38 protein-coding genes are annotated in these 41,708 nt (G+C 68.5%); 6 read left to right on the forward strand and 32 right to left on the reverse strand.

Features of this window, described 5'->3' with window-relative positions:
• A partial coding sequence (locus VLK61_RS06200) for a type VI secretion system Vgr family protein (RefSeq protein WP_325419334.1) occupies positions 1-1,680 on the reverse strand: 1,680 nt, incomplete at its 3' end.
• A gap of 171 nt (positions 1,681-1,851) precedes the next feature.
• On the opposite strand from VLK61_RS06200, the gene tssA reads away from it, so the two are divergent.
• Complete coding sequence (gene tssA, locus VLK61_RS06205; protein ID WP_325419335.1) at positions 1,852-2,745, forward strand: type VI secretion system protein TssA; 894 nt, start codon at positions 1,852-1,854, stop codon at positions 2,743-2,745.
• Between the two features lie 21 nt (positions 2,746-2,766).
• Here the strand turns inward: tssA and VLK61_RS06210 are convergent, their stop codons facing one another.
• The 6 genes from VLK61_RS06210 to VLK61_RS06235 all read right to left on the reverse strand — a co-directional run bounded on the left by VLK61_RS06210 (position 2,767) and on the right by VLK61_RS06235 (position 11,384).
• Positions 2,767-3,636, reverse strand: coding sequence for an OmpA family protein (locus tag VLK61_RS06210; RefSeq protein WP_325419337.1), 870 nt, complete (start codon positions 3,634-3,636; stop codon positions 2,767-2,769).
• Positions 3,633-4,622 (reverse strand): type VI secretion system-associated protein TagF, encoded by a 990-nt coding sequence (gene tagF / locus VLK61_RS06215; protein WP_325419339.1) that lies wholly within the window; start codon positions 4,620-4,622, stop codon positions 3,633-3,635. Before tagF ends, VLK61_RS06210 begins: the two co-directional genes overlap by 4 nt.
• Before the next feature lie 103 nt (positions 4,623-4,725).
• Positions 4,726-8,649: a type VI secretion system membrane subunit TssM gene (gene tssM / locus VLK61_RS06220; RefSeq protein WP_325419341.1), complete on the reverse strand. Its 3,924-nt coding sequence runs from the start codon at positions 8,647-8,649 to the stop codon at positions 4,726-4,728.
• A gap of 28 nt (positions 8,650-8,677) precedes the next feature.
• Positions 8,678-10,159 (reverse strand): hypothetical protein, encoded by a 1,482-nt coding sequence (locus VLK61_RS06225; RefSeq protein ID WP_325419343.1) that lies wholly within the window; start codon positions 10,157-10,159, stop codon positions 8,678-8,680.
• Positions 10,160-10,205: 46 nt separating this feature from the next.
• The gene (locus VLK61_RS06230) at positions 10,206-10,475 is read right to left on the reverse strand and encodes a PAAR domain-containing protein (RefSeq protein WP_325419345.1); all 270 of its coding nucleotides are present in this window, start codon (positions 10,473-10,475) and stop codon (positions 10,206-10,208) included.
• Positions 10,476-10,529: 54 nt separating this feature from the next.
• A complete protein-coding gene (locus VLK61_RS06235) occupies positions 10,530-11,384 on the reverse strand; it encodes a M15 family metallopeptidase (RefSeq protein ID WP_325419346.1) in 855 nt (284 codons plus the stop codon).
• 335 nt (positions 11,385-11,719) lie between these two features.
• Between VLK61_RS06235 and VLK61_RS06240 the strand changes: the two genes are divergently transcribed.
• Positions 11,720-12,508 carry a hypothetical protein gene (locus VLK61_RS06240; RefSeq protein ID WP_325419348.1) on the forward strand — a complete coding sequence of 263 codons (789 nt, stop codon included), beginning with the start codon at positions 11,720-11,722 and terminating at the stop codon, positions 12,506-12,508.
• Here the strand turns inward: VLK61_RS06240 and VLK61_RS06245 are convergent.
• The 16 genes from VLK61_RS06245 to VLK61_RS06320 form a co-directional block, all read right to left on the reverse strand.
• Positions 12,495-12,914, reverse strand: a complete 420-nt coding sequence (locus VLK61_RS06245; RefSeq protein WP_325419350.1) for a PaaI family thioesterase — start codon at positions 12,912-12,914, stop codon at positions 12,495-12,497. The genes VLK61_RS06240 and VLK61_RS06245 overlap by 14 nt on opposite strands.
• A 56-nt stretch (positions 12,915-12,970) precedes the next feature.
• On the reverse strand, positions 12,971-13,810 hold the full coding sequence (locus VLK61_RS06250; RefSeq protein ID WP_325419352.1) for a hypothetical protein: 840 nt from the start codon (positions 13,808-13,810) through the stop codon (positions 12,971-12,973).
• 131 nt (positions 13,811-13,941) lie between these two features.
• Positions 13,942-14,127, reverse strand: coding sequence for a hypothetical protein (locus VLK61_RS06255; RefSeq protein ID WP_325419354.1), 186 nt, complete (start codon positions 14,125-14,127; stop codon positions 13,942-13,944).
• 85 nt (positions 14,128-14,212) lie between these two features.
• The gene (locus VLK61_RS06260; RefSeq protein ID WP_325419356.1) at positions 14,213-14,875 is read right to left on the reverse strand and encodes a GAD-like domain-containing protein; all 663 of its coding nucleotides are present in this window, start codon (positions 14,873-14,875) and stop codon (positions 14,213-14,215) included.
• Positions 14,872-16,368 carry a polymorphic toxin type 15 domain-containing protein gene (locus VLK61_RS06265; protein WP_325419358.1) on the reverse strand — a complete coding sequence of 499 codons (1,497 nt, stop codon included), beginning with the start codon at positions 16,366-16,368 and terminating at the stop codon, positions 14,872-14,874. The genes VLK61_RS06260 and VLK61_RS06265 overlap by 4 nt, the downstream gene beginning before the upstream one ends.
• Positions 16,369-16,412: 44 nt before the next feature.
• A complete protein-coding gene (locus VLK61_RS06270; RefSeq protein ID WP_325419360.1) occupies positions 16,413-19,469 on the reverse strand; it encodes a type VI secretion system Vgr family protein in 3,057 nt (1,018 codons plus the stop codon).
• 13 nt (positions 19,470-19,482) lie between these two features.
• Positions 19,483-22,245 (reverse strand): type VI secretion system ATPase TssH, encoded by a 2,763-nt coding sequence (gene tssH, locus VLK61_RS06275; protein WP_325419362.1) that lies wholly within the window; start codon positions 22,243-22,245, stop codon positions 19,483-19,485.
• Positions 22,246-22,276: 31 nt separating this feature from the next.
• Positions 22,277-23,413, reverse strand: a complete 1,137-nt coding sequence (tssG, locus tag VLK61_RS06280) for a type VI secretion system baseplate subunit TssG (RefSeq protein WP_325419364.1) — start codon at positions 23,411-23,413, stop codon at positions 22,277-22,279.
• 22 nt (positions 23,414-23,435) lie between these two features.
• Entirely contained in the window at positions 23,436-25,286 is a 1,851-nt protein-coding gene (gene tssF / locus VLK61_RS06285) for a type VI secretion system baseplate subunit TssF (RefSeq protein ID WP_325419366.1), read from the reverse strand.
• Positions 25,287-25,292: 6 nt separating this feature from the next.
• Entirely contained in the window at positions 25,293-25,784 is a 492-nt protein-coding gene (gene tssE, locus VLK61_RS06290; RefSeq protein ID WP_325419368.1) for a type VI secretion system baseplate subunit TssE, read from the reverse strand.
• Positions 25,785-25,821: 37 nt separating this feature from the next.
• Positions 25,822-26,256, reverse strand: coding sequence for a hypothetical protein (locus tag VLK61_RS06295; RefSeq protein WP_325419370.1), 435 nt, complete (start codon positions 26,254-26,256; stop codon positions 25,822-25,824).
• Between the two features lie 88 nt (positions 26,257-26,344).
• Positions 26,345-26,926, reverse strand: coding sequence for a hypothetical protein (locus VLK61_RS06300; protein ID WP_325419371.1), 582 nt, complete (start codon positions 26,924-26,926; stop codon positions 26,345-26,347).
• Between the two features lie 163 nt (positions 26,927-27,089).
• Positions 27,090-27,608, reverse strand: a complete 519-nt coding sequence (locus VLK61_RS06305) for an Hcp family type VI secretion system effector (protein ID WP_325419373.1) — start codon at positions 27,606-27,608, stop codon at positions 27,090-27,092.
• Positions 27,609-27,631: 23 nt separating this feature from the next.
• On the reverse strand, positions 27,632-29,119 hold the full coding sequence (tssC, locus tag VLK61_RS06310) for a type VI secretion system contractile sheath large subunit (protein WP_325419374.1): 1,488 nt from the start codon (positions 29,117-29,119) through the stop codon (positions 27,632-27,634).
• A gap of 25 nt (positions 29,120-29,144) precedes the next feature.
• Positions 29,145-29,660 carry a type VI secretion system contractile sheath small subunit gene (tssB, locus tag VLK61_RS06315; RefSeq protein ID WP_325419375.1) on the reverse strand — a complete coding sequence of 172 codons (516 nt, stop codon included), beginning with the start codon at positions 29,658-29,660 and terminating at the stop codon, positions 29,145-29,147.
• Positions 29,661-29,693: 33 nt separating this feature from the next.
• Positions 29,694-30,488, reverse strand: a complete 795-nt coding sequence (locus tag VLK61_RS06320) for a tetratricopeptide repeat protein (RefSeq protein ID WP_325419377.1) — start codon at positions 30,486-30,488, stop codon at positions 29,694-29,696.
• Between the two features lie 177 nt (positions 30,489-30,665).
• Here VLK61_RS06320 and tssJ point away from each other — a divergent pair, with 177 nt between their 5' ends.
• From tssJ to icmH, 3 genes are all read left to right on the forward strand, one after another.
• Positions 30,666-31,313, forward strand: coding sequence for a type VI secretion system lipoprotein TssJ (gene tssJ, locus VLK61_RS06325; RefSeq protein ID WP_325419379.1), 648 nt, complete (start codon positions 30,666-30,668; stop codon positions 31,311-31,313).
• Positions 31,314-31,377: 64 nt separating this feature from the next.
• Complete coding sequence (gene tssK / locus VLK61_RS06330; protein WP_325419381.1) at positions 31,378-32,721, forward strand: type VI secretion system baseplate subunit TssK; 1,344 nt, start codon at positions 31,378-31,380, stop codon at positions 32,719-32,721.
• 11 nt (positions 32,722-32,732) lie between these two features.
• Positions 32,733-33,518 carry a type IVB secretion system protein IcmH/DotU gene (gene icmH, locus VLK61_RS06335; protein WP_325419383.1) on the forward strand — a complete coding sequence of 262 codons (786 nt, stop codon included), beginning with the start codon at positions 32,733-32,735 and terminating at the stop codon, positions 33,516-33,518.
• A 38-nt stretch (positions 33,519-33,556) separates the two neighbouring features.
• Here icmH and VLK61_RS06340 read toward each other — a convergent pair whose 3' ends face one another.
• The 6 genes from VLK61_RS06340 to VLK61_RS06365 all read right to left on the reverse strand — a co-directional run bounded on the left by VLK61_RS06340 (position 33,557) and on the right by VLK61_RS06365 (position 38,725).
• Positions 33,557-33,979, reverse strand: a complete 423-nt coding sequence (locus tag VLK61_RS06340; RefSeq protein ID WP_325419385.1) for a type II toxin-antitoxin system VapC family toxin — start codon at positions 33,977-33,979, stop codon at positions 33,557-33,559.
• Between the two features lie 22 nt (positions 33,980-34,001).
• On the reverse strand, positions 34,002-34,277 hold the full coding sequence (locus VLK61_RS06345) for a hypothetical protein (RefSeq protein WP_325419387.1): 276 nt from the start codon (positions 34,275-34,277) through the stop codon (positions 34,002-34,004).
• A gap of 68 nt (positions 34,278-34,345) precedes the next feature.
• Positions 34,346-35,986, reverse strand: coding sequence for a peptide chain release factor 3 (locus VLK61_RS06350; protein ID WP_325419389.1), 1,641 nt, complete (start codon positions 35,984-35,986; stop codon positions 34,346-34,348).
• An 84-nt stretch (positions 35,987-36,070) separates the two neighbouring features.
• Entirely contained in the window at positions 36,071-37,108 is a 1,038-nt protein-coding gene (locus VLK61_RS06355) for an ABC transporter substrate-binding protein (RefSeq protein WP_325419391.1), read from the reverse strand.
• Positions 37,109-37,151: 43 nt separating this feature from the next.
• On the reverse strand, positions 37,152-37,925 hold the full coding sequence (locus tag VLK61_RS06360; RefSeq protein ID WP_325419393.1) for an ABC transporter permease: 774 nt from the start codon (positions 37,923-37,925) through the stop codon (positions 37,152-37,154).
• Positions 37,925-38,725: an ABC transporter ATP-binding protein gene (locus VLK61_RS06365; RefSeq protein WP_325419395.1), complete on the reverse strand. Its 801-nt coding sequence runs from the start codon at positions 38,723-38,725 to the stop codon at positions 37,925-37,927. Before VLK61_RS06365 ends, VLK61_RS06360 begins: the two co-directional genes overlap by 1 nt.
• 70 nt (positions 38,726-38,795) lie before the next feature.
• Here VLK61_RS06365 and VLK61_RS06370 point away from each other — a divergent pair, with 70 nt between their 5' ends.
• Positions 38,796-39,698, forward strand: a complete 903-nt coding sequence (locus tag VLK61_RS06370; protein WP_325419397.1) for an Fpg/Nei family DNA glycosylase — start codon at positions 38,796-38,798, stop codon at positions 39,696-39,698.
• 7 nt (positions 39,699-39,705) lie between these two features.
• On the opposite strand, the gene VLK61_RS06375 is transcribed toward VLK61_RS06370, so the two are convergent.
• The 3 genes from VLK61_RS06375 to VLK61_RS06385 form a co-directional block, all read right to left on the reverse strand.
• A complete protein-coding gene (locus VLK61_RS06375; protein ID WP_325419399.1) occupies positions 39,706-40,335 on the reverse strand; it encodes an FABP family protein in 630 nt (209 codons plus the stop codon).
• A gap of 12 nt (positions 40,336-40,347) precedes the next feature.
• Positions 40,348-41,394, reverse strand: a complete 1,047-nt coding sequence (locus VLK61_RS06380; RefSeq protein WP_325419401.1) for a catalase — start codon at positions 41,392-41,394, stop codon at positions 40,348-40,350.
• 126 nt (positions 41,395-41,520) lie between these two features.
• Positions 41,521-41,708: hypothetical protein (locus VLK61_RS06385; protein ID WP_325419403.1), on the reverse strand; the 188-nt coding region annotated here is incomplete at its 5' end.

Here is a 41,708-nt window from a genome sequence, read left to right on the forward strand (position 1 = left end):
TGCGTGGCTGTGCAGACCGGAGATCACGCCGGGATGGTTGACGCCGGAGTCGACACCGGCGGACCAGGGCGGCAGATCCTGGCCGTTGTAGAGCGCACCGATGATCAGCGGGCGGTCGATGTCGCCTTCGATGAACTCGACAGCGACCTCGGTACCGATGCGCGGGGTGAACACCGCGCCCCAGTTGGCGCCGGCGGCGGGGCCGGCCACGCGCACCCAGGTGCCCGAGGCTTCGTTGCGCGGCGCATTGCCTTGCGCATCGGGCGAGCGTTCATCGTGGCCCAGGCCGCCGGACAGCGGGGCCACGCCGCGCTGCCAGGGGAACTGGATCTTCACGCGGTGTTCGCGGTCGGTGCTCAGCGGCTCGCCGGCAACGCCCACGACCAGCGCGGTCTGCAGGCCCGTGGCGGTGGGCTTGCGCACGAAGCGTGGCACCACCACGGCAGCAGCGGGGGCGCAGTGGAAGTGGTTGCGGTAGGTGCCATGCTCCAGCGCGGTGGCCTCCAGCAGCCGCGCGGCCTGGGCGCCCAGGTTGTTGGTGATGTGGTGCTCGACGGCCAGCAGCGTGAACCGGTTGTCGCTGCGCTTGTGGCTGACCACTGCATCGGCCAGTCCGCCGCTGGCACCGGCGCCATACAGCGCATGGTCGATCAGGCTGAAGCGCAGGCCGGCCTCGAAGTGCCGTGCACTGCCCTGGCCTTCGAAGCGCTTGAAGTCCAGCTCCAGCGTGGCCAGGGCCAACTCGGCGGCACGTTCGGCGTGCAGCGGGTTCTCGTAGCGGTACGCACCGGACCCGTCGTAGACCTCCAGCGCCGGCAGCTCGCCGATGTCCAGTGCGGTGGCCAGCTCGGCCGTGGTGCCGGCCAGGTGCTTGTAGTTCCAGGCGCCCAGCGTCACGGCAGTGGGCTGCAGCCTGCGCCGGGCCGCGAAGGCGGTGATCGCATCACGCTGGCCGTCGAGCTTGGCGGTGGGGTGCTGGCTGGTGAAGCGCACGTTGCCGAGGTCGTCGCGCGTGAAGCTGCGGTCGGTGATCACCAGCGTGTGCAGTGCGCTGGTGGCCGAAGCCAGGTCGGCGCCCGAGTTGTCGTGCTCGAAGTGATAACTCAGGCCTTCCTCGGCCAGCAGGCGGCTGACGAACTGCAGGTCGCTCTCGCGGTACTGCACGCACAGGCTGCGCTGGCGCAAGGTCTCGGTGACTTCGAAGCGGAAGTTGGCCTGCGGGTAATCGGCGAAGATGTCTTCGAGGATGGCGCGCACATCCTGGTCTTGATGGATGAAGCAGTCGCGCCGCTGCGCCAGGAAGTCCAGCCAGGGCCGCATCGCCAGGCGGTAGCGCGCCAGGCCGCCGTCGGCGCCCAGCTGCGCGGCTTCGAACACGTAGCCGTGCCAAGGTTTGTATACACCGTCGGGCTGCAGCAGGCGCAGCGACATCTGCTCGCCGATCAGGCGCTTCAATTCGAAATAGGCCGAGGTGCTGATGCAATCGACCACCAGCTCGAAGGGCTGGCTCACCGCTTCGCGCAGTAGCACACGCTCGGGCACCAGCGCCAGTTGCGGCAGCGCGGTGCTGATCTGCAGCATGCGGCCGCGCTGCTCGATCAGCGCGGCGAAGTCGAGGCGGCTGCTGAGTTCGCTGATGAAGGGGCCAAGGGCCGCGGGCCATGGCAATGCGAGCGTCATGCCCCGTCTCTCCCTGACGTGTGGTCTCGAGCCGGCGGATTATCGATGGCGGTCTTGCCGCTTCATCCCCCCAAGTTCGCAGTCCTGCTGTAACGGGTTGTTGGCTCCGCTGCGACGTTAGGGTGCCGGCGGGCAGAATGCGCGGGCGTAACTTCTGGCGCGGGCTGTGTGATGGATCTTGACGTCTTGCTGCAACCGATCTCCGAGGCCCGGCCTTGTGGCGAAGACCTGTCGTTCAGCGCCGAGTTCGACACCATTGCCGAACTGCGCCGCGAGGACGATGCCAGCCTGCCGCTGGGCGAGTGGAAGGAAAAGGGCAAAGAGCCCAAGGTGGCGAACTGGCCCGAGCTGTGCGCCTTGTGTGAGTCCTTGCTGCGCACGCGCAGCAAGGACTTGCGCCTGGTAGGCTGGTTGGCCGACGGCTGGTCGCGTCAGCGCGGCCTGGGCGCGCTCGCCGACGGGCTGGCGCTGTGCACCGGCCTGATCGATCGCCATTGGGCCGGCCTGCATCCGCTGCCCGATGCGGGAGACCTGGAGCAGCGCATCGGCGCGCTGAGCTGGCTGCTGGGCCGCGTGGCGCCGCTGGCGCGGCACGCTGTTGCTGACAGTGCGGCGGGTGGCGTGGCGCTGCGCCGGCCCGATGCGTTGGCCGCAGTGCAAGCCCTGGCCAAGCTGCAGCAGGGCGTGGATGCGCGGCTGGGAACCGATGGACCCGGGTTCGTGGCGGCGCGCGAGGCCTTGAAGGCGGTGCTGGCCGACTTGCCGGAAGACCGCCAAGAGCCGGCGCAGGGTGTGGCACCGACCGCCGCGGGCCCTGCGGTTGCTGGCGCTTTGCTCAATGGCCCATTGCAGACGCGCGCGCAAGCGCTGCAGCAACTGCGCCAGGTCGCAGACTTTTTCCGCCGCACCGAGCCGCACAGCCCCGTCGCCTACCTGGCCGAGAAGGCCGCGCGCTGGGGGGCGATGGACTTGCAGAGCTGGCTGCGCACGGTGGTGAAGGATCACGGCTCACTCGCTCACCTCGAGGAGTTGCTCGGTATCGAGCCGCCCAAGCCGATGAATTGAAGGCGCCGGCCTGACCGGCCTTCAGGCCAGCAGCCGAAACTCGATGCGCCGGTTGCGCGCGCGGCCTGCCGCGCTGAGGTTGTCGGCCACCGGTTTGTCAGGCCCCAGCCCCGAGGTCACCAGCGCTGCTGCGGCAATGCCGCGCTGCGTCAGGTAGGCCTTGACCGATTCGGCGCGCGCGGCCGACAGCAGCAGGTTGTGCTGCCGCGTGCCGTCTGAATCGGTGTGGCCGACGATCTCGAAACGGCGGCCGTTCAGTTGCTGCAGCACCGGCAGCAGGTCGTCGAGCACGCGTTGGCCAATGGGGGTGAGCGTGGCGTTGCCGGGTTCGAACTCGACGATGCGGTTGGCCAGCGCTGTATCCAGCACTTGCTGGCCGCTGGCGCCCACGCGCAGGTTGTCGCGCACGGTGTAGGTCGGGTTGTCCAGGCGCGTGGCCAGGGTCTTGAGCAGCTGCGCCTGCGTCTGCGCGCTGTCCACCTGGCCCGAGACCTCGACGACGTTGCCTTCGATCTTCAGCTGGCCTTGCGAGATGCGCTTGATGTCCGGCGTCAACAGCTTCTGCACCTGCTGGCTCCATTGCGGCGGCGCGGCGAGCGGGCCGACACCCAGCTGATCGACGACGCGCTCCGCGCCGTAGACCTCGCGCACGCGGGCGAGGATGGCCGCGCGCGTGGCTTCATCGGGCACGGTGCCGGAGACGACGACCTTGGGTGCCGCGGTGACCGCCGCGCCCGGCGGCGCTGACGTTGATGCGGCTGCCGGCGTCATTGCCGGAGCGACCGGCGCGACCGTTGCAGGCTGTGCGGCAGCGGCACCCGCCCCGGTGATCAGCGCGGCCATCACCACCGCGCGTGCGGGATGCTGAAGACGGAAAGCAGACACGCTCATTCCCCCAGAAAGGCTTCGTTGAAGGTGCTGCGCGCCTGGGCCAGCGACAGCTGTGGCTGCTGCAGATAGCTGCCGAGCTTGCGCACGGCATAGTCCTGCTCGGCCGAATCGTCCACCCAGTCGGGCGCGAAGAGGTCGACGAAGTGCGCGGCCGCCGCCTCGGGGTCGAGCAGTGCATGCAGCAGCGCCGGTGAATCGCCGGAGAAGCCGATGGCCAGGCTGGGCGCACCACCGGCACCCCCCCGTGGCAGGAACATCGCCACCTCGAAATCACCGCGCGCCAGAAAGCGCGCCGCCAGGTCGATCCACAGCGTGGCGACATAGGGCTGATACAGCGGATCGGCCGGCAGTGGCAGCCGCACGCCTTTTTCCAGCCGCTGTGCACCGCTGGCCGGCACTGGCTGCAGCAGCAGGCCCAGCGCCAGCAGCGTGCGGCGCAGGTCGGTCGCGGGGTCACCGGCGCGCAGCAGCGATTGCAAGGAGCCGACGGTCTGCAACGCCAGGAAATCGCGGTAGCCGGCTTCATGCGCCATCGGGTCGACATCCACCTCGGGCCGCAGCTGGCTCAGCTGGTTCAGCGGCGGCACCGCGTCGTCGGCGGCATGCGCACGGTCCGCGGCCTGGCCCAGTTGCAGCCACAGCGGGGCCAGCGCGATCGGTGCGCGCTGCATGAAGTGCAGCGGTGCTTCCACCTCCAGCTTGCCCACCGCCACGAACGGAAAGCGCCGGCCCGATGCGTCGGTGCTGGCCAGCAGGTGGCCGGCGACGATGGCACGGCTGCGCACGCCCAGGAACGCGAAGCTGGCCGTGCGAGCCTGGTCGTAGACCTCCTTCCAGCGCGGGTCGCGGGCCAGCAGCGCCACGCCCTGTGTCAGCCAGGCGTCCAGGCGCTGCGTCAGGCCGCTGGTGTCGCCATTGCGGACGAAGTCGCCGCGCGAGGGCAGCTTGCCGAAGTACACGACATCGGCCGGTAGCACCCGGCTCATGGATGCCCCCTACGGCGCTGCGCGCCGGTCTCCCAGGCGCGGGCTCGCCCCGCGCCTTGCTCGGGCGTGGGGAGCCCGCCGCTTGGAAACGGCCCGGCGCGGCTCATCGTGCAGCCCCGGAGGCCGCTGTCCGCGCCACTGCCGCGGCCACCGTGTCGTCGCCGCCGGCCACCATGGCCGGCAGGCGCAGGCCACGCAGGCCGGCGGCGCCCGCCACCGGTGTCGCGGCACCACCTCCTTGCGCGGGCGCTGTCGCACCGGGCTGGCTGATAACCCGCAAAACGATCGTCACCGATTGTGGGCCCTGCGCCCAGCTCAGCTCGTTGCTGCCGTCGGCCAGCTTCTTGCGTTCGGCGGTCTCGAACATGCGCTGCAGGCCGAAGCGGCCCGGCACGTTCAGCAGCTCGATCACCCGGCCGTCGAGCGTGACGCCGGTGATGCGCGCGCCCGGCGCACCGGCCGGGTTGGGCCAGACGAAGGGCGTCCACACCGGCGCGTTGTTGCGGTAGCGCAGCACCTGGCCGTCGATCTCGATGGTGTATTCGGTCAGGCTGGGCGCGCCCTGCGGCAGGATCTGGAAGCTGGTTTGTGCCGCGGCCCCCGCGCCGCCGCCGCCGCCGTTGCCAGCGCCGGACGAGCCGGCGCTGCTGGTGCCGGCCGCGCCATCGAGCGGCGCCACCCAGCTGGCGAACTGCGTGCTGAACTCCGGCCGCAGGCGCATGTGCATGTCCAGCCAACCTCGCGGCGCGATGCTGTCGCCGCGCCGCACCACCAGCGGGCCCAGCGCGTCGTTCGCGAACTTGGCCACCGCGCCGTCGGGGCCGAAGACCTTGGCGATCTCCTGCGGCACGGCCTCGATGCGCGAGTTGGCGTCGAACGGATACTTTGCTGCCAGCGAGCGCAGGAAGGGCTCATGCACCTGGGCCACCCAGGCGCGGTTGACCTCGGTTTCGGCCGGCGCCACCAGCACCGCGAAGCTCTGCATCAGCGGCCGCAGCAGCAGCGGGCGCAAGGTGGCGCGGGCTGAATCGCTCATGCCGGTGAGCATCTGCTCTTCCACCAGCTTCACCGCGTCCACCAGCTCCGAATTGCTGCCCTCCAGCGTGGACGCCATCAGCTTGCGCGCGGCTGGCCCCGGGTCGCCCTGGGTCTTGATCTGGTTGAAGCGCGAGCGCACGCCGCCCAGCGCCTTCAGGTAGTCGTTGATCAAGGGAGGATTGCTGTCGCGCGGCGCCATGATGCGCGACAGCGCGGCGAACTCGCGGCCGATCGGGCCCATCGCCACGCCCTTGTCGCCGCCGCTGATGTCGACCTTCACCTCCACGCGGGAGGGTGCCTGGCGCAGGATGCTTTGCTTGAACCAGTCGATGAAGCCTCGCTGCACCTGGCCCAGCCGCTGGTTCAGGATCGCCGGGTTGTCCCACGAGGTCTGGTCGTACAGCACGTCCAGCAGCCGTTTGACCGGTGAATCGGCGGCATCGCCGAGCCGGTTCATGTGCCTGACCGCGGCCTCGAAGCTGCCGAACTCGACCACCGCGATGCCCTGCATGAAACGCTGCCATTCGCGCACGTATTCGGTCTTGTACAACTCGGTGAGGGACTTGCGGATCTGGTCCGGGCTGCCCTCGAGCGTGAGGTCGTCGCGGGCCGCTGTCTGCAGCACCCAGTCGGTGCTTTGCAGTTCGCCGGCAGCGGCTTCCTTGAAGGCTTTCTCGATGTAGCTGTCCCAGGCTTCGCGGGTGAAGGTGCCGGGAATCACGACGCTGCCGGCGATCGTCTGGCGGCCGGTCTCGCCGACGATGTTGGCCACCGTGACCTGCGCAAAGCGGGTCGACGCCCGCGCTTTCACCTCGGCATACACGCGCTCACGCGCCGGCATGCCGCGCATCACGCGGCGCAGGTTCACGCGGGTCTGGTCGACCAGCGTGAAGTTGCTGTCGATGGTCGGAAAGGCCGGGTCCTGCAGGCTTGCCATCGCGAAGGAGATCATGCTTTCGGCACGACGCTTCATCTGCTCGGTGGGCATGCTGCCGCGCTGCTGCTCGAGCCAGCCGCGCCAGAAGCGCGCCACCTGGTCCTTCAGGTGGCCGGGTTCCATGCGCTGGCGTTCGGCCAGCATCAGGTAGGTCTTCAGCGCGTTGTAGGCGTCTTCGACATCGCCGGCCGAGGCTTCGACATAGCGTGAAGGCACACGCGCCGCCGCGGGTGCAGGCGCCTGCCCCGGCGCACCGGATTCGGGCGGCCGCGGCATCGGCTGCAGCTGCGCGGCGTTGGCGTTGACTTCGCCCAGATAGCCTTCGATCGCCCTGGCCACCGGCTGCAGCATCACCTGGCGCAGGCCGTTGAAGTATTCGGTTCGCAGCTTGCGCTCGATGGCCTCGCCCTGGTAGAGGCCCAGGCCCAGGCCGAAGGGACGCTTGTCGTGCCAGGCGGCCAGCTGTTCGATGCGGTACTGCAGCACCTCCAGCGCCTCCAGCCGCGAGGCCAGGTCGACACGGTCAGCCTGCAGCTTGACGGCCTTGGCCAGGTCGGCCTGCACATCGTTCATCAGCTGGCGGTTGCCCAGATAGGCCCAGCTCCAGCCGGCCAGCAGCAGCGCCAGCACGCCCACCGCGGCGGCGAAGGTGATCGTGCGCGCGCGCTGCTTGCTGCGGCTGGCGTACTGCCGCACCAATTGCTTGTCAGCAAAGATCACGCGCTGGAACAAGTCCTTCAGGAAGAAGCCGTTGTCGGCCACCACGCGGGCCGTGGTGCGCTCGCGCCGCGCGCTCAAGGAAAACTGCCGCGCCACGTCGTCGCTGGCCCGGCTGGTGGCAGAGCCCTCCTGCACCGCGCTGGTGAAGTAGAAGCCGCGGAATACCGGTCGGAACTGGTAGGGGTTGTCTTCGAACAAGGTGGCGACGAAGGCGCGCAGAGACGGCTTCACCGCGGCGAATTCGAGCGGAAAGGTCAGCAGCCCCGTCGGCAGCGCCTGGCCGCGCTGCAGCGACATGCGGGCCAGCGCGATTTCCTTCAGCCCGTCGCGCAGTTCGTCGAAGTGGCGGTCGAAGGCTGACACCGGATCGACGCGGCCCATGCTGCTGGCCGCCGACGCGCTGTCCCTGGCGCCGGCGGCGCGGGCGGTGTCGGAGGCCGCCGTCTTGTCCGGCTCGAAGGGCAAGGTCGCGCCCCACACGCGGTCGCGCTCCGCCCGGTCGAAGTCTTCGAAGAACTCGACGAAGCCGGAGATCAGGTCGGCCTTGGTGAACACCAGGTACAGCGGCGCAAAGACCTCGAGCTTCTCGGTCAGTTCCTGCACCCGCTGGCGCAGGCGCTTGGCGAGCTGGATCGCGGCCTCGGGCTTGCCCTGAGACAGCTCGGCCACGCTGACGGCGATCAGGATGCCGTTGATCGGCGCCTTTGGCCGGTGCTTCTTCAGCAGGCCCAGGAAGCCCAGCCATTCGGCACGGTCTTCCTCGTGCACCGAGTAGCGGCCGGCGGTGTCCAGCAGGATGCCTTCGCTGGTCAGGAACCAGTCGCAGTTGCGTGTGCCGCCGATGCCCTGGATGACGCTGGATTCAAGCTTGCTGCCATCGGCGGCCAGCGGGAAGTTCAGGCCCGACTTGAGCACTGCCGTGCTCTTGCCGGCGGCCGGGTTGCCGATCACGATGTACCAGGGCAGCTCGTACAGCGCGGCCGAGCCGGTGAGCTCGCCGAGCTTGGAGCTGCGGATGGTCTTCACGGCGCTCAGCAGCCGGTCGCGCACGGCTTGCGCCGGCAGCCGGTCCTCGGCGCGGATGCGCAGCGTGGCCTGCTCGGCATCGTCCTCGATGGCTTCTTCCAGGCGGCGCGATGCGCGCACCGCACGCCACTTGCGCAGGCCCCAGACGATCAGCCAGACCAACGCCACCAGCACCAGGGCGATGCCGGCATACAGCAGCGCCACCTGCAGCTCGCTGGCGCCGATGAACAGGAACGCGGCCAGCGCAGCGAGGCCCAGCACGCTGAGCACGCGAACGTCGAACAGGAAAGTCCAGAAGCGGTTCATCGGCGGGCCTCCGCGCCCTGTCGTGCAGTCATGGGGTGCTGGCCTGCGGCGGCCGGGCCAGCAGTGCCAGGCGCCAGTGGCTGTCGCCCAGCGCCAGGCCCAGGCAAGGTTTCTGATCGGCCAGCGCCCGCACCGCGGCGGTGGCCACCACCATCAGCGCACCGGCTTCGCCATGGCCGGCGACGCCGCCGGTCATGCACAGGTGTTCGGCCGGGTCCAGGTGCGGCAAGACCTTCAGCGTGGTGCCGAAGAGTTCGGTGCCGCGCGGGGTGTGCTGGTCGGCATCGCAGACCACCGCGGCCACCTCGGCCACCTGCAACTGCGCGGCGCCGAGCGCGGCGGCCAGCACTTCGGCCAGCACCTGGCTGGAGACGCTGCCGGCGGCTTCGATCGACTTGTCGCGCTTCATCACCGCGGGGCGATGCAGCTGCACCGGGGGCGTGGCGGCATCCGGCGCCGCGGGCCAGTCCGGCGGGGCCAGCACCAGCACCGCAGCGGCTTCGCTGGGGATCAGGCCCTTGGGGTGCTGGCCGGGCGAGAACAGCCGGCGCTGGCTCTCCAGCATCGCGATGGCGTCGTCGCTCAGGTCGCTGTGGCAGGCGGCCAGCAGCAGCAGGTCCCGCCGCTTGTCGCGGTTCAGGCTGTGCAGGCGGCGGTCGGCCTCGGCCCACAGCTCGACGCTGCCCAGCGCCTGGCAGTCGATGACGAAGCGGGCCGGCGCGATGCCGCTGCTGCCTTCATCGGCCAGCAGCTGGCGCAGCCAGGCCTCGGCCAGCGCGCTGTCGCCCTCCGACCACCAGGCCGGGCAGGCCAGCAGCACCCGCAGCAGGCTGATATTCGTCGGGTCGGCAAAACGTTCGTGCCAGGGCTGCAGCGATTGCAGGGCCTGCATCAGCGGGGCTTGCAGAGCGGCCAGGGCGCGTTGCAGATGTTCGGCCGGCGGTTCCATGGGGGCGTCGTCGTCGAGCGTCAACGGCACGGCGCCGGCGTCACGGCCCGCGCGCCGCACGCTGCGCTGCAGGGAAGTGAGGGCGGCCCGCATCGCGTCGACTGGCAGATCCGGAATGCGCGCGCTCATCACCGGCAGGCCTTCGGCGTTCTGCAGGCTGGCGTCCAGCCCGGGCAGCGGCTGGCCGGACTGGCCCGCGGCCAGCAGGGCCTGCGGGCTGTCGGCGCAGGCGCACAGCAGGTGCGCGCACAGCAGCTGCGCGGTGGCATGGCGCTGCGCTTCTTCGGCCGCCACGGCCTGGCCCGGCGCAGCGGCGCCCGGTGACGCGCCCGCGGCGGCGGGACTTGCGGCGGCCGCGGCCTGCTGCGCCACGGCGCCGCGCCAGGCCCAGCGCAGGGCCAGCACGAAGCCGAATACCACCAGCGGCAGCAGCAGCAGGTAGATCACAAAGTCCTCGGCCGTCATGTCGTGGCCGGTGGCGCGCCAGCGCCACAGCACGGCCAGCCACACGGCGCAGCACACGGCCACCAGCAACGCAGCGCCGCGGATCAGGTTTTTCATCGGCAGGGACGGATCGTCGGACCGGCGCATGCCGGACGGTGCGCGCTCACAGGTGGTCGATCGTCGGCTGCTGCGAGTGGTAGATCACTGCGCCGCAGGCGGTGACGTCGCCATCGCGCGCGACGAAGCGGCCGTCGATGATGCAGGTCGGGTCGCCGCTGGCAATGAAGTTGATGCCATGGCCGGGCACCGGGCAGCTGACCTTGTCGCCCACCCGCGAGATCGGCACGCCATGGGTGTCGGTGGCGGGCGAACCTTCGATGACGACGCCGCCGTGGCTGTGGCGGTCGCCGAGGATGATGACGGGTCTGGCCATGGACACTCCCTTGGTGCTTGAATATCAGTGCGAGATCGTTGTGCGTGACGGCCTTCAGCGCGCTGGTGCTGGTGCCGGTGCCGTGGCGGCCGGGCCGGTGCGCGACTGCAGCACACCGGGCCGGCGCAACTCGACATGGCCGTAGTCGGCCAGGCCGCGCCAGTTGCCGCCCCAGGTGAGGCCCAGCGATGCTGCCAGTTCGCCGTACAGCTCGTAACCGCGCAAGGCCCAGGCATCGCGCTCGGAGATCACGATGCGGCCGTCACGCAGGAAGGCCACATCGGCGGCCAAACCGAACTGGTGATAACTCTCATAAGCGCCGGCCTGGGTGAGCGCCGGGCCCAGCCGCGCCAGGGCTTCCTGGCGCTCGGGACTGCGGTAGCCTTCCAGCAGCACCGCGTCGTAGCCGTGCTGGTCCTTCAGCAGCTTGAACAGCAGCAGCAGGCGGCGCCGGAAGTCGGCATCCAGCAACTCCCACTGCCGGCTGGCGGTGCGCAGCAGCGGCCGCGCGGCCTCCACTTCCAGCGTGCTGAACAGCTCCGGCGGCAGCGGCGGCGGCGGCACCAGCTGTTCACCCTGCAGCAGCGCGGCCACGTGTTCGTCCACGCTGCGCGAGGCGGTGTGGTCGAAACCCTCGAGCCGCCACCAGGCGCGCAGCGACAACGCCAGGGCCGGCAACAGCAGCAGCACGGCCAGCGCCAGCAGCAGGCCCCGGCGGCTGGCGCGCAGCCAGGCCAGCGCGGCGCCGGCCCTGCCGCGCAGCGGTGTCCGGCTGCCGCGCGCGCCGCGGGCACCGGCCTGCGCCCAGCGCTGCGTGGCGCCACGGCCCCATGCCAGCGCGCGATGTACGCGTGCCTGGGCCTCGCTGCGCACCGGCGGCAGGAACAGCCAGGCGAGCACCGCCGTCATGCACAGAAAATACAAAATGACACCAATGACCATGCGCGAGGGTTCGAGGGGCTTTCCAGGCAATGGCCTCACCGAGGGGAATGCAGGGTGGCGGTACGGGTGAAGGTGGATCGTGGTCGGGCGGGTCGTCCCGCGGCCGTGGGCTTTGGGCAGTAGCAATTCTCGGTGGGTTCTGGCACGCTGGCCGGCTGAGGCCATGGTCCTCGGGTCTGATTCCTTGAACCTGCTGCGGAGAGCGCGCATTGTCCAGCACCGATCCTTCCACGCAAGCCGCTGGCGCGCAGCGGCCCAGCCTGCTAACGCCAGTCGCGCACGGGCAACCCCCGGCTTCGGGGATGCGCATGCTCGACGGTCTAGGGGTTGCGTCCGCGGCCAAGCCGCGCAAGGGGCGCTGGATCTGGCTGCTGCCGGTGCTTGGGCTCGGTTTGGCGGCCTTTGCATGGCGCCATCAGGCCGCGTCGTCCATCCCTAGCCTGCCACCCCTAGTTTCCAAGGTGAAGGTGGCCGAACCGCCGGTTCAGGCGCCGGAATCGGTGGCGCCGGCATCGGTGTCGGTGGCGGCGATCGACGCAGTGCCGGGTCCGGTGCCTTCGCGCGCCGCAGTGATCGAAACGCCGGCGCCTGCGGCGCAGCCGGCCACGCCGGCGTCCGCTCCGGTGGCCGTGCCGGTCATGAAGACCCCGCAGCCGGCTGCAGCTTCCCAACCCGCGCTGGAGGTGCGTGATGTGGCGGCTGCCCCGGCAGCACGACCGGCCGCGCCGCGCCAGCGCCCGGTGCCGGTGGTCAAGCCCGCAGCCCGGGTCGAGCCGCGTGCTGCGCCCGCCGCACCACCGGAGCGTCAGCCGGATCCCGATGTCGACCTGGTCGCGGCCTTGATGGCGCATGTGTCGACACCCCGTTCCGCGACCGCTGCCGTGCCTGCGGCCAAGCCGGTGCCCAAGGCAGCCCCTGTGGCCTCACGCCCGGTGCGATTGACGATCGACCAGCGCGTGCAGCGCTGCAAGGCCCAGCACGCCGACAAGGAGGATGCGCGTGCCTGCCGCCGGCGGGTGTGTGAATCGCACTGGGGCCGCGACGCGGCCTGCCCGGTGCGCCTGATGGCGCGATCGGCTACAACAACCTGAACGACGCGCTGCCGCGCGCCACGATGCGCGGGCCACACAGCACACGGCATTCCACGAAGGCCAGCGTGCCGCCACATTTCAAGACCTGCGGGTGGATCTCCAGCCACTCGCCTTGCTGCGCGCTGTCGATGAAGTCCAGCGTCAGCCCGACGGTGACGGCGCCGCTCTGCTCGGGCCGCGTCTGGCGCGCCGTGGTCACGGCGGACAGGCCCATGGCGTTGTCGGCCAGCGCGGCGATCAGGCCGCCGTGCGCGAAACCGCGCGAATTGCAGTGGGCTTCACGCACCTGCACCGCCAGTTGCACGCCGCCGAGCACGGGGCGCGCGAACAGCGGCTCCCAGGGGTCGGTCAGCGGGCTGCGGCGGGTGTGCGGCTGGTAGCCGTCGGGCGGGATGAGGCTTGTCATGGCCGTCAGGCTAACAAGCCTCGCCCTGTGCGAGGCTTGGCCGCGGCCGGCATTCGTCAGGTCGACGAACCGTCTGGCAGGCGCCAGCGCCCGGCCATGCTGGCCAGGCCGCCGAGCACTTGCGCATCGGCCTCGACCTCGTTCTCGGGCATGCGGCGTTCGCCGTAGGTGACCGACAGCGTGGCGCGGCGCAGCGCCAGCGGGTAGGTCGGGTCGTCGGCGCCAGTGAAGAACACCAGTTGGCCGCGCTCGCGCAGGCGCTGCAGCGTTTGCGCGTTCAGCGCCAGGCAGATCTCGAACACGCCAGCGTGGTATTCGCGGCGCAGCAGCTTGCGGGTCTGGTAGGTCTCGAAGCGCACCGCGCCGGGGCCGGTCTCGACCGATTCGGTGCTGTCGATCACGACGCCGTCACTCTGCAGCGAGGCATGACGCGGCGACCCGGCGCTGGCGCGCTGGCCCTCCACCGCCAGGGTGGCCGGGTGGTTGCGGCCGGTCAGGCCATCGATGTCGTCACGCTGGTAGACCGCCACGCCGTGGCCTGCCTCGGTGCCCGGGGCGCTGGCCTGGCGCTTGTACTCGCCGAGCTGGCGGCTGCTGACCAGCGGCATGCCGCCCTGCCAGTCGTCGAAGCTGACCTTCATCACCGCGGCGACGATGTCTTCGCGGCGCCAGCCCTGCGGCGGCGTGCCCAGCTTGCAGCGGCCGACCAGCAGGCCCACCGCTTCGGGCTTGGGCCAGCCGCCTTCGATCTCACCCGGGGCATCCACCACCACCGGCAGCAGTTGCTGCTGCAGCCGGCTGGCCAGCGAGGGCAGCGCAGCGGGTACGACGGCGGCTGCCGGTGCCGGCTTGACGTTGGGCGGGGGCTGGCGGTGAGTGGACGGGGTTTGCAGCATGGTCGGACTCCTGGGATTGCGCCAACTGAGTAACAGGCGCAACTATCCGAGTTCCCGGCTGCCAGGTCTTGGGCGGCGGCATTAGTTCACTTCGCCGAAGCATCGCAGCGAGCAAGGCGCCGGCTGGATGGCTAGGGCTTACCCGCTGCAAGCCACTGGACAGCGGCTGAATGGGCATATTCACAGCCGACGAGCAACTTGCCGCGGAGCGACTCGTGCGACAACTGCAATGCCACGGCGCGCTGAAGCAATTCCCCATCCGACGCCTGGGCGCATGGAATGCCGGAAGCCAGTAGCACGAGGGCGATGACTTTCATGGAAGGGAGGGGTGTTGCCGATCAGGACATGCGCAGCGAGCGTGACCTCGCGGATGGCGGAGACCATCCGTGACCAGATGTGCTATCACCGCTTCAGGGCCTCGATGTCGATGTTCGAGAAAGGCATCGCCGGCGCGGCGAATTGCCGCAGGATGGTCAAGTGCTGATCTAGCTTGACTCTCTGCAGGCCTTCAAGGCGCATCTTCCCGCCAGCCACCAGTGCCGGCTCGAAGCCGTACATTTCATCCGGCGCGAGCGCGCCCAGTGTCCGAACGGCTCGCTCGAAAAGCGGCTCTCCGTACTCATCCTCGACATCATTCTTGGCCGGTGAATTCATGCTGAAGAATGTCTTGATCGACAGGTCACGGTGTTCCGGCGACTTCGGCTTGACGTCTTTGGCCAATGCGGATATCGCATTCAACGGGCAGGAGATGGTGACGCTGCGCCCGCAGCGTTCTCCACACAGGTACAACTTGCCGAATGCCGACCTGGCAATGACATGAAATGCGTCGATCTGCTCAAGCGGATTGTCCGCCAACCATTCGTCAACCAGGTCATCGTAGTCGCCAGGATTCACAGTCCAGAAAATTCCGTTGCCGTAGCCGCACCAACCCTCGTCCCTCCAGTACTCGAGCAACTGATTGGGCAGCTTGTCGCGCCACTGACGACACATGCCGTCGGGCACTTCGCTACGATGCTGGGCCTCACCGAACTTGCCGATGAAGTGTTTGAAATCGGCGTCTCTCATCGCAATCCATTTCCTCTACACACTTCGAGGCTGACATTCATCGGTTGGCTGCCTCGACCATTCCTGATGGCATCGTCAGCCGCGGCGTCCATGCCTGCGACGCGGCCCTCTTGATTCCAGCTGCCGCCAATCGATGAATTCACGTCGGCACGACCCATCGCTTTGGGGTCGGGCTGCATCCATCCGCCGGCCACCATGTCCGGCTCGTGCAATGCGGCGAGCTTCTTCATCAAATCCTTCGACTGCCGTTTGGCCTCTGCTTCTACTTCCCCGGGCCCCATTGTCGGACTTCCCAAGCGGATGCTGTTCGCAATGCTTTCTTGCAGATCATCCTCAAAGTCGCGTCTGAACTGCGCCTGCGCGCCCTCGGCCATCGGGTTGCGGCCGCGCGTGGCAAACGCATCCCTTGCTGCCTTGTACTGTGCCGTGGTCATGCCGTTGATTTCGTCTTCCTGGCGCTTGAGCTGCTTGGCCATCTCCTTCAGATAGGCCTTCTGCTCTTCCGGGTTCATGCGCTGGAACTTCTTCTTGTCGTACGGATGGAAGCAGGGTACCCGGTGAGGGGCCGTCCCCGGAGGGCGGCGGGGTGGTTCTCGTGGCGGCTCGGCTTCTTCCTGCAGATGTCGGTTCGGCTGGCCACCCGGTGAGGCACCATAGTTGCCAGCCTCCTTCTTCTCCGTCTTCAGCATCTCGTCGATGCGCGCCTTGATGCGCTGCGCAACTTCGGACAGCACAGCCGCGATCCGGTCGACGATTTGCTTGAAGAGCGCGGCCAGTTGTTCCTGCCTGGTCTTGATGGCGCCGATGGCGTACTTCGCGGCCGCCGCGGCCTTGGCCTGGGCGCTGGCGAACGCTCGCTTGGCGTATGCCGCTGCGTCCTGGGCAGCCTTCTGCCAGTCGAACTTGCGCAGCCAATCGATCGGCGCGCGCGTCCACGGGCAACCGGCCTTCAGGCGTTCGAAGTGGCGCTCGATCCACTCCATCTGCTTCAGCAGATCGAGCAGCACCGTGCCCTTCTTGACCGCTACTTTGGCCACCGTCTTGATCGCGCTGCCGAACTCGGGCACGAAGCCGATGCAGGTCAGGCCCAGGGCGATCCAGTTCTCGTTGTCCTTGCGGGCCTCCTCGTCGCTGAGGGTGACGCAGTTGGCAATGACATCGCGCACATCGCAGGCCTGATCGACCAGCGGGATCATGCTGATGATTCCGCCGACGATCACCTGGCCCGTGGTCGGGTTCTTGTTGAAGTCGCCCTGCAGCGCGCCCCACAGCCACTTGGCGCCGTCGGCCATGGCCTCGGCCTGCTGGCTCTGCGAGACGGCCTGGTTGTACTGGCCCTGCACGGCGTAGAACAGCAACTTTTCGTACCACGCGGCACCGGGCGGCGGTTTGCTGAGGTCGTAGTCGAGCCGGCGCGGTGCAGTGGGCTCGCCGATGTACTGGCTGAGGCTGACGCCGGCATCCCAGAACGATTGCTGGGCCGGCTCGGGCAACTTGGCAATGCCTTGCCAGAAGGTGAGGGCGTCGCTCATGGCTGTCAGTCCATCCAGCCGAGAAGAGGGTTGGGCTCGTCCTGGCCGACCGGGCCCTTGCGCGCGTCCTCGCCGTAGTGAACCTTCGCCGCCCCGGGCGGTACGTCCATCAGCACGGCCTTGCCGGAGCTATCGAGCACGCCCTTGCGGCGGCTGCCGTCGGCGAACTCGACGACGTAGGGCGCGCCCTGCACCGCAACGTCATCGCTGTGCAGGTAGTGCAGCGCGAGGTCGATCGGTTTGATCGCGACGTCCTGCGGCACCGACAAGCGCTGGAACCCGAACGGCACATTCCCACCCGCATCGAAGATCTTCTGGCTCGCCTTGTAGAGCACCGAGCCCGGCCCGGCGCAGGAGATGTTGCCGCCCTCCATGCGGATCGCCGCGCCGGCGGCGGCGAGCAGCAGATGCTGGGGCGCGGCGAGCGTGAGCTTGCCGTTGGTGGTGACCACATGCACGCGTTGATCGGCGGCGATGCGGGTGGCGCCGGTCTGGCTTTGGGTCTGCACATTGCCGGAAGCGGCGTGCAGCCGGAGGCCGACTTCCTGGTTCGGTTTGGCCGGGTTCTGGGCCACGCCGTGGGTGTAGAGGATCAGCGCGTCTTTCACCGCGGTGGCGTGGTGGGCCTGCGCGATGGACTGGATGTCCTGTGCGGCGCTCAGCGTGACGCTTGCGCCGGCGGTGAGCAGGGTGCTGGCCGGCGTGAACGCGCCGATGCCCGCCGGCGCGGCCGTCACCAGGTCCGGCCGGCCCCAGGCCGGCACGGTGCCCAGGCCGCCACCGATGGTTTCTTCGTCGCCGGCTGTCCCGCCGCGATCGGCGGTGGCCTCCAGGCTGTCCAGCGTTGCGTAGAGGCCGCGCTCGGTGGGCAGTTGCCTGGCGGTGTCCGGGCGTTTCGCGCCGGCGACGCTGGGCTCGGTCCTGGACTTCGCGTTATGCGCTTGCGCGCTCTCGGCGAGCGTGTGGACCCGTTGCTGGCCGAGATCCACCTGGTTGATGGGCTCGCGCGGGTCGATCTGCCGGCTGGCCTGCACGCTGGCCGGCCGGGCGTGGGCACTGAGCAGCGCGCCGGAGCCGGCGCGAACGGCGCCCCAGGCGGCGGTGGCCAGGTCGGCACCATGGCCGCGGTGCTGCTGGCGGCGGTTGTCGATCTGGTGCAGCAGGTGGCCGAGTTGCAGGCGGGTCTGCGCGTTGCTGCTGGACAGCTCAATGCGGCCTTCGCCCGGGCTGTCATCGAAGACCAATTGGTTGCTGCCGCCGAAGCCGCTGGCCGACGTGGCCAGTTCCTGGCTCTTGATGCCCGTGAAGACTTGCGTGTGCTGGTGAGCCTGCAGCTTGCCGTCCGGCTTGCTGCCGGGGAACCAGGCATCGGCCGCGCCAATGGCGCCTGCTGCACCAGCCAGCACCTGGTTGCCCTGCGCATCGGCCAGGCCGACGCCGTTGTAGACGACGCCGACGACCACCGGCCGGTCGATGTCGCCGCCGATGAAGCTGACCACCACTTCCTGGCCCAGCCGCGCCGTGAAGTTCGCACCCCAGTTCGCGCCGGCGATGGCTTCACCGATGCGGACCCAGGTGCCCGAGGCATCGGCCGCCGGCGCGTTGTCGCCGCCGGGATGGGCGAGCCGGTGGCTGGCATTGCCGCCGCGCTGCCAGTGGAACTGGACCTTGATGCGGTGGTCGCGGTCGGTGTGCAGTGGCTCGGCCAGGCCGACGACCAGCGCGGTCTGCACGCCGCTGATCGTCGGGCGCGGGTGCAGTCGCACGTCGGGCAGGCCGTGCTCATCGACGGCGGCCAGGCGCAGCGGCAACCGCGCGGGTTGCGCGCTGATCACGCATTCGTACAGCGGCTCTTCGGTCTCGTTCGCCAGCGCAGGCCGGGCGTCCGACAGGTCGTGCCGGATCGCGCCGAGCAGGCTCTCGACCTGGGCCTTGTGGTGGGCGCTGAGGTTGTTGCGCGCCGTGTGCTGGACCGACAGCGCGATGAACTCGTCACGCGCGCTGTCACGGCCGTCGTGCACCGGGTGGTCGAGCAGCGTGAAGCGGGTGCCGGGCGCGGCGGTGCGCCAGCTGCCGCGCGCCACGACCTGTTCGCGCTGCGCATCCAGCGCTTCCATCTGCACACGCGACAAGCGTTCGCCCTGGGCGGCGTCTTCGTAGGCGTAAAGGCCGGGCACGTCATGCTGTGTCAGCGCCTCCAGCCGGGCTTCGGTGCCGGACTGTTCGCTACCGCGCAAAGACAGCGTGCGGTAGTCGCGGCTGGCCAGGCTCAGCGCCGCGGCGCGCACGCGGCGGCTGCGCTGCCAGCGGGTGAGGCTGTCTTCCTGCAGCGCCACGTGGCTTTGGGTGTAGCGCACACGCTCGTGCGGGTTCGGCGCACAGGCGCCGTTGTGGTCGGCGATCACCAGCGTGTGCGCGCCCAGCGTCGGGCTGGCGGCATCGCCGGCGTGCTCCCACCAGCAGAACAAGCCCTCCTCGCGCAGCAGGCGCTGCACGAAGGCCAGGTCGGTCTCCTGGTACTGGATGCACAGTGATCGCTGCGGATAGACGGCAGGGTCGGCCAGGTCCCAGCGCCAGGCCGGCACCAAGGGGCCCTGGCCCTCATGGTCGGCGAAGACTTCTTCGACGATCTCCATCACCGTCTGGCCCTGGAACACCCAGCTGTCCTGGCGCTGGCCGAGAAAGGCCAGCCAGGGCTCGACGAGCAGCCGGTAGCGGGCCAGGCCGCCATCGCTGCCCAGCAGCGTGGCCTCGGTGATGTGGCCGTGCCAGGGCCGCAACGCGCTGCGGCTGGCCTGCGTCAACAGCTCCAGCAGCACCGGTTGGCCGAGCAGGGATTTGAGCTCGAGGTGAGCGTCCGAGGCCAACGCGTGGATCTCCATGCGCAGCCCGGCGCCATGACTTGCATCGCCGCCGGGCCCGACCTGCTCGGCCAAACGCGCCCGCTCGGCCAGCAGCACATCGGCGCCCAGCGGCGTGTGCAGGCGCAGCAGCCGTGTGGTCTGGGTGTGCGGGCCGAGGCCGCCCAGCAGCTGGGGGAACAGATCGCCGAAGACGCTCATGCCAGGGCTTCGCTCACGCCACGCTGTACTTGAAGTCGCCGGCCTTGTTGGCGGACACCTGGATGCGTTGCAGCGCGTTGCCATCGGCCATGCGCGTCAGCACCGCTTCGGCAATCTCGGGCAGCAGCGTGCCGTTCAGGATGTGGTCGACATTGCGCGCGCCCGAATCCACCTCGGTGCAGCGGGCCAGCACGGCATCCACCAGCTTGCTGTCGTAGTCGAAGCCGGCCTTGTGGTTGGCGGCGACGCGGCTGGCGATGCGGTCGAGCTTCAGGCGGATGATCTGCGTCAGCACCTCGTCGGCGATGGGGTAGAACGGCACCACTTTCAGGCGGCCCAGGAAGGCCGGCTTGAAGCTTTTGTAGAGCACCGGGCGCAGCGCCTCGGCCAGGGCATCGGCGGCCGGCAGTTCGTCGGCCGGCTTGTTCAGGCAGGCCTGCATGATCTGCGAGCTGCCGATGTTGCTGGTGAGGATCACGATGCAGTTGCGGAAGTCGATCTCGCGGCCTTCGGCGTCGTCCATCACGCCCTTGTCGAAGACCTGGAAGAACAGCTCCAGCACATCCGGATGGGCCTTCTCCACCTCGTCGAGCAGCACCACGCTGTAGGGGTTGCGGCGCACGGCTTCGGTCAGCACACCGCCTTCGCCGTAGCCCACATAGCCCGGGGGCGAGCCCTTCAGGCCGGAGACACTGTGCGCCTCCTGGTACTCGCTCATGTTGATGGTGATCAGCTTGCGCTCGCCGCCGTACAGCGCTTCGGCCAGCGCCAGTGCGGTCTCGGTCTTGCCGACGCCCGAGGGGCCGACGAAGAGGAACACGCCCTTGGGCTTGTTCGGGTCTTCGAGCAGCGCGCGTGCGGTGCGCACGCGCTGCGCGACGGCGCCGATGGCCTGGGCCTGGCCGATCACGCGCTGCGTCAGCTTGGATTCGAGTTCGAGCACCGCGCGCAATTCGTCCTTGACCATCTTGCCCAGCGGAATGCCGGTCCAGGCGGCGACGATCTCGGCGACCACCGTGCCGTCGACCTGCATCGGGATCAGCGGGGAGTCACCCTGCAGCGCCGCCAGCTCGGCCTGCTTGGCCTGCAGCGCGGCCTGGGCCGGCGTGAGCGGCTGGGCCTCGGGTTTGGCCGCCTTGCGTGAAGCGCGCTTGCGGCTGTCAGTGGCGGGAGCGGGCGTGGTTGGGGCCGTGGCTGTGCCAGCGCTGGCCGGGGCCGTTGTTTCGGTCTCCAGCGCCAGGCGCAGCTGCACGATCTCGGTGACCAGCGCGCGCTCGGCGGCGCAGCGCTGGTCCAGCGCCGCCAGTTCATCGCGCAGCGACTGGGCCTGGGCCTTCAGCTCGGCCAGGCGTTCGTGGTGCGGCGCGCCGACGGCGGACTCGCGCTGCAGCGCCAGGTCTTCGGCCTCCAGCCGTTCGAGCTGCTTGCGGCGCTGCTCGATGACCGCCGGCACCGCGCTCTGGCCCAGCGCCACCTTGGCGCAGGCGGTGTCGAGCACACCGATGGCCTTGTCCGGCAGCTGGCGGCCGCTGATGTAGCGCGCCGACAGGCGCACGGCTTCGGTGATCGCCGCATCGAGCACGCGCACGTTGAAGTGCTTTTCCATCAGTGCCGTCATGCCGCGCAGCATCGCCGCGGCAATCGGCTCGTTGGGCTCCTCGATCTTCACCACCTGGAAGCGGCGCGCCAGGGCCGCGTCCTTTTCGAAGTATTTCTTGTACTCGCTCCAGGTGGTGGCGGCCACCGTGCGCAGTTCGCCGCGGGCCAGCGCGGGCTTGAGCAGGTTGGCCGCATCGCTCTGCCCGGCAGGGCCGCCGGCGCCGATCATCGTGTGCGCCTCGTCGATGAACAGGATGATCGGGTGCGGGCTCTTCTTGACCTCGTCGATCACGCCCTTCAGCCGGTTCTCGAACTCGCCCTTGACGCTGGCGCCGGCCTGCAGCAGGCCCATGTCCAGCACATGCAGCTCCACGCCCTGCAGCGGCGGCGGCACCTCGCCGGCAGCGATCTGCAGCGCCAGGCCTTCGACCACCGCGGTCTTGCCGACGCCGGCCTCACCGGTGAGGATGGGGTTGTTCTGGCGCCGGCGCATCAGGATGTCGATGGCCTGGCGGATCTCGCCGTCGCGGCCGATCACCGGGTCCAGGTGGCCATCACGCGCGCGCTGCGTGAGGTTGGTCGTGTACTGGTCCAGCGCCGGAGTCTTGCCGCCGCTGCTGCCGGCGAGTGTTTCGCCGGGGAAGGCGCCGCTGCCATCGGCGGACAAGGCCGGTGCGTCGGCATCGCGCACGCCCTCGGCTGCCTCCTGCGAACCGAGCGTGACTTCGCCGAGCCGGTGTTTCAGGTCGTCGATCCTGAACTTGGCGAACAACTTGCTGCTGCGCGAGGCCAGTTGCGACAGCCCCGGCTCGGTCAGCAGCGCCAGCAGCAGGTGGGCGCTGCGGATGCGGCTGTGGCGCGTGTCCAGCGAAGCGATCAGCCAGGCGTGTTCCAGCAGCGCCGGCACATGCGGGCTGAACACCGGCGTGCGTGTGTTGCCGTTCCTGAAGCGGCCGATCTCGCGTTCCAGATCCTGCTGCAAAGCGCTGGCCGAGACGTCGAAGCGCCGGCACAGCAGCGCAAAGTCGCAGTGCGGCTGCTCGAGCAATGCCAGGAACAGATGCTCCAGGTCGACCTCGTAGTGGCCGCGCGCCATGGTCATGCTGCCGGCGCGTTCGGCTGCCGTGCGGCAGGTGGCGTCGAGCTTGGAGATCAGGGTCTTCAGCGTGGTGCTCATGGCGGGGTTCTCGATGAAACGGGCGGCTGGGTCAGGCCAGCGCGTGGATGTCGTAGCCGGCATCGCTGCGGTCGCCTGCCGCGGGCCGGGTGATCAGGAAGCCGTCCCAGCCCAGGCGCGGGCCCTGCTGGGCGTCCAGCGTGGCCGGCTGCACATCGGCAGCGCGCAGGCACAGGCGGACTTCGTACTCGAGGGAGAGGCCGGTGAGCAGCGTCAGCAGTTCACGCAGCGCGACGAGGGCCTGGCCCTGCGGGACCGCGCCGGGCGTGTGACCGGTGGCGCCATCGGCTGGCGGCAGGAAGCGCACGAACTGCTCGCGCCCCATCGGGCCGAAGGTCAGGCGCAGGCGCAGGTCGCGCTGCCAGACACGTTCGCCCACGACGGCCTGCGAGCCGAGCGTGACCTGCCCCAGGCCCAGCATGCTTTGCTGGCGCCGCGGCAGCGTGAACCAGCGGCCGACGAACTGCTCCAGCCGCACCGGCACATCGAAGTAGTGCGACAGGATCTGGCGAATGGCCGCGGCCGAGATCGGCCGCTGCTGCAACAGCCCGGCATAGTGGGCGAGCGTGTCGTCGGCCACGCCGCCCTGCGCGGCGCGCAGCCGCTCGCGCAGCGACTTCTGGCCGAGGCCGGCCAGCGCCAGCACGCGCGGCAGGTATTCGTTGCGCCGGTCGGCCTCGAAGCGCAGCGGCAGCCGGTGCTTGCGCCAGGCCTGGTAGAACAGCACCACCGCGCGGTGCACGAAGATGTCCAGGAAGCGGCGCGAGCTGCTGTCCTTGTTCAGCTGCTCGCGCCTGGCGAAGAGCTCGGTGTAGAAGGTCGGCAAGGTGCCGCCGGCGCCCAGCAGGCCCATGAAGGCGGGGGTGATTTCATAGCGCTCGAAATGGGCGGCCTCGCCGGGGCGCACCGGCGGCGCGGCCACGGCCTTGAACTCGGCGATCTCGCTGGGTGGGAAGCACAGCGACAGCGAGTTGCGAAACCGCAGGCGCTGCCCCAGCACCTCTTGCGCCGACAGGCCCTGCTGCTGCACATGCCAGCGCTCCAGCAGCCGCACCGCCTGCATGAAGCCGTAGCGATGCGGCTCGGCCAGCAGGTGGGCGATGGCGCTGTTCGGCGCCGGCACGCGCAGTGCGATGGCCGGGGCCAGCGGGGGCGGGTTGCGCGTCATCGTGCGGGGCAACGCGGTGCGTTCACAGCAGCGGCCCGCTGCCGGCGCGCTGCGGAAAACTGATCAGCACCTCTTTCGTCTGTGCCGACAGCACCTCCAGCTGCGTGAAGCTGTTGGCCTGCACGTACAGGCCGAAGAAGTGATCCAGCACCTGCGCAAACAGGCGCAGGCCGTGGCCGGTGAAGGCTTGCTCATCCAGCGTCAAGCGCACCTGCGTGCCGCGCACGAAGGTCGGGAAGGGGTTGCCGGGCAGGCAGGCACTGGCCGCTTGGTGCGTGATGTCGACCACGCCGTCGACCAACCGGCGGTTGATGGCGCTGCGCGGCAGGTCGTACAGGCGCAGCAGTTCCTGCAGCGCGTCGACACCCGAGCCGCCCAGCGACAAGTGGTTCAGCGACAGGTGCGAGATCAATCGCCACAAGGCGCCTTCGCCGCGTTCGAAGCGGTGGCTGTGCGTGGGCACGCGCAGCAGGCGGATCTCCCGTGCGACGCTGCCGCCTTCGAGGAACAGGTCGCCGCCGGCATGGCCGATGCTCAGCTGGCTGGGCAGGTCGCGGTTGGTGGCGCGCACGTCGATCGACAGCGTATCGGCCTGCGGCGCAGCGGGGTCGAATTCGATGTCGACGATCGCGATCTCGGTTTCATAACCCGGACTGCGCTCGGCCATCGATTCGCTGCGCTGGCTGTACCAGTAGCGGCCGGCCTGTTCGCCGTCGCGCAGCAGTTGTTGATGCTGCAGCGAATAAAAGGGCCGGAAGGCGTGGATGCTTTCGCCCTGCGGTGTCTGCTGCACGCGGAACACCTTGTCGATGGCATACACCTCGTAGCCATAGGCGCGGCGCCCACCATCGGGCAGCACCGGGTAGGTGGCGCCGGTGTGCGTGACGCGGATCGGGTCGGCGCGCTGGCTGAACACGTTGACCACCGGCGTGCAGCCGAGCACGATGCAGCCGGCGTCGGCCAACTCCAGCTGGCGCGCGGTTTCGGATTCAGCGCGGATGCCGGACATCGGGAAGTGCAGCGTCAGCTGCCGCGTCTTCGGCCGTTGTGCGGCTGGCGGCAGCGGCAGGTCGAAGAAGTTGAACTTGGCCGGAAAGGCGAAATACTCGGTCAGCAGGCGGTAGGCGGGGTGCGAGCGCGGGTCGTAGTCGATCAGTGCGTCGTTCTCGCCGAAGCCGACCAGCGTCGGCCGTGCGTCGTGGATCGCCTGCCACGGGCTGTGGGCCTCGCCCTGCACCAGGGTGCCCAGCACCTGGCCGGACAGCGCTTCACGCAGTGCATGCACCATCGAGGTTTCGCCGTTCAGGCAGATGCGCAGCGCATCGACGCCCAGCGTCGCCCAGTCGGTCTGCGACGATTGCAGCTCGAAGGTGATCGAGAACACCGAGCTGGCTTCGCGCGGCAGCACGCTGCCGCTGGGCGCCTGCACCGCGCCACGGAAGCCGGCGGCGCTGATGCGCAAAGGCAGCAGCGTCACGTCGTAGGCCGTGCGGAAGCGGCACTTCACGCCCCGCACGGCGCGGCTGTCGAGCAGCGTGCCGCGCGTCACGGTTTGCGCCTTGCTCATCTGCGCGGCGCTGGACCCCAGGTCGAACTGCGCGATCGAGCAGGCCGGGAAGGGCCGCAGGTAGTGCGGGTACAGCACTTCCAGCAGCGATTCGGTGAACAGCGGAAAGTCGTCGTCCAGCCGCTTGTGGATGCGCGAGGACAGCAGCGCGAAGGACTGGATCAGCCGATCGACGTGCGGGTCGTCGATCAGGTCGCTGGCGGCGGCGAGGCGGCCACCGATTTCCGGGTAGGCAGCGGCGAACTCGCTCTTGTGCGTCTGCAGGAAACTCAGCTCACGCTGGAAGTAGGGCAGCAGTTCGCGCATGGTTGCTCAGGTGTCCAGGCCCGCCGGGCGTGTTGCTTTGGAGACGGCATAGCGGTTCGAGCCCGGCTGCAGCACCGCATCAAAACTCACCGGCTCGACATTCGGGTTCAGCAGCAGCTTGGCGCGGATCGAGAACATCAGCCCGGCGCTGCCGGCCCGGGCTTCGCGCACGCGCACCTCCACCTGCGTCAGGCGGCGATCGTGGTCGGCCAGCGCCTTGCGCAAGGCCTCGGTGATGCGGTGGCGGTCGCGGTCGCTGGCCAGGCTCATCGCCGAGATGTCGGTCAGGCCCAGCGTCAGCAAGGACTGGCCAACCAGGGGCAGCCCGTCGAGTTCGGACACATCAAAGGGGGCGTGGGTGTTCAGCAGCATCTCGATGTCGCGCGCTACCGAGTCCTTGACCTGCTCGACCGTGAAACGCGGCGAGGTGCCGCCGCCGCGCAGGCTGACGCCTTCGCCGAGCAGCTTGTCGAGCAGGGAGGGGGCGAAGGTGTTCATGGCGCGGGGCCTTGCTCGGGGAAATCGGACTTGCGACTCAACGCGTTGGCGCGCGAAGGGCCGCCTGGTACAAGCGCAGCGCGGCGCAGGACGCCGGTGCCGGTCCGCCCTTGGCGGCTTCGGCCAGGCAGGTGGCATCGTCGGCGATCGCCTTACGTTCAGCGGGTTTCAGCGTATGCACCTGGTCGTCGGCGGCGAGCGCAGTGGCGAAGATCGCGCTGGCTTCACGCCAGTCGCCTTGCTGCTGCGCCAAGGGGGCGCCCGAGGCGCCGCGCACCGCCGCGCGTTCATGCAGCAGCGCCTGTCCGTAGGCGCTCAAGGTGTCCGGCGCGGGGTACAGGAGGGCGCTCTCGCCAAAACTCTTGCTCGCGGCACCCCAGCGGCCCGCCCGTCGGGCCTTGTCGCCCAGTGTGCTGAAGGTCGCGGCCTGCTCGCGAGGGGCACTGCGATGCTGTTGCAACCAGGCGCTCACGGCCTGTGGGTTGCTCAGGTCACCTTGCGACAGCGGCGGTGCCGCCGCGGCTGTCGATGCGCACGCCGTCAATGAGCAGCACAGCGCACTAGCGCAGTACAGCGATCGAACCCATGGAGTAGCCATCGTTGTTCCTGCAGAGGATGAGGTACTGATAAAGCGTGGTCCAACCGGACGGGTCGACGGTCACGCACCCGGCGCTGACGCGTCCGGTGTGCAGATAGCGGTCGTTGCGTCCGGGCACGGCATTGCCGCGTCCGAGGTAGAACCAGGTCTTGGCAAAGCGCGACTGCGACAGGTAGCCCGCGCCGAGATCATGCGGGAAGTCCGGAATCTGGATCGGGTGGTTGCCGGCGGGAATCGGGTTGGATGCATCGGTGATTGCCTTGACCTGTCCACCGGCGAAGCTCAGCACCTGGCGCGATGGACTGAACTCCAGGCGTGCGCCTGTCCTGTAGCCCGGGTCGCCGAACTTCAGGTTGCCGGCGATCACCGAGCAGGCCTGCCCGCGGTAGGGACCCTCACGCACGCTGAAGTATTCGCGGCCCTGGCGGTTCTCGGTGATGTCGACGCTCAGGTACTGCGGCACGGCCACCACCGCAGCGCCGGGTTCCCTCCGGATGTTGAGCCACCCGTCGGCGGCGCCAGCGATGTATCCGATGTCAGGCATTCGGGTTCTCCGTGAGAGTGGTCGGACCCGCAACGCGCGGCGCGTGAAGCGGACGCGGTGCCGATTGCCGCCGCACGACTGGCGCACTGCGTGAACGCGAAAAAGCGACGGCCCACGGGCCGCCGCCTAACACGTAACAAGCGTAGTGACCGATCGCTAAAAATCAGACTGCGATGTTCTTGCGCAGGTCCCAACCGGCGGTGCCGGTGGAGACGGACGAGCCGTCCATCTTGTGCTGCTTGTATTCCCAGACGATCTTGCCGTACTTCAAACCGAAGGTTTCCGAGGGCAGTTCACCGGCGCCGATGTTGGTGGAGACCGACGAGACGACCACGTCTTCCAGGATGATCTTGTAGTAGTCCACCCGGGTCTGCGACGTGGACGTCGCGCTCGTGCCGCCATGGGCACGATAGAACGTGATCAGCACTTTGGGGTAGACCGTGCCGGCGGATGCGGCACGCAGCAGCTTCGAGGTGGCCTTGTCGATGTCCTTGGTGAACAGCATTTCGCCGTGCTCGGTGCGCTCGGCCGTGTGGCCGCCGGCGCTGGACGCGCTGGACGACTTCGGCTGGAACACCGTGTGCGAGAAGGTCGAGACTTCGATCTCGTTGGCGTGCTTGGTGTCGGTCGAGTCGCCCTGCAGCTCGCTGGCGCCTTCGAACTTGACGTAAATGTCTTTCATCTAACAAACCTCCTGTTGTTTCATCAACCCTTCTGGGACTGTGGCAGCTCGGCGACGAGACGAAGGGAGACTGAAAGCTCGTCGAGCTGGAAATGGGGCCGAATGAACGACACGGCGCGGTACACGCCAGGCCGGCCCGGCACCTCGGACACTTGAATCTGTGCGGCGCGCAGCGGATAGGTCGCCTTGGTTTCCTGCGTGGCGTTGTCGTCCTCGACCACGTACTGGCGGATCCAGCGGCTCAGGAAGTCCTCGACATTCTTGGCCGAAGCAAAGCTGCCGATCTTGTCGCGCATCATGGCCTTCAGGTAATGCGCGATGCGGCAGACACTGAAGATGTACTGCAGTTGCGCCGACAGCACGGCATTGGCATTCGCCGCATCGGAGTCGTACTTCTTGGCCTTTTGCGCCGATTGCGCGCCGAAGAACGCCGCGTAGTCCTTGCCCTTGCAATGCACCAGCGGCATGAAGCCCAGGTCGCTGAGTTCCTTCTCGCGCCGGTCGGTGATGGCCACCTCGGTCGGGCACTTCAACGCCACTTCGCCTTCATCGGTCTTGAAGGTGTGGGTCGGCAAGTCCTCGACCAGGCCACCGCCTTCGACACCGCGGATCGCCGCGCACCAGCCGAAACTCTCGAACGCGGCGGTCAGGCGCGCGCCCATCGCATACGCGGCATTGACCCACAGGTACTTGCTGTGGTCGGTGCCGTTGACATCCTCGACGAAGTTGAAGCCTTCGACGGTGTTGCCGTCCTTCGGGTCAAAGGGCAGGCGGCCGAGGAAACGCGGCACGGTCAGGCCGACGTAGCGTGAGTCTTCACACTCGCGGAAGGATTGCCACTTGGCATAGTCCACCGTGTCGAAGACCTTGGACAGGTCGCGTGGTCGGCCGAGTTCGGCATAGGACTCCAGGCCGAACAGCTCCGGCGACGCGGCCGAGATAAAGGGCGCGTGCGCGGCGGCGGCCACATGCGCCATCTGCTCGACGAAGTACATGTCCTCGGCATTGCGCGTGATCTCGAAATCGCCAAGCAAGGTGCCGAAAGGCGCGCCGCCGAAGGTGCCGAACTCTTCTTCGTAGACCTTCTTGAACAGCGCGCTCTGGTCGAAGTCGACCGCGGTCTTGAAGTCCCTGACCAGTTCCTTCTTCGTCGCGTTGAAGACCTGGATCTTCATGCCGGCGCCGGTGGAGGTCTGCTTGCACAGGTAGTGCAGGCCAGTCCAGCTGGATTCGAGCTTCTGGAACTCGGCGTTGTGCATCACCTCGCTCAGCTGCGCGCTGATCAGGCGGTCGATCTCGGCGACGCGGGCATCGAGCGTGATGCTCAGGTTGTCGGAGACGACGACGGTGCCTTGCATCACCTCGCGCACCAGCTCGCCGATGATGTCCTTGGCGCGGGCGTGCTCGACGTCGGAGCGGGCGACCTTGCTCTGCGTGACGATCTGGTCGAGCAGGCTGGGCTCGGCGTGCGCGGCGGCGGGGGCTTGCTTTTCGGCGATGGCGGCGTTCATGCGGTCACTCCTGGATCTTCGTCGTTCACTCGGCGCGGGGCGCGGCTTCCTGGCTCAACTGGGCCAGCTTCTCGGTGCTGGCGAGCACCTCGCCGAGGATGTCTTCGAGCTTGTCGTTGCCGGCCAGCTTGTTGCGCAGGTCGGAGAGCTTGGTGCGCGCCTCGAGCAGGCGGCGCAGCGGCTCGACCTGCTGCACCACCGATTCGGGCCGGAAGTCCTCGACCTTGTTGAATTCGAGGTTCACCGCGAACTCGCCGCCCTCGGCGCTGAGCTTGTTCTTCACGCGGTAGCTGGCCTTGGGCGCCATGCCCTGCATCACGTCGTCGATGTTGTCCATGTCGACGCTGATGAACTTGCGGTCCTTCAGCTTGGGCAGCGGCTTCTCGGGGTCGGGGGCGCCGCTGAAATCACCGAGCACACCGACGACGAAGGGCAGTTCCTTCTTCTCGATGGCATCACCGATCTCGACGTCGTAGGTCAGCTGGACCCGGGGCGGCCGCACACGCTGCAGCCGCTTCTGAACACTTTCCTTTTTCGCCATGATGGGGTCCTTTGCTTGTTCCGAGGGGCAAGATCACTTCAACAACTTGAACGGGTCAGCGGCAGGCTTGGCCTGCGGCGCTGCGGCCGGTGCCGATGCGGCGACGGGCACGACGCCGGCTGGAGAATTCGGGTTCGTGCGCGCCGCGGCGGCGTTGCCCAGCGTCGGCCGCGCCGCGGCTGGCGGCAGTGCCGTTGTCGGGGTGGCGGCTGACGGCGACACCATGCGCGGCGGCGCCACGGCGGCGCTGCGGGTGGCCGGCGCCGCAGCCGGCGTGCCGCGTGCCGTGGCCGTCGACCCATCGGCGCCGCCACGCTGCGGCACCAGCGCGGTTTCGCCCAGCGCATCGCGCATCGCACGCGTCAGGCCCATGGCTTCTTCGCGGCTGCCCACCGGATAGCTGGTGCGTTCACGCAGAGCAACCAACGAGACGGTGGACAGGCGCAGGCCGCTGACCGCGAGCACGCTGTGCGCCAGCGTGTCCTGTTCATCGCGCTGCAGCACCTCCTGCGCGGCGAGGATGGCGTTGCCGTAGTCGGCCACGTCGAAGTAGTCCTCGGCCAGGCGTTGCCACGGATCCTTCTGCGTGGGATAGGCCTTGGCGGCCGAGCGCCAGGCCTGGCGGGCGCGCTCGCGCTGGCCTTCTTTCGAAGCGGCTTGCGCCTGCTGCATCCACTCCTGCAGCGAGGCTTGTGCCGGCGCCTGCGCGGGTCCGGCCACCGTGGCCGGCATGTTCGTGCAGGCGGACAGCAGCAGCGCAGCGGCCAGCGCGGCACTGAGCATCACACCCGGGCGGTGGCGGTACTTCGGACCGGGCCCATTCGGCATTCACCACCTCCTCTGAACCTGATATCAGCGATGAAACGCGGCCATGCTTGGCATGGAGAAGCCGCGAATGTAATTGCAATCCGTCCACCGTTGGCGTGACCCTGCCCCCACGATCTTGGGATCGATTTGTGCGGGGACTTGAGGCGCAACAGCGCAGAGCCCAACGACAATGAGCCCATGACTCGTTGTTCTTCGGCCGCCACCGGTGCGTGCTTTGCCACCCTTGCCGGCACCCTCTTGCCGGTGGTCGTGGCGACGCTGGTTTCGGGCTGCGCCGCCACTGGTGGCGGACCCCTCGACAAGGCCATGGAACTGGTCGGTCTGAAGAAGCCCGAAGTGCCCGACAGCCTGCCCAAAGAACTGCCGGTGCTGACGCGCAAAGTGGCCTTGCGCCTGCATGCCGGTGACCGGCTGAACACCGATGCGCAAGGACGCTCACTTTCGATTGTTGCGCGCGTTTACAAGCTGCGCGCGAGCACCGCGTTCCTGCAGCTGCCCTATGAAGCGTTCAGCCTATCGCCGTCCGATCGTTCATCGCCGCTGGGCCAGGAGGTGATCGATGTGCGTGAAGTCACGCTGACACCGGGCCAGCGCCACGAGGTGATCGAGACGCTGCCGATCGAGGCCACGCACCTGGCCGTGGTGGCCTTGTTCCGCGCGCCGGCGGAGCAGCGCTGGCGCTTCGCCTTCGACGCCAAGACCGCGGCGGCCAGCGGCATCACGCTGGGCCTGCACGGCTGCGCGATGAGCGTGGCCGAGGGCCAGGCTGTGAACACCGCGCCCGAAGTCGCGCGCCTGGCCGGTGTGCGCTGCGGCAAAGAGTAGGGGTGCCCGAGCCATGGCCGCGTCGTTTGAAAATTAGTGTTTTGACATCCAGCAAAGGTTGCCCGTGATCCCCTCTTCCAAGGTCTTGTGGGGCGAAGGCCTGTTCCTGCGGCCCCAGCACTTCCAGCGCCAGGACGCGTACCACGAATGGCGCCTGGCCGAGGTGGCGCGCACCTTGCACCCGTATGGCTGGGGCGTGCGCCGGCTGCGGGTGGACACCGATGCGCTGGCCAGCGGCGTGCTGCGCTTCGACGAGTTGCAGCTGCTGCTGCCCGATGGGGAGTTGTTCAACGCGCCGCAGGACGATGAACTGCCCGAGCCCTTGTCGCTGGCCGGCATCGCCAGCGCCACGGCCGAGACGGTGTTCCACGCCACGCTGGCGCCGATGCGCAGCAACGGCGCCAACTTCAGCAGCAACGGCCACGACGCGGCCTTGCGTTATGCGCAGCGCAACCAGCCGGCGGGCGACTGGTTCACCTCCGCCGCCGAGGCCGAGATCAGCACCTTGCGGCGCTGCCTGCGCGTGCTGCCCGAGACCGAACCGCGCGATCACCTGGTGAGCCTGCCGCTGTGCCGGCTGCGCCGCAGCGCCACCGGTGCCTTCGAGCTGGACCTGCGCTTCGTGCCGCCCAGCACCGCGGTGGGCGCGTCGCCCACGCTGCAGGCGATGCTGCGCCGCCTGCTCGACATCCTGCAGGCCAAGGTCGATGCCTTGTACGGCTTTCACCGCGAACCCTCGCGCCATGTCATCGAGTTCCGCTCGGGCGACATCGCCTCGTTCTGGCTGCTGCACACCGCGAGCTCGGCCTTCGCGAGGCTGTCGCACTACCACCACCATCCGCTGCTGCATCCCGAGCGCCTGTACGAAGCGATGCTGGAGCTGGCCGGCGCGCTGCTGACCTTCTCGAAGAGCTACACGCTGGCCGACCTGCCGCCCTACGACCACGGCCAGCCCGCGCTGGCCTTCGGCCGGCTCGATGCGATCGTGCGCGAACTGCTCGAGACCGTGATCTCGACGCGCTGCTTCTCGATCGCACTGGACGAACTGAAGCCGTCCTTCCACCTGGCGCGGCTGGATTCGCAGAAGATCAATGCGTCGACCGCCTTCTTCGTCTGCGTGCAATCGGCCTTGCCGCTGATCGAGCTGGTCGAGGTGGTGCCACCGCGCTTCAAGATCGGCGCGCCGGACGATGTGGACAAGCTGGTGCTGTCGGCGATGTCCGGTGTGCGGCTGACCCACGCGCCGCAGGTGCCGGCGGCGATTCCGGTGCGGCCGGGTGGGGCCTACTTCGCGGTCGAAGCACGCGGGCCGCTGTATGAACGCATGCTGCAGGCGCAGGCCATGACGGTCTACGTGCCGGCCGGCCTGCCCGACCTGAAACTCGAACTCTTTGCGCTCAACGCCTGAGGGCCTGCACCATGGTCAAGACCTCTGCCCCCACGCTGTTCGGCGACAAGGACCTGCCGCGCACCGAGCGCGCCGGCAGCAGCAGCCAGCGCGATGCACGCAGCCTGCTGGACCTGCTGTACGACGGCTGCTACATGATCTTCCTGTTGAAGAACGGCCAGGCGCCCACCGACGCGGCCGAGTTCCGCGACCGCCTGCGCCAGTTCCTGGCCGGTTTCGAGCGCGGCGCGCAACGGTTGGGGCTGGAAGCGGACAACGTGTTCCTGGCCAAGTTCGCGTTCTGCGCGCTGGTCGATGAAGTGATCCTGATGGCCGACTTCAAGATCCGCGACGAATGGGAGCGCCGGCCGCTGCAGATCGAGTTCTTCGGCGAGCAACTCGCCGGCGAGCGCTTCTTCGAATACCTCGACAAGCTGCGCCAGGGCGGCGCGCCGCGGGTGCAGGTGCTGGAGGTCTTCCACATGTGCCTGCTGCTGGGCTTCCAGGGCCGCTACCTGCTGGAAGGCTCGGAGAAGCTGGCCTACCTGACGGCCCGGCTCGGCGAGGAGATCGCCCACTTGCGCGGCCGCCGCGCGGCGTTCGCGCCGCACGGCGAAGCGCCGGACCGGGTGGCGCATCGGCTGAAGAGCGAAGTGCCGCTGTGGGTCATCGGCTCGGTCTTCGCGCTGGTCGCCGCGCTCGGCTTCATCGGCCTGAAGGCGATGCTGAACCGGCAGACGGCCGCTGATCTGGTGGGTTATGACGGTATCGTCAAGCTGGCGCCGCAGGCGGCGCATGTGACGATCACCTTGCCGTGAGCGCGGGCCGGCTTGCTGCCGAAGGACCGCTTGTCTCGTCAGCCCTGAGTCGACCGCAGCACGTTCTGCAAGGGCCGGCCGTCGCGGTCCCGATAGACGTCGAAGTCGGTGTCAATCGTCAGCACCGCGCGCAGCTTCAGGCGCCCGGCGGCCTCGGCGATCGACGCGTCGGCCAGGTCAAAGGGTAGATCCCGGAAACGTTCGCTGACGGCGAGGACCTCTGTCAATGCGTGGGGCGGCGGGGAATCCAGTTCGATCGCGCCCCGTTGTGCCCAACGTAGAAAGTCAAGTGCTGCGTCGTTGCTGATGCGGCGTGCCAGCAAGGCGCACACCTCCGTGAACACGGGCCAGGTGCTCACCAGGTGGGTTTGTGGGTGTGCCTTGAGCCAAGCAAGCACCTTGGCATGCCAATCGTCGGCGCCATTGAACAGCGCCAACAAGGGGCCGCTGTCGACCAGCACACGCTTGGGCGGCGCAACCCGTTCAAGAGCGCCGCGCGGCTTGCTTATTGGTCGGGCGCTTGGCATCCCATTCCTCTGCGGCCAAGGTTTTGCGGTGGCTGGCGAGCTTGGCCGGGCCTCGATGCTTGCCGAAGAGATCGGCGCCCAAGTCGTAGGCCGATGGTGATTCGGGCGCGGCGGTGCTCAGATAGGCTTGCAGGGCCTCACGGATCAGTGCGCTGGCAGGCTTGCCCATGGCGGCACTTCGGAGCCGCAGCGCTTGCTCCATCTCCGGAGCGAGTTTGATGGTCATCGTCATGGTGATGCCCTGGTGGTAATAAATGTCATATTACCGCGGGGTGTGTGCGAACGGGCGAGCTGTGCGTCTCACCCTTCCAGGCGCTTCTGGAACACCAGGCCCGCATGCTCGCGCAGCGCGTGGAACTTGATCTTCGGCCAGTTGCTCTCGATCGCACGCAGCTCGGGTGAGTACTCGACCAGCAGCGTCGGCGCGTTCACCGCGTCATACGCCATGCGGTGGCTGTTGCCGTCGATGAAGCGCTGCAACTCCTTGTCGCCGCCGTCGGCGTCGTCGCAGGTCACCCAGCGGGCGATCGAGAAGCGGCACGGCTGGATGCGCGCCTTGCAGCCGTATTCATGCTCCAACCGGTGCGCCACCACTTCGAACTGCAGCTGGCCGACGGCGCCGAGCATCAGCACCGAGCCGGCCACCGGGCGGAAGACCTGGATCGCGCCTTCCTCGCCCAGCTGCGTCAGGCCGGCTTTCAGCTGCTTGGTCTTCAGCGGGTCGGCCACTTCGACCATGCGGAACATCTCCGGCGCGAAGAACGGCAGGCCGGTGAACTGCAGGCTCTCGCCTTCGGTCAGCGTGTCGCCGAGCTGCAGCACGCCATGGTTCGGGATGCCGATGATGTCGCCGGCAAAGGCTTCGTCCAGCAACTCGCGTCGCTGGCTGAGAAAGCTGACCACGGTGTTGGGGCGCAGCTCTTTGCCTGAGCGCACCACCTTCAGCCGCATGCCGCGCTCGAAGTGGCCCGAGGCGACGCGCACGAAGGCGATGCGGTCGCGGTGCGCCGGGTCCATGTTGGCCTGGATCTTGAAGACGACGCCGGTGAACTTCGGCTCCTCGGGTTTGACTTCACGCTGCAGCGCCGGGCGCGTGCCGGGCGCCGGCGCCAGGTCGACCAGCGCGTCCAGCACTTCACGCACGCCGAAGTTGTTGACCGCCGAGCCGAAGAACATCGGCGTCTGGCGGCCGGCCAGGAACTCGCTTGCATCGAAGCGGGGCGCGGCTTCACGCACCAGCTCGATCTCGCCCTGCGCCTGCTCGTACTGCATGCCGAAGCGCTGCGCATAGGCGGGGTTGTCGAGTCCAGCCAGGATCTCGTCGTCCTTGCCGGCGCGGTCTTCGCCGGGGCTGAACACGCGCATCTGTTCTTCGCGCAGGTCCATCACGCCGTGGAAGACCTTGCCCATGCCCACCGGCCAGGTGAAGGGCACGACGGTCATGCCGAGTTCGCGCTCGATCTCGTCCATCAGGTCCAGCGGGTCCTTGACCTCGCGGTCCATCTTGTTGACGAAGGTGAGGATCGGCGTGTTGCGCGCGCGGCAGACCTGCAGCAGGCGCCGCGTCTGCGGCTCGACGCCGTTGGCCGCGTCGATCACCATCAGCGCGGCGTCCACGGCGGTCAGCACGCGGTAGGTGTCTTCCGAGAAGTCCTGGTGGCCGGGGGTGTCCAGCAGGTTGATCACGCAGTCGCGGTACTCCATCTGCATGACCGACGAGGCCACCGAGATGCCGCGCTGCTTCTCGATCTCCATCCAGTCCGAGGTGGCGTGGCGCGAAGCCTTGCGCGCCTTCACCGAGCCGGCGATCTGGATCGCGCCGGAAAACAGCAGCAGCTTCTCGGTCAGCGTGGTCTTGCCGGCGTCCGGGTGGGAAATGATGGCAAAAGTGCGGCGGCGGCGCACTGCCTTGTCGAGCGCGTTGAAAGTCAGGTCGGACATGGCCAGTGCGGCCCCAGCGGGGGCCGGACCGTGGGATGGAAACCCTCGATTATCGGGGCCGGCCCGACATCGGGCGGCCGGGCACTACTTCGCGCCCAGCTTGGCCTTGATGTCCTGCCCGACCTTCTTGTTGACGAACTGCAAGGTCGCCACCTGCGAGAGATCGACTTCGCCGGCCTTGTACAGCCCGGCCTTGACCATCTGCTCGTAGAAATCCTTGATGCGCGCCGCGCTCATCGCGCCGACGCCGTTGGACGCGGCCTCGCCGGAATCGACGATGCCCTGGCCCTTCATCAGCGCCACCGAGGCTTCCATCTCGGCCTCGCTCATCTCGGGGTTGTCCTTGATCATCAATGCGCTGGCGGCCTTGCGGTTGCCGTACAGGTAGTTGACCCAGCCGATCGCCGACGCATCGACGAAGCGCTGCACCAGCTCGGGCTTGTTCTTGACAGTGTCGGTGCGCGCCTCGATCAAGGTGCTGTAGGTCGAGAAGCCATGGTCGGCCAGCAGGTGCACCACCGGCTTGAACTTGCCCTGGTTCTCGATGTAGATCGGCTCGGCCACCGAGTAGCCCTGCTGGATGGCCTTGGGGTTGGCCAGGAAGGGCGCCAGGTTGTAGTTGTAGGGCTTCAGCGCTTCGTCCTTGAAGCCATGCGTCACCTTCAGCCATTGCCACCAGCTGAACTGGCCGTCCTTGGCGATCAGCGCCAGCGGCGCGTTCTTCAGGTTCTCGAATTTCTCGTAGCCCTGGCCCGGGTGGGCCATCAGCGCCTGCGGGTCCTTCTGGAACATCGCGGCGACGACGACGGTGGGCACCTTGTTCTTGACGTTGTCGAAGCTGTGCAGCAGGTTGCCGGTCATCAGGAAATCGATGCGGCCGGCCGGCAGCAGCGGCCGGTTGTTGACCTGCGGGCCGCCTTGCTGGATGGTGACGTCGAGACCGAACTTCTTGTAGGTGCCATCGGCCACGGCCTGGTAGAAGCCGCCGTGCGCGGCCTGGGCCTTCCAGTTGGTAGCAAAGGTCACCTTGTCCTGGGCCTGGGCGGCGCCGGCGCAGAGCAAGGCGGTGGCCAGGGCAAGTACATGGGCAGACACATGGGCAAACAGAGGGCGGCGATGCATGGTGAGCTCCCGTTGGATGAGGGTGGAGGCGCGGGTCCGCGCTTCAGTCGTCGCGGTGCGAGGCCGAAGCATGCCAGCGTCCGAGCAAGCGCCGGGACAAGGCATTGAAGAGCGCATAGATCATCACGCCGGTCAGCACCAGCAGCGCCAGCGCGGCGAACATCTTCGGCGTCTCGGTGCGGAAGCTGGCTTCGAGGATGCGCGAGGCGAGACCGGTGTCGCGGCCGGCCGCGCCGGCGACCATCTCGGCGGTGACCGCGCCGATCAGGCTCAGGCCGCCGGAGATGCGCAGGCCGGCCAGGAAGTAGGGCAGCGCGGTGGGCAGCAGCAGCAGCCGAAGGCGCTGCATCGGCGTGGCGCGGTACAGGCGGAACAGGTCGCGCAAATTGGCCTCGGCCGCGCGCAGCCCGGTCAGCGTGTTCGACAGCATCGGGAAGAACGCGACGATCCACGCGCACAGCAGCAGCGCCGCGGTGGTCGACTCGACATAGATCAGGATCAGCGGCGCCACCGCCACCAGCGGCGTGACCTGCAGCACCACGGCCACCGGCAGCAGCGCGCGTTCAAGCAAGGGCGACAACGCAAACATCGCGGCGATCAGCCCACCGCCGGCACAGGCCAGGGCCAGCGCGCCGAAGGTGATCTTCAGCGTCGTCCACCAGCTGGCGGCGAGCGAGCCGAAGTTGGCGATCAGCGTCTGCACGATCAGCGACGGCGCGGGCAGCGTGTAGGCCGGGATCTGGGCCATGCGCACCAGCAGCTCCCAGCCGCCGATCAGGCCGAGCAGCACCAGCGTCGGCAACAGCCGCTGCTTCATCATGCCGGTGAGGCTGCGGTGGACGGCAGCGGCGCATGCGCCAGTTCCAAGGCCTGGCCGAGCGCCCGGCACGCATCCGCGAAGGTCGGCGTCAGCCGGAAGGCCTGCGTGCGCGGGTAGGGCTCGGGCACGGCCACCTCGGCCACGATGCGGCCCGGCCGCGCCGACATCACCAGCACGCGCTGGCTCAGGAACACCGCCTCGGTGACGCTGTGGGTGACGAACAGCGCGCTGATCGCATCGCCGGGCTGGCCCTGCCACCACTGCAGCAGGTCGGTGTTGAGCTTGCGCCGCGTGATGTCGTCCAGCGCCGCGAAAGGCTCGTCCATCAGCAGCAGTTGCGGCTGCGTGACCAGCGCGCGTGCGATCGATGCGCGCATCTGCATGCCGCCCGACAGCTCGGCCGGATAGGCGTGCTCGAACTCGGCCAGGCCGACGCCTGCCAGCACCTGCCGCACACGCGGCGCGGCCGTGCTGCGCGGCACGCCCTGCAAGCGCAGCGGCAGCCAGACATTGTCGAAGGCGCTGGCCCAGGGCATCAGCGTCGGCTGCTGGAAGACGAACGCCGTGGTGCCGTCGCCGCCCGGTTGCAGCGCCGGCGCCTGCAGCTGCCCGCCGCTGGCGGCATCGAGCCCGGCCACCAGCCGCAGCACCGTGCTCTTGCCGCAACCCGAAGGCCCCAGCAGCGCGACGAATTCACCGCGCGCGACGCGCAGCGACACGTCCTGCAGCGCCAGCAGCCCGCCGGCAAAGCGCTTGTGGACCTGCTGCAGTTCGATTGCCGGGGTGGGGGAGGCCATCGCCGGAGTGTGCATGCAATTGGCGCGCCGGCTGAGCACCTGGCCGGCCGCTTGCTGGCACACTTCGCCGATGCCCGAGTTGCCCGACATCAGCGTCTATGTCGACAGCCTGACGGCCAAGCTACGCGGCCAGGTGCTGCGACGACTGCGCGTGCTGAACCCCTTCCTGCTGCGCACGGCGCTGCCGCCGATCGGCCAGGTCGAGGGCTGCACGGTCAGCGGCATCGAACGCCTGGGCAAGCGCGTGGTGCTGGTGTTGTCGCCACCGCCCGGGGGTGAGCTGCTGCTGGTGATCCACCTGATGATCGCCGGCCGCCTGCGCTGGGGGGCTGCCGGCGCCAAGCCGCCGGGCAAGATCACACTGGCCGTGTTCGAGTTCGACGCCGGCCAGCTGGTGTTGACCGAAGCGGGCACGCAGCGGCGGGCCTCGCTGCACCTGCTGCCCGACCGCGCCGCGCTGGCCGCGATGGACCCGGGCGGCATCGATGTATTCGCAGCGGACATGCCAGCGTTCAATGCGCAGCTGGTGCGCGAGAACCATACGCTCAAGCGCGCGCTGACCAACCCGCAGCTGTTCAGCGGCATCGGCAATGCGTATTCGGATGAGATCCTGCACCGCGCACGCTTGTCGCCGGTGAGGCTGACCCGCGCGCTGTCGGCGGACGCGGTGCAGCGCCTGTACGACGCGACTCGCGCGGTGTTGACTGAGTGGACCGAACGCCTGCGCGCCGAAGCCCAGGCCCATGGCGGCTGGCCCGACAAGGTGACGGCCTTTCATCCGCAGATGGCCGTGCATGGCCGTTACGGTGAGCCCTGCCCGGACTGCGGCACGCCGGTGCAGCGCATCCTGCATGCCGACAACGAAACCAACTACTGCGCGCGCTGCCAGACCGGCGGCAAGCTGCTGGCCGATCGTGCGCTGAGCCGACTCCTCAAAGCCAGCTGGCCCAAGCACATCGACGACCTGCTTTGAGCGCCGATCAGCGCGCCAGCGGATTGGGGGTGGGCTCCGCCACCTTGAACAGCAGATTGCGGTCGGTGTGGTGGAAGGGCTCGGCCTGGCCGCGGATCATCAGCACCGTGTCTTCCTCGTAGCCCCAGCTGCCGTCGTCGTTGACGGTCACGCTGATGTTGAAGGCCACGGTCTTGAAGGCGTGGTGCAGGAAGGGTGCCGAGCAGATGCCCCAGGTGTCCAGGCCTTGCTGCGATTCCAGACGAAACTGTTTTGCATCGGCCGTGGTGGTGCCGGCGGCCATGGCCGTCTGGCCGCGCGGGATCGTCAGCGTGTGGATCACCGTGCCGGTGGCCGGCTCCCACAACCAGTAGCCGACCTGCTCGTGGTAGGTCTTGACCTGGTCCGGCTTGGTGATGTGCGTGGCATAGCGCAGGCCATACATCAGCTGCGGGCCATTGGTCACCGGGTCGATCGGCTGCAGCTCGATGCGCTCGACGTAAGCCTGCTTCTTCGGGCCCTCGGCCTTGGGCTTGACGTCCAGCCCGCGGGTGCCCTGCCACACGCCGGCCATCGCGCGCAGCGGGCCCAGCTTGTTCAGCGTCTGGACGTCGATCGGGTGCGGCTCGGTGTAGATGTCGCTGGGGAAATCGCTCATCGCGGCGGGCTCTCAAGTAAATGTGGCTTTGCAACTTTGCTTGACCCCCTCGGGGGGGGGGCCTGGCGCGAAGCGACAGGTTTGGGGGCGCTCTCGAGGAAGAGGTGGAAGCGGCCGACCAGCATAGCGCCGGCCGGTCGCCTCGGGCAGGTGCTGTGGCGGGCGCGCGTCGGCGCGCCCGCCGGCGCCATAGGCTGCATCGGCGCGGTCGAAGTGCGCCAACTGCCGCGCCTGGATCTCGGCCGAGACGCTGCTCATCGCGCCGGCGATGTTGTCGAACAGGTTCTGCCGTTCCTGCGCCGGCAGCAGGCGGAACAGGTTGCCGGCCTGGGTGTAGTCATCCTCGCTGCCGCGGGCGTCGTAGCGGCCGGCGATGCCTTCGACCGGCCAGCTCCGGATGCCTTGCTGGGTCTTGAAATGCCACTTGACCCACACCCGCTCGCCGGCCGCGTTGATCAGGCTGAAGGTGTGGCTGCCGAAACCGTCCATGTGGCGGTAGCCATCGGGCGTGCCGCGGTCGGAGAACAGCATCGTCACCTGGTGCAGGCTCTCGGGCGCCTGGCTCCAGAAGTCCCACATCATCGTCGGCGACTTCAGGTTCGTCTGCGGGTCGCGCTTCTGCGTGTGCACGAAGTCGGGGAACTTGATCGGGTCCTTGATGAAGAACATCGGCGTGTTGTTGCCGGCCAGGTCCCAGTTGCCCTCTTCGGTGTAGAAGCGGATCGCGAAGCCGCGTGGATCGCGCTCGGTGTCGGCCGAGCCGCGCTCGCCGCCGACGGTGGAAAAGCGCACGAAGGTCTCGGTGCTCTTGCCAACGGCCGAGAACAGCTTGGCCTGGGTGTAAGCCGTGATGTCGTGCGTGACGGTGAAGGTGCCGTAAGCACCGGAACCCTTGGCATGCACCACGCGCTCGGGAATGCGCTCGCGGTTGAAGTGCTGCAGCTTCTCGATCAGGTGGAAGTCCTGCAGCAGGATCGGGCCGCGCGGGCCGGCGGTGATCGAGTTCTGGTTGTCGGCGACGGGGATGCCGGAGGCTGTGGTGAGGGTGGGGGGGCTCATCGGGGAAGCTCCTGCGTTGCGGTGAGTGCAAGCGTAGGAGCCGGCCCGGCGCCGGTCCATTTGATTGGCTGCTGCGGGGCGATAGGTGGCGCGGCTATCGAAGCCATAGCCGCGGGGCGCGGTGGACTACGCTGCCTCTGGAGGCGGCCCGAGCAGGCGCTGCCGGATGCGTGCCGTGCGAGCGAAGTACGCGTCGTCGAGCAATAAACCGGCGACGACCAGATCGCTGCGCGAGCCATCGGCCAGGCGCAGAAAACCACGCATCGTGCCTTCGATGACGAAGCCCAGCTTTTGCGAGACCTCGATGGCGTGCG

This window comes from Aquabacterium sp. (genome assembly GCF_035476535.1).
Classification (GTDB): domain Bacteria; phylum Pseudomonadota; class Gammaproteobacteria; order Burkholderiales; family Burkholderiaceae_C; genus Pseudaquabacterium.

Excerpts from the sequence above, each read along its gene's own strand:
- tssA (WP_325419335.1), top strand. The coding sequence starts at position 1,852 with ATGGATCTTGACGTCTTGCTGCAACCGATCTCCGAGGCCCGGCCTTGT.
- VLK61_RS06210 (WP_325419337.1), bottom strand. The coding sequence starts at position 3,636 with ATGAGCGTGTCTGCTTTCCGTCTTCAGCATCCCGCACGCGCGGTGGTG.
- tagF (WP_325419339.1), bottom strand. The coding sequence starts at position 4,622 with ATGAGCCGGGTGCTACCGGCCGATGTCGTGTACTTCGGCAAGCTGCCC.
- tssM (WP_325419341.1), bottom strand. The coding sequence starts at position 8,649 with ATGAACCGCTTCTGGACTTTCCTGTTCGACGTTCGCGTGCTCAGCGTG.
- VLK61_RS06225 (WP_325419343.1), bottom strand. The coding sequence starts at position 10,159 with ATGAAAAACCTGATCCGCGGCGCTGCGTTGCTGGTGGCCGTGTGCTGC.
- VLK61_RS06230 (WP_325419345.1), bottom strand. The coding sequence starts at position 10,475 with ATGGCCAGACCCGTCATCATCCTCGGCGACCGCCACAGCCACGGCGGC.
- VLK61_RS06235 (WP_325419346.1), bottom strand. The coding sequence starts at position 11,384 with ATGACGGCGGTGCTCGCCTGGCTGTTCCTGCCGCCGGTGCGCAGCGAG.
- VLK61_RS06240 (WP_325419348.1), top strand. The coding sequence starts at position 11,720 with ATGCGCATGCTCGACGGTCTAGGGGTTGCGTCCGCGGCCAAGCCGCGC.
- VLK61_RS06245 (WP_325419350.1), bottom strand. The coding sequence starts at position 12,914 with ATGACAAGCCTCATCCCGCCCGACGGCTACCAGCCGCACACCCGCCGC.
- VLK61_RS06250 (WP_325419352.1), bottom strand. The coding sequence starts at position 13,810 with ATGCTGCAAACCCCGTCCACTCACCGCCAGCCCCCGCCCAACGTCAAG.
- VLK61_RS06255 (WP_325419354.1), bottom strand. The coding sequence starts at position 14,127 with ATGAAAGTCATCGCCCTCGTGCTACTGGCTTCCGGCATTCCATGCGCC.
- VLK61_RS06260 (WP_325419356.1), bottom strand. The coding sequence starts at position 14,875 with ATGAGAGACGCCGATTTCAAACACTTCATCGGCAAGTTCGGTGAGGCC.
- VLK61_RS06270 (WP_325419360.1), bottom strand. The coding sequence starts at position 19,469 with ATGAGCGTCTTCGGCGATCTGTTCCCCCAGCTGCTGGGCGGCCTCGGC.
- tssH (WP_325419362.1), bottom strand. The coding sequence starts at position 22,245 with ATGAGCACCACGCTGAAGACCCTGATCTCCAAGCTCGACGCCACCTGC.
- tssG (WP_325419364.1), bottom strand. The coding sequence starts at position 23,413 with ATGACGCGCAACCCGCCCCCGCTGGCCCCGGCCATCGCACTGCGCGTG.
- tssF (WP_325419366.1), bottom strand. The coding sequence starts at position 25,286 with ATGCGCGAACTGCTGCCCTACTTCCAGCGTGAGCTGAGTTTCCTGCAG.
- tssE (WP_325419368.1), bottom strand. The coding sequence starts at position 25,784 with ATGAACACCTTCGCCCCCTCCCTGCTCGACAAGCTGCTCGGCGAAGGC.
- VLK61_RS06300 (WP_325419371.1), bottom strand. The coding sequence starts at position 26,926 with ATGCCTGACATCGGATACATCGCTGGCGCCGCCGACGGGTGGCTCAAC.
- VLK61_RS06305 (WP_325419373.1), bottom strand. The coding sequence starts at position 27,608 with ATGAAAGACATTTACGTCAAGTTCGAAGGCGCCAGCGAGCTGCAGGGC.
- tssC (WP_325419374.1), bottom strand. The coding sequence starts at position 29,119 with ATGAACGCCGCCATCGCCGAAAAGCAAGCCCCCGCCGCCGCGCACGCC.
- tssB (WP_325419375.1), bottom strand. The coding sequence starts at position 29,660 with ATGGCGAAAAAGGAAAGTGTTCAGAAGCGGCTGCAGCGTGTGCGGCCG.
- VLK61_RS06320 (WP_325419377.1), bottom strand. The coding sequence starts at position 30,488 with ATGCCGAATGGGCCCGGTCCGAAGTACCGCCACCGCCCGGGTGTGATG.
- tssJ (WP_325419379.1), top strand. The coding sequence starts at position 30,666 with ATGACTCGTTGTTCTTCGGCCGCCACCGGTGCGTGCTTTGCCACCCTT.
- icmH (WP_325419383.1), top strand. The coding sequence starts at position 32,733 with ATGGTCAAGACCTCTGCCCCCACGCTGTTCGGCGACAAGGACCTGCCG.
- VLK61_RS06345 (WP_325419387.1), bottom strand. The coding sequence starts at position 34,277 with ATGACGATGACCATCAAACTCGCTCCGGAGATGGAGCAAGCGCTGCGG.
- VLK61_RS06350 (WP_325419389.1), bottom strand. The coding sequence starts at position 35,986 with ATGTCCGACCTGACTTTCAACGCGCTCGACAAGGCAGTGCGCCGCCGC.
- VLK61_RS06355 (WP_325419391.1), bottom strand. The coding sequence starts at position 37,108 with ATGCATCGCCGCCCTCTGTTTGCCCATGTGTCTGCCCATGTACTTGCC.
- VLK61_RS06360 (WP_325419393.1), bottom strand. The coding sequence starts at position 37,925 with ATGAAGCAGCGGCTGTTGCCGACGCTGGTGCTGCTCGGCCTGATCGGC.
- VLK61_RS06365 (WP_325419395.1), bottom strand. The coding sequence starts at position 38,725 with ATGGCCTCCCCCACCCCGGCAATCGAACTGCAGCAGGTCCACAAGCGC.
- VLK61_RS06370 (WP_325419397.1), top strand. The coding sequence starts at position 38,796 with ATGCCCGAGTTGCCCGACATCAGCGTCTATGTCGACAGCCTGACGGCC.
- VLK61_RS06375 (WP_325419399.1), bottom strand. The coding sequence starts at position 40,335 with ATGAGCGATTTCCCCAGCGACATCTACACCGAGCCGCACCCGATCGAC.
- VLK61_RS06380 (WP_325419401.1), bottom strand. The coding sequence starts at position 41,394 with ATGAGCCCCCCCACCCTCACCACAGCCTCCGGCATCCCCGTCGCCGAC.